This window comes from Microcoleus sp. N9_A1, from assembly GCF_036701795.1.
GTDB lineage: Bacteria > Cyanobacteriota > Cyanobacteriia > Cyanobacteriales > Microcoleaceae > Microcoleus.
In genome coordinates this window covers 57,672-115,342 of sequence record NZ_JAUBRI010000005.1, presented here as the reverse complement: position 1 = coordinate 115,342, position 57,671 = coordinate 57,672, and the positions used below count along the sequence as shown (strand labels likewise).

Genomic DNA, 57,671 nt, shown 5'->3' with positions numbered 1-57,671 from the left:
TCGTTACCTACGGAACCTGGGGAAAGAAGGTCGCCGAGTCTGGCTTTGTTTACTTTGCAGGATGAAGCTGCCCTCAAGCAAGTTATCGAAACTTTTGACTGGGTGATTGAGCAAATTAAAACCTTATAGTTACACTCAGAGATGATCGAAACGGAGGACACGGCAGTGCCGTTTCCCTACCGCCATTAATTGTAGGGAAACGGCATTGCCGTGTCCTGACTGTGGGTAATATTAATTCCGAGGCTACGGGATTTGATATGACGTACCCTACCCTATGTGCTGGGTAGTATGTATATGCCCGGTTCAGTGTCTGCCCCAGGAAGAATTTCACGGCTGCTTTTAACACCTTTACTTTCGCACAGATTTGCAAACGATTCTAAACCTTCTAATCTTGCTGAAAGTTCACTCAACCCATCCAAATATTCAGCTACAGCAATTTGGCGATGTGTCCATGTTTGATCAAATTTAGCAGAATTATAGGACATTTCAAACTCTACATCAACATAATTTTTTTTGCCTCGGATTTGGTCAGGAGATAAAGTGCGATCACTTGGTGATATTTCCGTAATTCGTTCTACTCGTTCTGAGGTAATATGGTTCTTAAACCGAGAATTAGTAAAGCGATAAGCAGTAGATAGATAAGGGTTTTCATCATTTATTAGTGCCTTACCCCATCTTTCGGCGACTTGTTTAAATTGGGGGATTTGTAACGCCAGTAATTCTTTAGCTTCTTGATGTTTCCCTATTTCTAAGAGAAGATTGGCTTCTGTTGCTATGGCTACAGCCCAACCTTGAATAGAAACATCAGCATTAAGCATAATTTCAGCATCTAATTCTGGGGTAGCTTGCATCGCTTGATTACTGAGAAATAATCCCACACTAGAAGCTGTTTTAATGGCAGATATCGGTGATTCATCAGGAAAACGAGAGCGAACGTCAAGTTCAGCTTTTAAAGCTGCAATTTCTTTAATTAGCATGGCTTGATGAAGATGGGAAATAGCTTTAGCAAGGCTTTTTTGCTTTTGGCGGCTGTCTTCTACCAATAAATACAGATATGCCAATTGTTCAGAGATAATATCTAAGCGATTATCAATCCGGTTAAAGCCTTCTTCCATTGACTGTTGAATGTGACCTAAAGTTTTTTGTACTTGGTGCAGTTTAGAGCCCATATAGGCAAAGCCAGCAATACTGATACCAAGGTTTAAAACACTTGCGCCGGCAGCAATTTGACTTAGCCCCATCACTGAGGATAAGGTTTTTTCAAAGCGGATTAATTTACTATCAATACCGATTAATTTATGATCAACACCTATTAATTTATGATAGGTAAGCCCATGACCAATAATATCAATTCCTCCCAAGATGGGGGAAAAGGGAACAGTCATCAGTTTGCTAGTCAGTCCGGGAGTTTCGGCTAAATGGCGGACAATTTGACCAGCCTTTACAGTTCCCGCAGCCCATCTAATAACGCTTCCATAGCGTTGCATGGAACCATCAAGTAAACCCTTGATAATTTCTGGATTTTTAACTAAAAGAGTGGCATCAATCAGCATTTTACTTTCTCCTGTTTAGCGATTATAAACTTCAAGGTTTTCGTAGGCTTCTATTTGCAATCTCTCAGAAAGTTTAACATCAACTTCTAAATCAGCTAATTTACGGAAAGCATCATATCTATCGAGTTGATTGACATTAGGCTTAAATCCACCGTCATCTTGGTGGAGTTTAATCTCAACCAAGTAAATGTTATATTCTGATTCTGCTCCTTTGGCGACTGAATACTCATTGATATCAGGTCTTTTCTGAGAAAGTTCAGTTTCAGATCCTAGCCATAAATATCTCGTAATTTGGTAAAGTTGTTCTCCCTCACTAACATCAATATGCTTTTTGTCTTTGAGCGATTTAAGAAAGTCTGCGTGCGAGGCAGAAACGACTAAAACTAAAATTGAAGATTCTTTAGCATTTTCCTGAACTAGAGGAGTTTCAACTGGCGTAGATTGATGATTCAAATATTCTCTAGAAGTTGGCTGTTGTGATTGTAGTTCTTCTTGTTTCTTGGGAAAAAGTGCTGCTCCTCCGAGTGTTGCTCCGAGTGTTGCTCCGAGTGTTGCTCCTACTGCTCCTCCTACTGCTCCTCCTACTGCTCCTCCTACTACTGCTCCTACTACTACTTTTGCGAAACTCTCCATATCCCTAGATTCCATTTTTCAACTCCTGAATTTCATTAGGTTTAAAACTTGCTTCACTGACGAAAAATCTCTTGTAACTTTTCACAATCTGCTGTTGCATGATCTTTTTTAACTTCAAACTCACGCCAAAACTGTTTTTCTTGCTCAAAATTGCCCTCAATAATACTTGATTGTTGCTGCAAAGCACGTTCAGCTAGATTGGTAATCTCATCAACGGATTCTTTAAAGATATCACTAACATAATCTAACCGTTGGAGAATCCACTCACGCAAAATATCCCACAAACTCCCTTTCCCTTCCTCAATTCCACTTGACCATTGTTTTGCCATTAAGCCTGGAGACGGAAGGAAAAGTTCGATGTATTCAACATCTTGGGTAATATCACGAGTTACTGCTTCTTGGTAAGTACGAGTTACAGGTCGTGTTTTTGTTCTCGTTTTTGTTGTTTTCAAGCAAGACCCTTCCTGATAAGATTCTTCATACTTCTCCTGTTCTGTTTTGGTGCGTGTTTCGTCTTCTGTTTTTTGTCCAACTACTTCGGTTTTTTTAGAACGGTTTTGCTTGATATTATTATCTGAAAACTCAAAAAATTTTTCTGGTAAAGTTGGCAAGTTTTGAGCTAACTTTTTGCGTAAATTACTGATGGCTGCTTTTTCAAGATTAAGCGAAGAAAAATTGCCCTCGGTCAGAAAAAGTTTTAGTTTCTTAACTTGTTCATCAACTAATGATTCTAAAGCTTGATCAAACTGTTTTGCTTTTAATTGTAGAACAAACTCTGCCCTTGCAGATAAAGCTTCTCTCATCGTGTGATATAGCAAGCGAACATAGCGTTCATCATGTTCAAGTTCTTTTTTCCCCTTATCATCATCAGCCAGTATACGCTTAAGTAAGTATTCTGACTCTGAAGAAAATTTAGTGAGTCTTCGACTAACATTATCATAGGCTTTAGAAATATCATCAGCTAATGGGGGGGATGTCACTTCTCCTAGTTTATCTCTGAGTTCAAAAGCTCCTTGATTATTTTTAAAAGCATCAAGAACAGGAACAATTAAAACTTTCATTAAATCTCCTTCTACTTCTCGAACAGCATCATAAATCTGCTGAAATCCCTTACGCCCTTTTTTTACAGCATCTTGTACAAGTTGATCATTAGTCGTAGGGTGGTTTTTCTTCAAATTTTCGATTAATTCCTTAATTTCTCCATTAAATTGTTCGCCGGTTGTTTTTATACTTATATGTAATTCTTGACGAATTTTAGCAATGTTATCTCTTTCTTTTTGAACTTGATCTTGATTGTAAATTTTTCTGGTTTGAATCAGAATTTTTAGAGATTCTGCTAAAGCATTATAATTGGCGAATACTTCCAACAATGCAGGAAGTATTACCAGTTCAGCAAATGATTCTTGAACCCGCATACGGAAACGATCCCAAAGTTCTCTACCTCCACTCCATTCTAAAGAATAGTGGAGAATTTGCCGCATGGTTTCATCATCAATAGCCTCATTGTCTTCTACCCGCTCATCAATATCGCCAAACCACTTCTTTAAATTGCGGTTCTCCTTAGTATTTAATCTAATAACTCCCGCACAGTCTTGAAACATAGCTTTAAGGAGTTTTAACCGTATCTCCTGACTCATCACTGACGGTTCGTTAAAAGCTCCTGAACCCCAAGCACACTGAGCATAATATAAAAGACGAGCATTAAAAGGCAGAACATCAGGAAGTTCTGGAAGCGATAAGACCTCTTTAATTTCTTCTCTTAACTTATCAATCCGCTCTGATAGGGGTAAATCATCGGTTCCTAGGTTATCGACCCGATTTAAGATAAAAATAATCGAATCTGTGCGACCTTGTAGATATCCGACAACTGTCTTTAATTCTTCCAATAGGCGTTTTCTGTGGTCATCATCTACCTGCATATAGTCTAAAGCCACTAAACTAAAAGCTTTATTAACTTGCTTTTGGATAGTTGCTAAGTTAGTCCGGTCTTGAACTGATTTCAATCCCGGTAAATCAATCAATTCAACTCCGATTCCGTTGGGTAAGCCCAGTAAAGAAGCATCACAAGCAGGTAAAAGAGGAACATGAGCGGTTATTTGTGGCGCAACATACTCACGCTTTTTCCGCGCCGCGTGATAGGAGTGCATCACGGTGCTAATTCGCTGGTATAAATCCTCATCGCTTAATCCCGTCCATTCACCAGCATCCCAAGCAGCATCTTCCGTTTCCGCAATCATTAATCTCGGTTCTTGAGAATGTTTGATGGTTAATACACCCCCACTCATTTCTCCAGCTTCAATCGGTGCGATTTTCCGACCAATCAGCGCGTTAACAATCGTTGACTTTCCAGAGGAAGTTGTGCCAAGAGTAGCAATCCGAAAACTAGGATTTTCTAGGCGTTGGACGGCTTCTTGATAAACAGTTAAAAAATCCTGTAGGCAAGATTGAATCCCCGAATCAGCAAAAACATCCGGGGAGGAGTTGACTAAGCTAGAGACTGAGTTGCCTAATTCTTGTAAAAGGTTGCGGGTGTTGTTTAACTTAGATTCAATTACGGGCATAGCAAAAATGCTTTCTTAATGATCTTTGTTAAGTATAACTAAGGAGACACAGCATCGCACCTCGTATATCCACGGATGTTTTAAACCTTGCCACAAAATAAAGAGTGACTCTTAAATCAACTTGTAGAGTGCCTCGGAGATTATTTCGATTTTAACAGGTTTATTCTGCTTCGCCGCACCCTACGCACTAAGCTGTCCCGCACCTTGCGTTGTATTTTTCGGGCGGGCGGGACACCCCACAATAATTTCATCAAACTTGACTGTACAATTTATATGCGCCTGAGCTTGTTAATCTCATTATTATGTTTAGGGGGTAATGGGTGTCACCCTCAACATAATAATGAGTTGATGCAGAGTGAGCGGCCGATCGCCAATTACCAATAACCCATGACTATTGATAGCGAATGTTTGCTTGTTTCAAGCGTCGCAATGCTTCTCCCAGTCGATCGCAATCTGCAATTAAACTAATTCTCACATAGCCTTCGCCGCCCGGCCCAAAAGCATTGCCAGGAGTCACCACAACACCAGTTTGCTGCAAAACATTCAGGGCAAAATCGGTAGAACTCATCCCCGGAGTGCAAGGAACCCAGAGATACATCGCCGCCAGAGGTTTAGGAATATTCCACCCCAATTCTGCTAATCCTTCAACCATAAAATCGCGGCGAGTGCGGTAGCGTTCCTGTACTTCGTGCAAGTAACTGTCGGGCAATTGCAGCGCTGTTTCTGCTGCTGTTTGCAAGGCGGAAAATATACCGTAATCTAGGTTAGTTTTTAAGGTTCGCAAACCTTGAATTATTTTGCTGTTTCCTACTACAAAACCGACTCGCCAGCCGGCCATATTGTAAGTTTTGGACATGGTGTGAAATTCAACACCGATTTCTTTACCGCCGGGAATTTCTAATAAACTGGTCGGTTGATAGCCGTCAAAGGCTAATTCCGCATAGCACAAATCGTGAACCAGCAAGATTTGATGTTTGTGCGCGAAAGCAACAATATCTTTATAAAATTCGCGGGGTGCTGTTGCTCCGGTCGGATTGCTGGGATAATTGAAATAGAGGATTTTGGCTTGTTCGGCTACGCTGTCGGGAATGTCGGCTAAGTCAATTACCCAGTCGTTTTCTGGCTTGAGGATAATGTTGTGAACTTTTGCACCGGCGATAATCGGGCCGCGAAATAATACGGGATAAGCGGGACTCGGTACTAATACTAAATCGCCGGGATTGATGTAGGCGATCGCAAAATGTGCTAAACCTTCTTTGGAACCCAACAAAGGCAATGCTTCGCTTTCTGGATCGAGTTCAACATTGTAGCGACGGCTGTACCATTTGGTAATTGTGCGACGGAAATTGGCAGTCCCTTCAAAGGGTGGATAGCCGTGATTTGCAGGATTTTGGATGGCTGCGACAGCGGCTTCTACTACTGGTTGAGGAGTGGCACCGTCGGGGTTTCCCATTCCTAAGTCTATTAAATCTAGTCCTTGTTCGCGGGCGCGGGCTTTGAGTTCGTCGAGACGGGCAAATACGTAGGGCGGTAGTGTTTGCAACCTGTCAGCAGGGCTAATCCAATCCAAAGTCATTTGTTTTTTGTCAGTTGTCAGTTTTCCTGGTTTGTAGTCAGGATTTCAGTCCTTTCTATCACAATACGGTTTAGTTAAGTTAACAATGTTTATTCCCCGAATATCTCCCTAAATCCCCCGGATAGTCGGGGGACTTTGAAAGCTTTCTTGTCGCCCCCTTAAGAAGGGGGGTTAGGGGAGATCGGACTTAACGGAACTGTATTGCTTTCCAGCACGGTTTTTTCAGGACTAAAGTCCTTACTACAAAAGGTTTTAATGCTTGATTTTCAATTCTCCCACAGGTGCGGTAGTAGAAACCATCGCCGCCATTAATTGTTCGGGTACGACTTTAAACGGCAGTCTGTGGATGTCAGAGTCGGGATTGCAGGCTATGTCGGCGGCCTGCTGCAATTGTGTGAGACTAACGTCTCCGAGTCCTAGATTGTCTAAAGTTTGGGGCAATCCAATCTCGGCGTAGAATTTTAGCAGTTGCTGTCTGGCGCTAGCGGCAAGTTGATTGTTTTGCAGCATTTCTTCTAGTCGCAGTTGTACTAAAATGCCGTAGGCGACTTTTTCGCCGTGCAATGTGCCGTGACTTGCTAATAGATGAGTTAGGCCGTTGTGGACGGCGTGGGCGGCGACGGTGCGACATTGGGCTCCGCCGATGCCGCCAATTACTCCTGCTAGCAACACGGCTGCGTCTGTGACTTCTTGCCAGGTTTCGCTACCGGGTTCTTTGAGGGCGGTGGCTGATTTTTGAAATAAAATATCTCGCAGGATTCTAGCTTGTTGGACGGCGGCAATGATCATTGTCTGTTCGGAGTGTCCGCTGCTGACTGATGCTTCGTACCATTTGGCGATCGCATCTCCAATTCCTGCTACTAATGTTCGTTCAGGTGCCGTTTGAATTAAGCTGTAATCGAGGATTAATAAGTCGGGACATCTGGCTAATGTGACATCGTATTGGAACGCGCCTTGTTCTGAATAAATGTTAGAAAGGGCTGTCCAAGCGGCACAGGTGGCTGCTGATGTGGGTATGGTGACGATCGGGATTTTGCACTGATAGGCGACGAGTTTGGCTGCGTCTAAGGCTTTGCCACCACCAACTCCGATGATGAAATCGGCTTCATGGCTGGCGGCTGCTGCGCGGAGGGTTTCGAGGCTGGTTTCGCTGCAATCGTTGCCGTATTGTGTTTCGGCGGATTGTAACTGCTGCTGTTCGAGGATTGGTTGCAGGTAGGGTTTGGCGGCGGCGAGGGAGTTGCTGCCGCCGACGATTAGCGGCCGCTTTCCGAAACGGGCGATCGCATCTCCGGCTTGGGCGATCGCCGATCGACCCCGCAATACACAGGCGGGAGCAATTGTCAAGGAATAAATTGCAGTTGGGGTGGCGGTTTTAGTGCTTTGGGTTTGAGTCATCGAACCACTGGATAAGTGACGAGAAGGTTGACGCTTTGCAGGATTGCTGGATTTTCTAGGATAACTCTAATCTATGCGGAAATGGTAAGTTTTATAAAGTTTTTATTAAGTATTGTTGGGCTGTTGGGGGATGGGCTGGGGGAGTTGGAGGGGAGTTGGGGAGTTGAGGGCGATCGAATTATCATTAAAATTGAGGCTTAACGTACAAATCCTAGACTTGTTTCACTGCTGCTGCATCTGGTTGAGAAATTTGCCCGATTTTCGCTAGCAACAAAAACTTTTCCAGACAATCTAATCTAGACAAACGTACTGTAGTCATCATAAAGTCCTTCGTCTTCGGGTGCGTAGCCTTTCAAAAAAGCGTCGTGGCTGCGAGTGTAACATTTCTCAATTAAATACTCCTCGCCATCGAGTACCGAAAACTCGGTTAATTCAGGATATGTCAAAAAATCTTCGGCTGTAGCAGGTATAAATGGTGCTAGTATTTTATGGCGTTCTGCTATTGGCAGGCTAGCAATTTGTCTAAGTGATAGCTTGAGAGTAGGTGCGGTTGTTGACGAACTGTTAGACTCAGAACTTTCGCTAGATAACTGCTTTTTCTGTTCCGCTTTTTGCACGAGGAATTGTGCAAAGTCGAGCACTTCTTGTTGTTTCTCCCTTGGCAACTGTCGCAGATTCTCTAACACTGCTTGCTCAAAATTAATTGTTTCTGACATTTCAATTACTTTCCCTAAGCGTTTATCGGTTGATTTATTACGAAGTCAAATTTTGTAGTTCCATATTTGCAAATCGCGCCATAATTTTCATCTTTCCCTGTTACTTCACCCATCACACCGCCAAATCTTGATACTCCCACCATTACTGCCACTAACCAGAGTGTTTCCATCCGGGCTAAAACTGACCGAATTAACCTTGTTTGAATGCCCTGTGAGAGTGCGATTTTCCTGTCCGGTTTTCAGATTCCAAAGCTTGATAGTATTGTCATTACTTCCACTTGCAATATTTTGTCCCTCCGGGCTGATGACAAGGGAAAAAACCCCGTGTGAATGCCCTGTTAGAGTGCAAATTTCCTGTGTGGTCTTCAGATTCCAAAGTCTGATAGTCTTGTCTCCGCTACCACTAGCAAGAATTTGTCCATCCGGGCTGAAGGCGACAGAATAAACTGACTCTGAATGCCCAGTAAAAGTGCAAATTTCCTGTCTGGTTTTCAGACTCCACAGTTTGATAGTTTTGTCCCAACTGCCACTAGCAATATTTTCTCCATCCGGGCTGATAGCGACAGACATAACCAGGTTTGAATGTCCAGTGAGAGTGCGGATTTCCTGTTTGGTTTTCAGATTCCACAGTCTGATAGTATGGTCACCACTGCCGCTAACAAGAGTTTCTCCGTCTGGACTAAAAGCAAGAGACCGAATTAAACCTGAGTGACCCTTGAGAGTGCTAATCTCTTGTCCAGTTTCCAGATTCCAGAGCTTAATTTGTTGGTCAGAACTTCCGCTAGCTAAAATTTTTCCATTAGGGCTAATGGCAACGCAATAAACCGCACCTGAATCCCCAGAAAAAGTACGAATCAGCTCTCCTGTATGGAGATTCCAAAGTTTGCTGCAATTTCCACTGCTGTTACTAGCAAAAGTCTTGCCATCTGGACTAATAATTACGCAATCAACAGATGACATAGCTACGCCATTAAGAGTTTTTACACATTTGAAGGAGTAAGCTTTTCTAAGGATTTTTTCTTCTATTTGTTGTTGGCGTTGAGCTTCGGCTTTGGCAGCTTCTTCTATTTGGTGTTGGCGTTGAGCTTCAGCTTTGGCAGCTTCTTGAGATTGACGTTCAGTCTCTACTTGCTCAATCAGCTTTTTCAACTCCTGTTCATACATTTCTCGCTGTCGCCGCTGAATATCCTGAAGAATATCAAAATAAGGTTTCACCCATTCTTCTGCCAAGCCCTCTTCAGCCAATTCATCCCTTAAATTAAACAACTGAGGTTCATAGCCAGGGTCAATATTGAGATAATACAAATCCGCTAAAAATCCCGCCAGCAATTTGTGAATCGCTACAATCAACTGCCGAATCATGCGGAGGGCTTTTTTCTCACTTACCCCAGATGCTAAAAGTGCATCTTTTGCCTCTTCCCAGTCAAAAACTTTGGTAGAAAACAGGGATACTTCCTGATTGTTGAGGAATCCCCAAAAGCCGACGCGAAAAGTTACGGCATAATCGCTGATATCGCTATATAAAATTGTAGTTGGAACCGGAGATAAAATTCGCTGCAAGCGTTCCACATCAATATCACCAATCGACTCATTGAAATAGTCGCTATAAAACTTAACTGGGCGTAAGACATCCTGTTGAGGATAATGCTGTCTGAGAAAATCTCCCACACTTCTCATCTCAATTGGCAAATCTTCACAGAAGGTTTCCGGGCATCGCTTGCTAATTTTTGGCGGTGACAGTAAGATTAAGAGGCGATGTTGCTGCTCAAGTAAAATCTGCTTAGTTTCCTCTCGATTTAACTTAGAAAACCAAGTATCTTTATCCCAAATTGTTTGAATTTCAGCCAGCTTGACCTGAATATCTTTTGCTTGCAATTCCCGCATCAAATCCCGCTGCAAGGCTGCCAGCTTCAGTCGATCTTGCTGTTCCTGTTCCTGCAACTCAAGGCGACGCGCCGTTTGTGCTACTTTCAGCTTTAACAATTCGTTATCTCTGGCATCTTTCGCTTTCGCGTATTCGATCATTTCCTGGGAATAACGCTGTTTTGCTTCCTCTATCTCAGTTGAATCGGAGAATATCTGATTGGGATCGGGAATTAGAAATTCAACCCACTGTTGAGATTTATTGCTGAGGGTTTCTCCTAGTTTGTGGCCGATATTTCTGGCAATGGGTGACAGCACTTCCAAGATTAAGGGAGCGATAGCGTCGATGATTGCGTTTGCGAACATAAATGTGGGTGAGGATGCGGTTATTAATAGTGTAGCAGGATGTTAGGAGGTATAATTCGGATAGCTGCCAGATATTCTGCACTTGTTGATTTTTAGATTTAATTTCATCATTGATAGTCCTGGACGCAGAAACCAGGTTTTTTACGGAAATAACGTTACATTTTTTACCGGCAGGTAAAACTCGATCGCTCGCCCGTTTCCCATATCCTAGAAAAACACAGGCACGGCCAAGGCTCAAATCAGCTCGGGCTCGATCGCCTTCTCTGTGCGATCGCGCAGGAAACCATCCCTAGTTTATGATGGTTGTAACAGAATTTGTGGGATTATGATTTCTGTGCAATTAGCCTTCTTGCCTTCATGCCAACGAATGATTCTGACCTACAAATCCAAGCACGAAGAATTCTAGACGCGCTTGCTTTCATTCCTTTTGAGCAATGTCAACCCTTGACCCGTGGGTTTGAGAGCATTCCTGCGCGTCCTGGCATTTATGCAATCAGGCACAGAACTGATGGATTGCTCTACATCGGTAAAACCAAGAGCTTACGAGGTCGCTTCAGTGGTGGGCACAAAGCTTTTTTGTGGGCATGGCTCGATAAATATAGCGATGAAGACATACGGATTGCAGTACAGACAATTTCTCACGCTTGAGAACCCTGCGTTACTATTGGAGCTAGAAGCCATCATTCTAAGAGCTGCTGAACCCCCTTACAACGTCCAAATTCCAACTGAGATGTAAAGCCATGCAAGCCAAACTTCAAGAGCAACTTTCCCTCGCTGATGCCGAAGTTATTTTAGGACGTTTTCCTGAGCGAATTCGTGCTGCCCTAATTGCTCGTGCTGCTGAAATTGAATACCCAATCGAAGCAGTCATTGAGATGGCGATCGCTAGTTTCCTTGACACAGAGGCATTAGGTTTTGCAGATTGCAAACCAGGACGCGGACAATAACAGCGTCAACTGGCGATCGCAAATACGCAGCCAATCGCTCCGATCGAGGGGCTTTACACTGTTTGATGCGTTCTTTGTCGATCGCGATTCTCAGGAAAAGAGCTAGTCACAATATGCTCTGCTTTGATACCAGTCTCAATCAGCGATCGGCTTAGCCCTTCCTCGAAGTTATCCTCTTCAATTACCACTTGACGATCGACATTCGCGAGCATGAAGCTGAAACAATGCTTCTAAATTATATCAAATCCGTTAGCCTCGGAATAGTAAATTAACAGTTGACAGTTGACAGTTAACAGTTAATATCATGTATGAGTGCAACCGGAATTGATATGATCTGTCAGTATTGTAACATTAAGCTATTCACCTCTAATTGCTGGAGTTCAATCTATGAGAAAGCCACAAACTGTTAAAGCTTTGGAAGACCTAGGACGGGTTAAACTCTCTAAGAGTTTTTTCATGCGTGAGTTTCTTTATTCAGAAATCTCTCAAATTGAAGGTATCCCTAACATTCCTAGCGATCCTAACTTGGCGATCGCAGCCGGAAAGAATTTGTGTGAGAGGGTGCTTGAACCAATTCAAGATGCGCTTGGTCGGATTAGTATCCGTTCAGCCTATCGTTCTTGTGCGGTGAACGCCAAAGGAGCAGAGAATAAAAATCAGTACAGTTGTGCCAGTAATGAGTACAACTATGCAGAACATATCTGGGATGTAAAAGATTCAGAGGGGTATATGGGAGCAACAGTATGTATTGTTGTTACATCATTCATCCCTTACTATGAACGCACTCAAGATTGGACAGCATTGGCATGGTGGATACATGACCACATTGATGCTTATGCAGGAATGACCTTTTTCCCAAAGTATGCAGCGTTCAACATTAGGTGGAGCGAGAAACCTAATGTTTCAAAAGTAATTGATAGCTACGTAGAAAACCCGCACACTGGTAAGAAGAGCGGGTATCTGACAAAGGAAGGGATGGATAATTTCTCAGGTTCGCACGAGCAGTTTTACCAAGAGTTTATCGATCGCTGACTAACCATCGCCTTGAACCTCAATAGTATAACTGTAGCCCTGTTCGGTGAGGAATAGTTGGCGGTGTCGCGCAAAATCCTCCTCGCAAGTTTGTAGCGATACTAATGTATAAAAATTCGCAGTATGTCCATCGGATTTTGGGCGGAGAATTCGTCCGAGGCGCTGCGCTTCTTCTTGGCGAGAACCATACTTTCCTGATACTTGAATCAACACATCGGCATCGGGTAAATCGACTGCAAAGTTGCCCACGCGAGATAAAATTAATCCGGGAATCTCTTTGTGACGGAATGCTTCGTAAAGCCGATCGCGCTCAACCTGTTTTGTCTTCCCCGTAATCAGCGGTAATTGGGTAACTAGGGCGATCGCATCCAACTGTTCTAGAAACTCACCAATAATTAAAATACGGTGCCCCGCCTCCTTTTGCAACAAACTTTGCACCACATCCAACTTACCCGGATTTTCCGCAGCAATCCGAAACTGGCTGCGGCGGGGCGCTAGGGCATATTCCATTTTTTCCGCCTCATTTTGAGCGACGCGGATTTCGGTACAATTGGCTGTAGCAATAAATCCCTGTCCTTCCAATTCCCGCCAAGGTACGTCATAGCGCTTGGGGCCAATTAGCGTGAAAACATCGCCTTCCTTCCCGTCTTCGCGAATCAATGTCGCCGTCAAACCTAACCTGCGTCGCGCTTGTAAGTCGGCAGTAATCCTAAATATCGGTGCAGGTAATAGATGAACTTCATCATAAATAATCAGTCCCCAGGATTGCGCGTTAAATAACTCGAAATGCGGGAATTCATCATCTTTAGTCGATCGATAACTGAGCATTTGGTAAGTCGAGAGAGTTACAGAAGCCGTTTTTTTGCTGTTGCTGCTGTACTCGGCGATCGCATCTTCAGTTAAACTCGTCTTGTCTAATATTTCCCTGCGCCACTGGTGCACCGAAGTCAAACTGCTGGTGAGAATCAATGTTTTTTGCTGCACCAAACTCATCGCAATCATCCCCACAATCGTCTTACCAGCGCCGCAGGGTAGGACGATCGTACCGCTGCCACCTCTAACCTCTCCGCTCTGATAGAATGCTTCTACTGCTTCTTTTTGATAGGCACGCAAATTAAAGGGTAAGTCGCTTCCTAAAGTGCGATCGCGCAATGCAATTGCTAACTCGGCACCTTCGACATATCCAGCTAAATCTTCCGCCGGATAACCCACTGCTAGCAAAGCTTGTTTGAGTACACCGCGATTTCCCGCATCGACTTGAAAGCAAAGATCCGAAATCCGCTTACCTAACAGCGGTTTTACGCGCTCGTCGCGCACTAGCAACTCCGTCAGCGGGCGATCGGCAATCCGCAGTTGTAAATCGGGATTTTCCGCATCAATCCTTTCAATTACCGTCAATCCGTAGCGTGTACCAAGCAGTTGGATTTCCTGCGCTACCGACTCAGGAATGTCATATTTGGCATACTTTCGCAAAGCTGCGATCATCAATTCCACTAACATTCCCGCCGCCCGCGCATTCCACACGCTTAAAGGCGTGATGCGATAGGTGTGGATGTGTTCGGGACTTTTGATTAATTCGGCAAAGGGTGCGATCGCTTCTCGTGCCTTTTGTGCTGTTGGGGCGTGAACTTCTAGTAAAATTGAGCGATCGCTTTGTACGATTAAAGCATTTTCAGCAACATAACTCATAATTGACAGTTGACAGTTGACAGTTGACAGTTGACAGTTGACAGTTGGCAGTTGACAGTTGGCAGTTGATAGTTGGCAGTTGATAGTTGATAGTTGGCAGTTGATAGTTGATAGTTGACAGTTGACAGTTGATAGTTGATGGAAGGAAGAGGGAAGAGGGAAGAAGGAAGAGAAATGTTTGGTTTATTTGCTCCAGTTTATGTGAAAGGTGCGTCGCGATCGAGATTGTCGATCTTTTTAGGGATTTATCGCCCGCGACGCACCCTACAAATACTTAACAAGGGGGGGACAAGATTATTCTCAAAGTCCCCCTTCTTAAGGGGGATTTAGGGGGATCTGGACTCAGCTATAAACAAAAGATACAAAGGTTTTCGGGCGATTGTTGACACTAATATAGCAGTTCTCAGAAAGATGAGGAGAGCCTCATGCCCTATGCCCTTCGCGTACCTCACCTTTTTGAGAAAGGCTATAATATCAGGTGTATTATTTATCACTCTGCGGCAAAACATAGCCCATTTGCCGCAGGGCGGTGCGAAATTTAGTTTCCTGGCCCAATGGAACGGCTAAAGTGCGATCGCCCGCCAACTGACAGAACTTTTTAGTACGGGAATCATTCGCAATCAGCAATGCTAAATGGGCGGTAGTACATTCGATCAACCTGACACTACCTATATCTTGCACGCTATTCGATCGCTCTGTAACATCCGTTAGAAATTGCTGCACAGTTTGCGGTAGCGGTTCAATACTTCTGGCGTCCAAAAACTCTGTAAACTCAGTTAATAGATATCCGTTTTCAATGGCTGCGAAGATTTTTGGGCGATCGAGTCGCCACACAACATCCGACACCTTTTTAGTATAGATATCCAGGACGATCGCATCAGATGTCTCGACACCATCTCCGGCTGCAATAATTTCTAGATTCGGCAATACCCTCAGCGTTTGACGAACCTCAATTACTGGCGGAGTATACTGATCCGTCAAGCCCAAACAATAAGCCCCCAAACTCGTCAATCGAAAATATACTAAGCCATCATAACGACTCAGGAATTCCAGATAGTCGGTTCCCCAAAGATAGTCATAATCACTTGGTATGAGGAACGGATCGACGTATGCAACATCAATTATTCCCAAAGTAGCAGCATACTCAAACAAAAAACAGCGCATATATCGTTCTTCCAGAATCGGCCAACTATGGCCATCCAATTCTGATAAGCTTCCATACCCAGCTTCACCAATATATAAACAGTAGGGTTCCTCCGTCACCTCAAATCTATGGCCCGTTGCGACTAGATATTTACTAAAATCATGAAACAAAATCCACTTACCCACAGGACATTCTGCGAGTACAGAGACGATCGCATCTCTGCGCCACGCCACATCCGTCATGCCATTTGCGCCCCTCCCAGTTTGTCCTTTGATCGCATCAATGCGGCGAAATTCATCAAAGATTTTTGTCTTTAACCAGCGCTTCCATGCTGTTTGTAAACCTTTGGCGGGTGATTCTTGTAAGGCTTTCAGTCCCGCTTTCGTCAAAACTAGCTTTTTGCCCGATCGTTCCGCGAACTTGCTCCCTTGCGCTATCATTATCCAAGCAAAGGGCTTGATGCTACCGAGTTCAGCGAATACTTCATCATCATAGTCGCTATCCTTCGCTAGGGTAATTTGACGCTGTTCCTCATTATAAAAATCACCGCCTTGCAATATAGAGGCGATCGCTTTTACACTTCCAGCACTAGGTAAAGCAGTTTTCTCGCTAACAGTAACTTTTCCCGACTGAATCAAACGCAAAACAGCCGCTAAATCCTTTGTAGCTGTCAACTGTGTTTCACAAGAAGTCAAGGGAATATCGTATTCTTCTATATCTTTTTCCCTTGTACTGTAGTTATATCTTTGGACGCTGAGTTTAACATGATTTTTTACTGTTTCACCACTATGATCCAAGGTCGCTTTTTTGGGCTTTGGCACAAATTTCAGCAATATTTCTTGTAGATCGTAAGGAATCTGGTTGCCATAAATAAACAAGCATAACAGTGATGGTTCTCTGTTAGTTCCATAGCGATCGATTGTTCCAAAATTTGCTGATTCTCCGTATTTCGCCCTAAATATGTCAGGAAAATAATAGCCGTCCTCTCCATGTATAACTTCAGCTACAGCCGCTTTTTGGAGGTCGTCTAATTTCGCCCACACTATCCGAAGGTGATCTCCCAGCAATTGCGATCTAATTCCATCAACAAGATCCGCTTTACGGGTTAATTTACGAGGATCGGGTAATAATGCTTTGAGCTTTTTTAAATCTTCAACAATTATTCCTTCGAGTGCCTGTTGGAGGCTGATAACGTTATCTATGCTTGGGTAACGCGACATAATGTTTGATAGTGCGCCCGCTTCAAAATTGTTTTGGCAACCCAAATATAACAATTTTACGGGATGCGGAACTTAAACTTTTGTTACAAAATCAAGAAATTTGGTTCAACAGTTACGGTACGATGAACCGGAACCGTACATAGGTTATTTGTTTTGATTTTTAAGCTCATATTTGCTACCCTAAAATTACCCGGTTCAATAGTCGTCCTCAAGTCCTTCATCAGTTGCTCGTATCTTTGCTTTTAATCGTTAGAGGTTGGCTGCTTTCTTCTGCCAAACAAACCCGACATACTTAAACCTGTCACCAGCAAGCCAAGCATTCCCAATCCATTTAAAATCGGGTAAATTGCTTGCAGGTTAAAAATTTCACCTGTATGAATTTTCAACAATAATCTCGATGAAATTCCTGTGCTAATCGGCCACTCCCGGCCCATCGTTGCTGCCATTCCAGTCAACACAGTGAGGGTAATTGGTAAAAAAACAATTATAGCTAGAATGCGATGGTACTTGCGAAATGCTTTTTTCATAACGGTTGAAAGTTGAGTGTTTCTCAATTTATATAATGAGTGAGCATAAATTGAGTGTTTGTTTCTGAGCAATTACGGCGAACGTCGCACTAGAAACAAACACTCAAATGGGAGCATCTCAGTTTTGCAAAAAGCTTTTTTTTATTATAGTGCGAGCTTAAGAACTCGCGTATTCTACTCGCGAGTTCTTAAGCTCGCACTATAAATGCAAAACTGAGATGATCCCCACTCAAATTAGCACTTAAATCTAGGGTTGAGGAATGCTAGCGATGGTCTTTTCTAGCGACTGCAATTGAGCCAGCACTAGGTCTTTGCTAGGCTGAGCTTTTTTGAGTTCGTCTGTTACTTTTTCTGTAGTTTCTTCAATGGCCTCGTAGTTTTTAGGTTCTTTAGCTTTGATGCCATCTTCGACTTTATCCCAGGAAGTTTCAAACTTGTCAAATTCGGTTTTGGCTTTGACGAAATCACCAGTCTCAACTGCTGCTTTGGTATTAGTAACTACACTCATTAACTCTGGATAGCTAGCAGGAGATACTGGTTTCTCAGATCCGCTGGTAGTAGTAGTAGTAGTAGTAGTAGCAGAGGGAACCGGTGAAGGTGCGGTTGGCGGAGTGGATGCTTGGTTGTCGCCGCAACCAGCCAAAGCTACAAGGGTGACGGCACTGAGGACAAGGATTGGATTGAAACGAGCCATGAAAACTCCTAAAAAATTAATACTACAATCTATTTTGCCATAAAACCAGCAGATACATCGCTAAAACGGCAATTTTTGCAATTAATCGCAGTTAGCAGCCAGCCCAAAAGGATCGTGCTGCTAGCGCTGTCATCTTCGAGAGGGCACGGGATTAACAGTTGACAGTTGACAGTTGACAGTTGACAGTTAATGAAGCCGAAAAAATTGCAGAGACAATTAAGCAGATTATCAAAATATTTAGCTGTTTGAAAGTTTTTGCTGGTTTGTTTATGAGTTTCACTCTTAGTCTGAAATGATTGACTGGTACGATTATAGCTAAGCATTCCTGTCTGCGTGCGATCGCCCTTTCTAATCAATTTTAGCTTTTTGTAAACTGCCCTTTCGCCCTCACCCTCGCCCCAGACTTGATTTGAGATTCGAGATTTGAGATTCAACCCTAGGATGTGGGATAATTTTGGGCGATCGCAATTTATGCTACTGTACAGTCGCCAGCGGGTGCGGTAAAGTAAAAACACCCAGAACACGCTGTTACAAAAAAATTGTACACTTCCTAATTATCACAAACCAAACGATATGACGCAACAGCCAGCCATTACCTACCGCACCGAAAGCGACTCAATGGGAGACAAACAAATCCCTTCTACCGTTTACTACGGCATTCAAACTCTGCGCGCCGTTGAAAATTTTCCAATTAGCGGTATCAAACCTTTATCAACTTACGTCGATGCTTGCGTTTTAATTAAAAAAGCTGCAGCGATAGTCAACGGTAAACTCGGCTGCATTCCTGAAGATATCAGCCAAGCACTGATCCAAGCTGCTGATGAAGTTTTAGCAGGAAATTTGCGCGATCAATTTGTAGTTGATGTTTACCAAGCAGGCGCGGGAACTTCTCACCACATGAACGTCAATGAAGTTCTTTCCAATCGCGCTTTGGAAATTATGGGCGATGAAAAAGGCAACTACAAGCGAGTCAGTCCCAACGATCATGTAAACTACGGTCAATCTACCAATGATGTGATTCCGACTGCGATTCGGATCGGCGGATTGTTGGCGTTAGAAAAGACTCTGTTTCCGGCTTTGTCGGATGCCGTAGTCGCCCTAGAAAACAAAGCAGAAGAATTCAAAAATATTGTTAAATCCGGCCGCACTCATATGCAAGATGCTGTGCCGGTTCGACTCGGCGACACCTTCGGCGCTTGGGCGCAAATTCTCAGAGAACATACCTTGAGAATTGACAGGGCATCCGATGATTTGACATCTCTGGGATTGGGGGGAAGTGCGGCAGGAACAGGCTTAAATACTCACCCTGAATACTCTCAAAAAGTTGCTGAAATTCTCTCAGAATTAATCGACCACCCCCTAAAACCAGCACCGCATTTAATGGCAGCGATGCAGAGTATGGCACCGTTTGTAAATGTCTCCGGTGCGCTGCGAAATCTCGCTCAGGATTGCGTTAAAATGTCCCATGACTTGCGTTTGATGGACTCGGGGCCGAAAACGGGTTTCAAGGAAATTCAACTGCCTCCGGTGCAACCTGGTTCGTCAATTATGCCGGGAAAATACAATCCTGTGATGGCAGAAATGACTTCGATGGTGTGTTTTCAAGTTATGGGTTACGATAGCGCGATCGCCCTGGCCGCCCAAGCAGGACAATTAGAATTGAACGTGATGATGCCCTTAATCGCCTACAATCTGATTCACAGCATCGAAATTTTGGGCAATACCATCAGCGCGCTGAGGACAAAATGCCTCGCCAAAATTGAAGCTAAGGGCGATCGGTGTCTCGCTTATGCTGAAGGTAGTCTCGCCCTCGTTACCGCCCTCAACACTCACATCGGCTATCTCAACGCCGCCGCCGTCGCCAAAGAATCCCTAGAAACGGGAAAATCTTTACGGCAAATTGTGCTAGAACAGGGTTTAATGAGTGCAGAAGACTTGGCAAAAGTTCTAGATTTAGAGAAAATGAGTGCGATGCCAGAAAATCGGGCGGTTTCAACCGCTTCTTTTCAAACAAAACCAGCCTCCGCAGGTTGAAGGTTGGGCGGTTAAAATTACATTATTTTCTTCAGTCCACGGAGGTGGACTTAGTTTGACAAGACGCGGTTTCAACCGCCGTCTTAATCTTTTCAACTCTAAAGTTTGGGAGCAAAATTTATGCGCGCAGGTTCCTTTGGTCAATTAACTCAAGATAAAGAGAACACAACTCAAGTGACATTTCATTATGTGGAAGGTCACACGGAAACCTTTACTATCCCGATGCCTGCACAAGAATTTCAAGAGGAAGTGCTGAATTTATTAAATCAACCTTGGTTGACTTTTCATTTAGTCGATCAAACAGTTTTTATCTGCACTGCCCGCTTGGTGAAAGTGGAAATTAAACCTGCTATCCCGGAACTTCAAGGCCAAGGAATTTTCTCGAATTCCATGCGAGTTAGTACGATGCAGCGGGCTGCTTCTGGCAGATTGCCGATGAATACATAATGGGGCATGGGGTATGGGGGATTGAATATGAGGATTAATCATTGGTAATTTGTTGTAATTACCAATTATCAATTACTAATGCCCCATCTCAAATAACAAATAACAAATAACCAATAACCAATAACCAATAACATCATGTCTTCTGTTAGTTTAATTAGGGCCGATTCATACGATCGCCAAATCCTGCAAACATCTGTAGAAAATTTGCTCGCACCCCTGGGCGGAATGTCGGCTTTTGTCAAATCGGGCGATCGGGTTCTTCTCAAACCCAATCTCCTCACCGGTTCTCGCCCTACCAAAGAATGTGTCACCCGCCCGGAATTGGTTTACTGTGTTGCTAAAATGGTCATTGAAGCGGGAGGAAAACCGTTTTTAGGCGACAGTCCGGCTTTTGGCAGCGCGATGGGTGTAGCTAAAGCCAACGGTTATTTGCCACTGTTAGAAGAACTGAATTTGCCAGTAGTTGAGTTTCAAGGAAAACGCTACGAAACAGTCAGCGAAGATTTCAATCATCTCCGAATTTGCAAAGAAGCAATGGAAGCAGATGTCGTGATTAACTTGCCCAAACTCAAATCTCACGTTCAATTAACCGTGACAATGGGCGTAAAAAACTTGTTCGGCTGCGTACCGGGGAAAATGAAGGCTTGGTGGCATATGGAAGCCGGCAAAGATAGCGCCAGATTCGGTCAAATGCTGGTAGAAACGGCCCGAACAATTAACCCAAATCTGACGATTTTAGACGGTATAATCGGTCACGAAGGTAACGGGCCCAGCGGCGGCGAACCAAAATTTTTAGGGATTTTGGGCGCGTCGAGTGATGTGTTTGCGCTGGACAGAACTTTAGTGGAAATCATTAATGTCGATCCGGCGCTGGTTCCGACTGTAGCTGCGGCGATGAGATTGGGACTTTGCTCGAATTTAGAGGATCTCGATTTTCCGCTGTCGCACCCGGAAACTCTCAAGGTTTTGGATTGGAAGTTGCCAGAAAGCATGATGCCGATCGACTTTGGTATGCCTCGGGTGATTAAGTCAGCCTTTAAGCACCTTTATATCCGGTTTATTAAAGAAAAGTTCAGCATCAAGGCTTCGCATTAGCGAAGAGAGAAGGGGTAAAATTTCTTTTTTATTCCTTCTGCTTCGCCTTGAATCGTAAAGAAATATTATGTTACAACATATTTATTTATGTAAACTTTTAATAAATCTGTTGTAATTCTATGGTTTCAGTAGGTAGGCAGGATTAAACCGCATAATGTAACACTATGTAAACAAGTTTAAGTCAGCCAGTAGAGATCATTTGGAGACTTTGCCCTCGTTTAGATAGAGGCGTTTTTTCGAGCCGATTTACTTAAAGCATTTGTTTCCCCGTATTCGCAACTCGCGCTCATGCTTGCTAGCTAGAAGCAGTTAGAGGTTTTCACTTAAGTATAAACACTTATAACAGCCCTTGTTTTAACCAAATTTACCCTAAAATTGCGTTTTTCTTTATAATTGACCGCTCAATTATAAAGATTCAGTAAATCTCGTAAAAGGCTATTGACACTTGTACGTAGATCGCAGATGATTGCGACATATCAAACAGACATCACCTTAAATAATACACGTCTAATCCAGTTGCTGGATCCATCTTAAGTATTAGATATCTCCGAAACAGAGTCTGAAATGCTTCTCGTATCAGGCGGCGAAATTTAAATTCCGTAGATGTCTGTTATATAGATCGATCAACAGCCCTTGCCAAGTACAGCAAAGATTCACTACCGCATCAGTAAAAGCTTAAAACCAGGAAGTACCTAACCATGCTTACTAACCACAATCTGACCATCGTACAGCCACTCAAAGCTAAGATTTTGCCAAACGGTGAAGTTTTACTCACCCGTAAGTTGATTGAAGCAGTTGGTGAGTTAGCCCAGTATTGGTTGGGTTCCATTACGGTGATGATGGAAGAAACCCAAGAAGACAACGACCAGATAGATTCAAAAATATTCAAACTTGATCAATTGCCATTCAAACTGGAAATAATTTCTTTTGACCAAATCACCCCAGCTTTACTACATCAGCATCAGAGTTCACTGGTATTGGCAGCCCCGGAATACAGACAGAACCATATCAGTAAAGTGTGTAAAATAGCGGGAGTACCGTGTATTTACGTTTCCGAATACAGTCTCAAAACTCGCAAACAGATAGTGAATGTGAGTACGAGAAATCCCTTGATCCGCTTGCGGAGAATAATCTGGACTTACAGTCAGGAATATAAGCAGCGCAAGGCGATCGCAATGGCAGAGGGATTGCAGTGCAACGGCACCCCTACATACCAAGAATACAAGCATCTCAATCCCAACCCACAGTTGTTCCTGGACACGCGGATTAAAGAGGATATGTTAGCAACAGAAGCTGACATTGAACGGCGCACTGAAAACCGCTCTCAAGATATGCCTCTCCGGCTAGTATTCTCCGGTCGCTTAATTAAGATGAAAGGGGCCGATCATTTACTTGAGGTCGCTAAAGAACTCAAACAACTGAAGGTGAAATTTGAAATGTTCATCAGTGGTATTGGTGACTTAGAAGAGATGATGCACCAGCAAATAGCTGCCAATCAACTTAATGATTGTGTGAAAATGCTCGGAGTGCCTGACTTTAAAACAGATTTTTTCCCCTTTGTTAAGAACAATATTGATTTGTTTGTTTGCTGTCACCGGCAGGGCGATCCTTCTTGTACTTACATAGAAACTATGGCTGCTGGCGTGCCGATCGTAGGGTATGCTAACGAAGCCTTCCAGGGAATTGCAGAAATGTCTGAGACAGGATGGGTGGTGCCAATGAATCAGCCTAAACAGATGGCGAAAAAAATTGCAGAACTCAGCCACAAACGGGAAGAAATTAAATCGATGTCGTTCAAGTCGCTGAAGTTTGCTCAACAGCACACATTTGAGAAGACTTTTCAAGCTCGCGTAAAACATATGCAGGCTATTGCCTACTCAACGCGGTCTAATCCAGTCACCGAAAGTCAAGTATGTGATGCTCCAGATATGGTTTTGGCGTACAGTCAACTGCCTTAAGAATCCTTCTGCCTATGATTGAGACAGGTTTCATTAAGGTAGCCACGGAAATCGGAGGTCTTGTAAAGGCAATGGTTGAAGTGATCGATCGCCATTAGATTTAGATGTTTTTTTCAAACTTAATAGCATCAAACTCGACTGGGCGATCGCACTTCTTCCATAGGTTCTCAAGCCTCATTTAACGGGTTAAATTTTCTGGGCAACTAGCAGCTCCCACAGCAACTCTAAACCATTGAGCGACCAACTCATTTTCCTTTCCACCGGAACAGGCAAAACTAACAGGGGTTTTAGTTTAAATCTTGTTAAATCAACTGCTTCATTATTTAGCTATATGCACAAAAGCTTTTATTAGTATCATAGCCTAGAGACCTACCCTATTGATAACTTAATTTATACTTGAATTATTGCTGAATTATTGACAATAGAAAAACTTACTCACAGCCAGCTAGTGGAAGGTGTAATTTTTCATAAAAACTGATAGAGCAATACTTCGGACAGTTTTTTAACGGCCCTGTAAGCCGATCGCGAGAAAGCCCTGCCATTTTTAATGCATTTTAGGAAACTTAGCGCGCTTACTTAAACCTTGAAATAATAGTCCACCATATAGCCCGTCTGGGTTTCGGAGACTAGATTAGATATAAAACTGTCCGAAGTATTAATAGAGTAAGTTAAATGCGTTAGCTTAAATTGGATGTTACCTGAAAACCACGCCTTAGCAATTGTATTCCCAAAATTTCATAAGTTTTAGGCATTCATCTGCTGTGTTTAGTATCCCGCAATTATCACTGACACATAATGTCCCGGATTGATCTAACATGAGTGGTTATTAGTACGTCCAGTACCTAAGTAATGAAAACTAAAATGCAGCAAAGTCAACAGTGCTTAAGCCCTACCGTCGCCTGTCCGATATCGGGACAGAGTATGAAACCGTGGCTATTAATACCCGGTGATTGGCGCAGACCTCGAAACCAAGAGTCATTTCAATTGTACTGGTGCGAAAAGTCACAACTTGGATGCATTCATCCTCTACCCGAACTCAACCAAATCGCCAGCTTCTACGACATTGATGAGTATTATACTCACCATATAGACTTTACAGGCTTCGTATCTGCCTCTTCTATTTCCTTCTTCGATAAATTGCGTACCCATCTAGCTTGGCGTTTCGATCGCGGAGTAGATGTCACAAGTAAATGGTGGAAGCAACAGTTCGGGACTGCTTCCTCCTCGATCTTAGAAATTGGTTGCGCCAACGGACACCTGCTGCAAGAACTGCAAGCTGATGGTCACAAAGTCTGGGGCGTAGAACCCGATCAACAAGCTTTGGTTTTGGCACAGCAGCGAGGTCTTAATGTATTTGATGGTACTGCTGAATCTTTGCCTCCGGAAGTCAAGTCTAGACAGTACGACATAATTGTGATGAACCACGTACTAGAACATACCAGAGATCCTTTACTTGCACTCCGCAATGCCATGCAGTTGCTCGTGGATGGCGGCAAATTGGTGATGGAAGTACCAAATAACTCTTGTATTGGGCTGAAGTCATCAGGGATTTCATGGATGCATCTAGATGTACCAAGGCATTTGTATTTTTTCACACCACAGAGCTTTCGCGCTATCTGTGAAAAAGTAGGATTTGAGATAGTTTCTACCCAGTTTAATGGCTACTATCGCCAATTTGAGAACAGTTGGATTAATGATGAAATAAAAATTTTCAGTGTGTTCGATTCAATGGCATCTCATCAGATAGTAAAGCCCAAAGAAAACAGTAAAGTCCAAGCTTGGAAGCTACTGCTAAAAACAATTTTGGCTGCTGATGAAAACAAGTACGATTCGATCCGGATTGTGGCACAAAAGCCATAGCCAGATCGAGGGAAGGGCAATAAACTTTTGGTTTGATTATCAAGTTTGGTTACACACTCACCATACTTTTGCGATTCCCTGCGATGATCGCCGATGCCAGGAGTATAGTCAAACCAAATGCGACTATTGACCCAGCAATCCACCTGACTCGATCGAGACTGACGCACAAACTTTGTATTTAAGGTGTGCAGTCCGCAGCTTACCACAGAGATAATGTAAAAATTGTTTTCTGGCGTAATATCGTTTCCGGCGGCATCGGAATAATATATTTCGATCATGTCAGTGGGAGCTTAAGATCTCGCGATTTGGGTAGCGAGATCTTAAGCTCCCACTATAATGCGGATGCCACCGGATTTGATATAAATTTTCTTGAATATGCGATCGTAGTTGTACCTCAAAACGATTAATTACGATGTGTTTGCTTTTTTACTTTTTACTTGTGAGCACCCATAATTCACCAGAAACTTTTAAATTTCAACCATATAATACTTCTTCTACAGGCGGCGTGGCGTCTGTGGGGTCGAAGTGTTTAATTTTCAAAGCTTGTAGCAAAAACAGCCAGATATAAAGCGGATTCAAAAAAACATACCGCTGCCAAAGGCGCCGAGGTTCCTTAATCATCCGAAACAGCCATTCCAAACCTATTTTAGATAAAAAGTCAGGAGCTTTAGCCAAATTACCCGCATGAAAATCGTAAGCAGCACCTACAGCAATCAACGGCATTGATAAGTCGTCCCGGTATTCGTAAGCCCAGACTTCTTGCCGGGGACACCCCAAACCGACAAAAGTAATTGCTGCACCGCTGTTGCGAATTTGCTGTGCAATTTCTTGTTTCTCTTGGGGCGAAACTTGCCTAAATTTAGAAGGCTGAGTTCCAGCAATAATTAACTTGGGAAAACGCTGGCAGAGATTGCGAGATAAAGCTTCCAGTACACAAGCTTGAGAGCCGTACAAATAGATAGGTAATCCTTCTTCTGCAGCACGTTCGCAGATTTGTAACATCGCATTCGGCCCGCAAACTCGATCGGGCAATTCCGTATGGTATAGCCAATTTAAAGCCCACCTGACCGGCTGTCCGTCTGGCAATACTAAGTCAATGTGATTAATCCGATAACGATGAGTGCTGTCGAGAACCCCAGTCATTACCCCGTGAACCGCTAGGGCAGAAACTGACATTGGTTTTCCGGCGCTGGCTGCCGCAATAATTTTGCTAACAGCCGCTTCATAATTAACGGCATTTACTAATATGCCCAGTACATTCTTTTTCCCTTTATCAATCATGGAGCACCTCTTTAAGTCAACGCTCGCAGTTACACTCATAAATCTCCCCTAAGATTTGTTTAACGTTGCATTCTTCAATCGTTTACCGAAATTCCAAGCACATTCTTTTTGCCCCGCTCAATCATTGGAATCCTCTTTCAGCCAACGCTCGCGGTTACATTCATAAATCTCCTGTAAGATTTGTTTAACGTCATATTTCATTTTCCAGTTGGGATAGTGACTGGAAAATTTTGAATTGTCGCTAATCCACCAAATGTGATCGCCAATGCGATTCCCTTCAGCATAAGTCCAATTAAACTTGCGTTCCGCAATTGCCTCGCACATCTGGATAGCTTCTAACATCGAACAATTGCTGTACCGGCCTCCTCCTGTATTATAAACTTGGGCACTTCTGGGAGCTTTATAAAATTCATAAAATGCCGAAATTAAATCCGCGCTGTGAATGTTATCGCGAACTTGCTTGCCTTTGTAGCCAAACACAGTGTAAGGAGTTCCCGTGACAGCACACTTCATCAAGTAGGCGAGGAAGCCGTGCAATTGAGCGCCAGAGTGATTTGGTCCCGTCAAACAGCCGCCACGAAAACAAGCGGTGTTCATATCAAAATATCGACCGTATTCTTGAACTAAAATGTCAGCAGCTACCTTAGAAGCACCAAACAAACTGTGCAGGCACTGATCGATCGACATATCCTCCCGAATGCCGCTTTCATAAGTGTGACCTGGTTCAATTTCCCACCTGTGTTCTAATTCAACTAAAGGCAATTTGTTGGGTGTATCGCCGTATACTTTATTTGTAGAAGTGAAAATGAAAACCGCTTTAGGACAGTATAAGCGAGTTACTTCTAGAAGATTGAGAGTGCCGTTGGCATTGACTGTAAAGTCTATTTTCGGAGCACGGGAAGCCCAATCATGGCTGGGCTGGGCTGCTGTGTGAATTACTAATTCGATCGACTCGCCGTACCGCTGAAAGATATTGGTAATCGCTTCATAGTCGCGAATGTCCACATCTAAGTGATAATACTTGGTACCCAAGGACTTTTCGAGCAGTTGGCGGTTCCAGTTTGTAGAACCATCAGCGCCAAAAAAGAATTGGCGCATATTATTGTCGATGCCAACTATATCTAAGCCTTGTTTGGCAAAGAACTGACACGCCTCAGAGCCAATTAAACCCGCCGAGCCAGTAATGATTGCAACGCCCACGTTTCACCGCCTGAAAAAATATAGTTTTCTTTGTTTTGCCCGATCGAACCAATCAGAAGTTATTCTGATTTTCCGTCGAATACATCTTCGCACAATTGAGCAAAGAATAGACCTTTAACATCCCAATCATAGATTTCCCTGACGCGCGTTTGACCCGATCGACCCAAGCGCGATCGCAATTCACGATCTTGGGCTAAACACACTATAGCTTCTGCTAGACCTTGAACAGTGCAATCGGGGTCAGTAGCAGCCACTTTAATCCCCGTTTGATCAGTCACTTGAGTAGCCGGCCCCCCCAAATCCAAACAAATCGTCGGACGGCCAACGCCCATCATTTCCGTGCACACAAAACCGCCAGAGTCATGCAAACTCGGATGGAGGAGAACGTGAGACTCCCCCATTTTAGAAAGAGTTTCAGTGCGAGATAAAGTTCCCCAAAACAATACTTTATTTGCCAGTCCCAATTCTGTGGCCAAAGCTTCCAAACGCTGCCTTTCCGGGCCGTCTCCGACAATCCAGTATTCCGATTGTTCCAGCTTCGCCTCCGCAAATGCACGGAGTCCTAAGTGCACCCCTTTCCAGTGTAAGAGACGACCAACACTGATGAATCTAATTGGTTGATCCGGCGGGGTAGGAAATTTCTCTAATTCTTGAATTTCCTGCTGCGATAAACCGACTTGTGAAAAAATCTTCACATTTTTTGCTTTGAGAAATCGCAGTCTGGCTGCGGTTTCTTCCGTAGTCGCCAGTGCCACGGCACTGCGGCGCGCCGTCAGACCCACAAACGGATCGCGTTCTCCTACGCTTTGAGCCAATGCCCGCAGCGTTTCGTAAATTTTGCCCCGGCGGCTAAAATCTTGCCAAAAAGCCTTTGGTGCTGCTTCTGCACCCCCCACAGGCCCCCAAATAAAAGGATGTGGCAACAGCGCTAGGAAACTTGGAGACCAATGTTTGACATAAGTTACGTGATGTACTATGTCAAAACCAATTTCGCGATCGAGCTTCCGAGCGATAAAATAAGCCCAGATTTGCCACAGATAGTAGTGAAGTTGCAGCAATCCTTGTTTCCCCTTCCAATCTTCGCTCCACCCAAACGGATCGAAATAAACAAAGTGCAGATTGGGCATCGGATTGCGTTCTAGTTCTGCTTCAATGTACGATCGACAAAACGTGCGAGTAAATACCCAACTTTCGTGATGTTTAGCAGATTGGATAACAGTATTCCATCCTACTCCCTCTTCGGAGCCGAGATTCGGTTCGCAAGCAAACGCAGATAATAAAACTTTCATGGCTAAGTGGTAATTGCTAATTGGTAATTACTAATTTTTCCCTCTTTCCTCTTCCATCCCTCCTTTAAATAATTTACACTCATCCCTTGCCGAACTTGCTTCACCTATTCTCCATCAAAAAAGATGTAACTTCGACATAAGCTTTAGCTGCTGTTTCCGGAGTTTTTTGAGAAATTATCTGTCGTGAACGCTCTCCCATCGACTCAATTAAATCAGGATGATCTATAAAAATTTGCATCTTCCCCGCTAACTCTTGAGCACTGCTAGGGTCGAAAATATAACCGTTCTCGCCTGACCTAATTAACTCACAGGAAGCAGCACCATTTGAACACAATACTGGTTTTCCCAACACCATCGCTTCGGGTACAACCATACCCCAGACATCCTCAAAAGTAGGAAACACAAAAATATCAGCTTGCTGAAAATAAGCACCTAAATTTCCATATTCCACCCATCCCGCCCACGTTACTTGCTCTTCAAAATCGCACTCTTTAATAAATGCTTCCAGTTCTTCCCGCTGATCTCCCTTGCCAATAATCAACAGCGAATAATCAATATAACCTTGATTTTTAAGAATAGCGCAAGCTTCTAAAAGCGTTTTAATTCCCTTTCTCGCCGTGATGCGCCCTACATACAGAAAAATCGGGCGTTTCAACTGCAAGTTGGGCCGCTGAGTTTGATCCAATCGTTTCAGCAAAGCTCCCGCATCAGGTACGAGATAGGTTCGGATAAAAATTTTATCCTCCGGTACGTTTAGAACTTCCATCAGATATTTTTTACCCGCATTGCTATTGGCAACAAAAGCATCGGCAAACCGCACAAGGATGCGGCGAACAAATGTCCTAAAACTCGAATCTCGAAAGTCTGTATTTGGGGAACTGCCATCGTAAATAATGGCAATTTTCCACCTCAGTAGCGGTTTTAAAAACGCAACAATTACAGTCCACAAAGAGAAAGCTTGGGGAAACACCACATGAGGTCTAAATTTTAGCAAATAGCCGATAATACTAGGCGATACTACAATGAATCCGCGATCGTATCCTGTTTCTATCTTTTCCGTCTCCACAAATTTAGTCTCCCCTACCAACTGAATTGCCGATGCTCCCGGCAGCGTAGGATCGAACCCAGACCAAACACGACCAGTATAAAATACAGTATTCTTAAAAATTTTTGTAAATTCCCTCAAAACAGGCTGCCAGTAAGCTCCCAGTTCCACTTCCGGGACAAGCCAAGCAATGCGGAGTTCATTTCTATCAACCATCCTCTTCACCTTGAGTTTTGTTTTTAGTCAATCCCAGTTTACTCAACACTGAAAGCCAAACTAACCTGCGATAAGGTAGCATCCAATAAATTGGCCACAACCAGCCACCATGCCGCTGAGTAAATACTTTCCACTCTTGAGCCGGTTGCAGGGTAGTATCTTTGAAGGATAAACCTTTCGGTTTGCTCATTTTATCCAATCCTTCACTTAAATTATCAGCAGCCGTTTTGGTCACCTGGGGGTTGAGAGAACAAGTGCCTAAATAGCCAGGAGCAATCCAAACTGTACATCCTTTCTGTCTGGCTCGTAAACCATAATCCCAATCACCAATATAATGGACAAAAGCCGGATCGAGGTTGCCGACCCTTTGCACAACACTGCGAGGAATTAATACGCAGTTGCCGTGCATAGTATCGCATCTCTGAGGCTCTTTTGTTGGTTCTAGGACACCATATCGGAAGGGGTGCAAAGGGTTATTTCGCACCACACCGCCGTATGTTGTTTGACCAGTTTCTGGATCGCAGGTTGAACCGCCAACGATTGCTTTTGTTTCTCCTGTTTCTGATAAATTGTGACTTGTTTGTAGCAAGACACTTACTGTTTCTGGATAAATAATAGTGTCATCATTTAACCATAGGTAGTAGTCGGGATCGTCTTTCATTGCTTCGCTAAAAGCGCGACGCATTCCCCCGTTCCAAAATAGGTTCCCATCGCCAGAAAAAATCTTGACTTGAGGATAGGTTTGACGGAGTGCATCGCTGGTACCGTCGGTGCTGGCATCATCGACTATATAGGCAGAAATATCTACTTTGGCTGGAAGTGCCTGGTTAAAAAGTGCCTCTAAGCAAGCTAATGTTTTTTGTTGGCGGTTGAAGCAAGTTAAAAGGGTGGCGATCTTAGTACGGTTCATTATTCCCAATTTTGCTGCTTTTAACGATAGGTAAGGCTAAAAGTAACAGTGTTTTATTTTACCACTCGCTCGGCGGTTGCAACCGTCGCTACAAAAATGAAATTAGGGCTTACGCAGTCGCTACAGCCCTTTCACAAGGAGGCTTTAAGAGTTCCCCACTTGGGCAACGGGGTCGGGGTATCAAGGTTTGAGAGTTTAAGAGTGTCAGTCCTAGAAGTCGGTCTGGGTAAACTCTTGCTGTATTATAGTTGACCCGCGAACTTTTTGGTGATAAATTGGAATTTAGAACTTACAGCGTATTCCAGGTTGATGAAGTGTAGGGACACGGCAATGCCTTGTCCCTACGGGGATAGAAGGATAGGCGGGGTACTTCATAAACGTGGAATCTGCTGTAAGTTAACAGGCCAAGCCTGCAAGGTTCCTAGCACATTCATAACATTGATGAATTCTACTAAGCAAAAATATTTATAATAGTTGGAGTGGAACAGTTTAAATGCCACATTATCATACAAAAACTCCCATTGTTTTTGTGGTTTTCAATCGAGTGGATACTACTGAAAAAGTCTTCGAGGCGATTCGACAAGTTAAACCCCCTAAGCTGTTAGTAATTGCTGACGGCCCTCGTGCCCACAAACCTGGGGAAGCTGAAAAGTGCGCCGCTGTACGTGCAATTATCGATCGGGTCGATTGGGACTGTGAGGTTCTGAAAAATTATTCAGAGATTAATTTAGGTTGCAGGGATCGCATTTCTAGCGGTTTCGACTGGGTATTTAATACCGTAGAGGAAGCAATTATTCTCGAAGATGACTGTTTGCCCGACCCAACATTCTTCCCTTTTTGTGAGCAGTTATTAGAGCATTATCGAGATGACAAACGGATTATGTCAATCGCTGGGGTAAATTTACAATTTGGGAGAAAAAGAACAGAAGACAGTTACTATTTTTCGCGTTTTAGTAACTGTTGGGGATGGGCGACTTGGCGCAGATCATGGCAATACTATGATGTTGACATGAAGTTATGGCCTCAACTTCGGGAAGCAGGTTTTCTCGAAAATTTATTAGCTAATCCTGAATCTGTAAAAGTTTGGGATAGCGCTTTTCAAGTTTCCTATGATGGAACTGTCAACAATTGGTTTTTTAGATGGCTTTTTACTTGTTGGGTTCAAAATGGACTTGCTATTATTCCAGAAAAAAATTTAATTTCTAATATGGGGTTTGGCAGTCAAGCCACTCATACTTCAGGAGAAGATAGTATATACAGTAATATGCCAACGGAAGCAATGGCCTTCCCTTTAAGACATCCAAACCAGGCGATCCGAAATTTTGTAGCCGATCAATTCACTCAAGATACATTTTATGATTATCATCCCCCATTAATCCGGCGCATTAAGAAAAAATTAAATAAGTTATGTGGGAACACAATATTTAACCTTCACTAAGTAATTAGTAACCATGTCTAACCTCTCAACATTTCTCAGTTCTATACTCAAAAATCCAATCACTGAATATCTGCGATTTTTAGTCAATTGGTGGAAAAACAAGTTTAAATATAATAATTTTTATCAAGACTATATGGCTTTGGTTACAAATTCAACTATCAGTCACAATGTTAGTGTGTCTAGTCGTGTAGCCATAGAAGGTTCTGTCATTGGTTCTTACACTTATGTGCGCGATAATACGCGAATTTTCAATGGTGTTGTCGGCAATTTTTGTTCGATAGGGCCAAACTGCATCCTTCGCTTAGGCTTACATCCTGTGGGAAATTTTGTTTCAAGCCATCCGATATTTTATTCGCCAAAGAGGCTAGTAGGGACAACTTTTGTAGACCAAAAATATTTTGAGGAAGAGGAAAAAACTGTCCATATCGGCAATGATGTTTGGATTGGCTCAAATGTTATTGTTGTAGATGGTGTAACAATTGGTGATGGAGCCATTATCGCAGCCGGAGCCGTTATCACAAAAGATGTGCCACCTTATGCTATATATGGAGGAATTCCGGCGAAACTTATTCGCTATAGGTTTGATGAACAAAAGATTGATTTTCTCCTGAAGTTTAAGTGGTGGGACAAGGATGAAAAATGGTTGAGAAAAAATGTCAAAGATTTTCACAACATTGACAACTTTATCCATATTTATAACACGGAAAATAGTTGAATGATCGCGGGTTCGGTAGTATGTCTAATTAGCCCGAGGTTATATAACATCAGCAGTCATCTGGGATTTAAACTTAGACCACTTCATAACCATCACAGCCGCTATGAATGCCAGCGTATCATTGCTAGTCTGATACGGCAAAAATCTATAGCGAAAAGTAGCCATTCTAGGGTCGCGTTCTTGGTATAAAATATCTTGGGCAAAGTTCCCCCAGCGCTCATCTATCAAATCAATTGTCATACCAGCATGAGCAGAAGGTAGCAGCATATTGGAGCCGTGAAGACCAATTATTAAGCGGCTCTCTGAATAAAGGTGGCAAATCTCCTTTTCAATTTTTTCATTAAAACTATCCACCCTGTAATCTTCAATCCATTCTGGGAACTTAGTTTTTGTACCCAGACCAGCCACTGCAAATTTTGCTTCTGGTACTTGCAACTTGATCTTCTCAAATAACTGCTGAATTTTTAAATTTTGCAATGGCAGTGACATTGCTCGTCGATCTATTTTTCTAACCACTCGGAACAGCACACGGTTCACTAATAAACGATCTTCGCGCCAAATAAAAGTAATTTTTATTTCTTTGTTCTCAAAGTTATGTGTGGGTACTCTAGTAAACCGCGTGATGTCGAACTGACTGGGATGAGAATGAGCTTCACTGACATAAATTTCATCAAATCGTTTAGTTTCTTCTGCAACAAACTCGGCGAAACTGGGATAGTAATTCTGACCATTTTTTAAAGAAATAGGTACTGTCCAGATTTCTGCAACTTCATCCGGAACCATCCACCTTAAGAACTTAGGAACTATCACCACTAATCCACACTCAGGATTGCCCTCTAAGTGCCTTTGTGCATTTAGCAACTTTCGTCTCGGTAGCGCTCCAGCAATTCCTCAGCGAAACGGAAAAATGTAGGATCAGGCAGACAGTCATCCTCAATAATAATGGCCTCTTCAACCGTATCAAACACCCAATCTAGCCCGCTAGAAACGCGATCGCGACAGCCCAAATTAGTGTCTGCATAATTCCTAAAAATTTCGCATTCCCAATCCACCTGGTCAATAATAGCACGAGCAGCAGCGCATTGCAGATCCTCTCCAGGTCTATCTGGCCGGGATCCATCAGCAACTACTAACAATTTAGGAGGCTTGACTTTCCGAATTTCTGCGAATACTCTCTGAGTTTCTTCAGGACGTTTGAAAATAATAAAAGCTACAGCAGTGTTTAATGATATTTCTGACATTTACATACTCTACTTTTTTGATCGTTGTATGCCAGCCTCGCCTCGTACAATAACACTTTTAAGTATTTAATGTACTTCCTGCAATCCTACTTCTCTAAAAAGATTATTTTAATAATAGTCTTCAAATCGACTTAGGAATGATAACACAGATTAAATATACAATATTTTTGTTGCTTTTTGTGAATTTTCTCAAACTTATAGCAACTCGCGGTTCCTGAGCGTAGTCGAAGGGCAGGGCACCGCTCCGCTCAGGATAAACTCAATCGAAGGGCCTTCTTCCTTAAACATCTGCTATAGCAATCCTAAATGATTCTACTCGTTACCAGGATCTTCCTGGTAACGCAGGTCCGGAGGAAGAGCCTCGATTTTCTCCGGCGAGGCAGAGCAAGAGTGACATTGATTAAGAGGCGAAACGCCTGGAAGTTATTGAAACTGATTTAGGATTGCTATATATCCATCAATTTTGTTTATTTCGTAGATAAAAATTGACGTATTTCTTTGATAATACCGATCATAAAAATAGCTTTCGTTTGCATCCAAAACATCTTTCTAGTTTCCGGATAAAATGCGTGAGCTACATAAGAAGCCGCCATTTGTGCAATCAGAGTGGCAATACCTGCTCCCAAACCACCATAACGGGGAATTAAAATCAAGTTCAAAATAATATTAACCACCGCACCCACAGCGGTTGTAGCGGCCGAAAGATTCAACAGCCCTTCCGTGATTAGCCATGTACTTCTGGCGCTTCCCACACAAACAAACAGCCCAGCCCAAATCAGGACTGCTAAAGAGGGAGCAGCACCAAGATAGTTTTTTCCATACAGAATATTCACTATCGGCTCCGCAAACAGCGTCACAGGAATTGCCACTGCATATGATATGACAGCCATTAAATATAAGAGTTTTTGCAGGCGGTCATTATAAACAGTTTCACCAATGTCTTTAGCTTTAACAATCGATGGAAAAACAGAGCCGACTATAGCCAGAGGCACAAAATACCATAGTCCAGAAACTTTGACTGCTGCTGCATACAGTCCTAATTCTTCAGCGCTACTAAGCTGTTTCATCATGATCTGATCGATCTGCATATAAATGAAGATCATAAATTCCGACAAAATCAGCGGCCAGCTTTGCTGGAGCATTTCTACCGCCAGCTTCCCGCTGAATCGCCACCTTAGTATTTGATTCCCATTCACTTGATAAACAATCACCAATCCCAAAGCCCTCAAAGCAGACTCCGTAGCCATCATCCAGGAAAATGCGATCAGTGAAGCTCGGAGATTAATGAGTATAATTTTCACTATGCTCATAATTAAATAAGCGGAATTTGCAGACATAACAGTATATTTTGATTGCACTTGCGACTGAAACCAGAAATCGATGGTTTCAAAAGGCTGAAACAGGCTGACGAATGCTGCTATCCCTACCAACAATTGAGTATAGGGTTCCGTAGGATTCAACAGAATCACTGTTCCTACCGTTAAAAATAAAGCTATCAAGCTACCGATATTTTTTAAGACAAAAACTGTACCGAGAATTTCTTCCTTATTAGACGAATCTCTAGATAGGTCGCGAATCGCGATCGACTTCAACCCAAAGCTAGCAACCGGAGCAAATAGTCCCGCTGTCGCCATCGCATAGTTGAGCAAGCCAAATCTCTCTGGTTGTAGGTAACGAGCGACCCAAAGCCCTACTAGCAGACCCACACCTAGCTGCAAGATCTTGTCAGCAAACAGCCAAGTTGTGTTGATAATCACCTTACGCAGTCCTGGGCTGAGTCTATCGATAAATGCAAAGAGCTTGTCTAATATCATAAATTTTCGATTCGTTACACAGCAGGTGATTTTTTGAAATAGCTCTCTTTCAGTTCAACTCTTTTCTGAAACGTCTAGGCTAAGGCGGACTGACATGACAATGTACCAAAACCAAATGCTGGTTGACCCAAAAAGACCTGTTTCCGTCAGGTTTGTCATTAGTGTATAGGTCAAGATGAAAAGAGGCAAGCCAGCTTCGGGCAGTCGTGCGCGGTTTAAATACACCACTCCCTTCACAATATTGTTTAAAAATGACAACACAAATAATATCAATCCCCCCCAACCTAAATCGCAGGCTAAGTCTAAAAAGCCATTGTGAGAATGGGGCGGGACAAATTGGCTTTTAACTATGATAATACTGTGAGCAGGATTTTCCAAACCGCGCCAAGATTGCCAAAAACCAGCAACTCCATACCCCTGAAGAGGACGCTCATTGATTTTTGCTACTATTTGCGGCCAGAATTCCGTTCGCCCCGTCAACGTCATATCTTTTTTGAGGCCATCGACAACGATTGACTCCAGATTATCAATCACCACAATTCCCAGAGAAATACTGATAATTAGGAAAAGTATGACTGAAACGACCGCCCACTGTACCGGCAATTTTTTGATGACGCTGAGATAAAACCAAAGACCTAATAAAATAATAACCAAGATTCGACTTGCCCCACTACATCCTTTTTGGACTGCCAAGGAAGCCAATAAACCGAACACGATCGCCAAACGGCGATTTTTCGGGGAGTAAAAGGCAAACACAAACCACAAAATTGATGTTTGAGCCATGAAAAATGAAAACTGGTTCTTATGGCTTAATATTCCATTCCAACACCCAGCCCCATCCGCATTAGTTTTGACCAAACTCCACAACAGGACGCATAAGTTAACCGTCCGCCACCAAGGATATAGCTCTTGCCAACTATATTGTTTTCCTATGTATATAGCGATAACTGTTGTTTCTAAAATCACTAAACCATATTTCAAGCTAACATCAGTAGTCTCTGACCATAACGCCGAAAACGATATCATTAACAAAAGCAGCGCTAAACACGGATCGCTACTCATAGTCGTCAATAACGCTTTCAAATAATCTTTTAGTGTAGAACGTAGACGAGGAGATAATATGAACAGGAAAGCACCATAAATTACGAGCTGTCCGATAACAGTGGGTGCAGTTGTCTCACGGCCTGCCATCACAGCCGGATGCAACTTGGAAAAAGGCATCACTACCGCACCACTAGCTCCTGAGATAGCAAACAGAAATATGCCAGCAAAAAAATTTTCTACCTTGATTCCGAATTTTTGATCCCTGGCTACTGCTTGATACATCAACATCAGTACAATAACTGCGATCGCCACAAGAATTAGCAAAAATAAAGGCTCGCGGAGAATTTCTTTCATTTCTAGTCCAACCTTAAATATTTCTCTTGATTTGGCTGTTTCTTCACATTATCAGGACTCTTCGTGACTGAGATTGTGATTGATCGAGGCGACTAGCTGACACAGAATTTTTCTCTTCAAACGTTTCTCAATATTAGACATCTCCAAAAAAACAATTTTTGAACAGGCAGGATGCCTGATCCACAATCATTATGCAAGATGTCTATTGTCAGAGCTATCAAGCCGGCGACTTAAGTATTTTCTCTTCTGACGAATACTCTTTGCCTTTTGCCTTCTACTTAGAACCGATAGTTTGGCAGTTTTTTACTAACTAGGTTACGCTAAAGTAACTAATCAAATTACATTGTATATTGTGAACGCAAGTTTGCCTAGACAAATAATCCCCATACTGACTGGTCTGAGCCTGTTAGCTATAAATGATGTAGCTTGCCCACACCCGACAATCGCCCAACAGCCAACTTTACGGAATGGTGCGATCGCTCCTGTGAGAGTCAGATCCTCCAACGCAAGCGGTACTTACACTCTAGGAGGCGGAGACAACATCCGCGTCGATATTTTCGACTTGCCCCAATTTAGTGGCAGCTACCAGATTCCGGCGGGTGGGGTGATCCAGTTACCTCTAATTGGCAGTATCTCGATCCAAGGACTGACTCTGGAACAAGCAAGTACGGCTATTTCCCAAGCCTATAGACAGATTCTCAAACGCCCCCAGGTTACAGTTAGTCTGCAAGCAACACGGCCTCTTAACGTCTGGATTTCAGGAGAAGTTAACCGCCCAGGCTCTTATACCATTGCCCTCAACTCAGGAGCAGGTAATGTCCCTTCCGTACAGTTTCCCACTTTAGTGCAAGCTTTAGAAAAAGCTCAGGGCGTGACCCAAATCGCTGACGTTCGGCGGGTAGAGCTGCGCCGACGAGCGGGCGGAGTGGGTCAAATCCAAATCACAACCTTCGATCTGTGGGAATACTTACAGACAGGCAATGTGCCTGTGGATATTACTTTGCGAGATGGAGATACCATTTTCGTACCCACTGCGACCGCAGTGAATCTAGCAGAAGCCCGCCAAATTGCTGTTTCTACCTTTTCCTCCCCCGCCAATCAAGCTCGCACAGTAGCAGTGGTAGGAGAAGTAGTCCGACCGGGGCGGTATGTCGTAGTCGGAGGAGATACCGCCCCGAACCAAGGCGTTCAAGGACTGCCAACAGTGACGCGGGCGATTCAGCTAGCTGGAGGTCTCAAGCCTCAAGCTGACATTCGCCAAGTTCTAGTACGCCGCCCCACCAGTGCTGGCGCTGAACAAATCTTTACCGTCAACCTCTGGCAACTTTTGGAAAGCGGTGATGTCAATCAAGATACGATTGTGCAAGACGGAGATTCCATCGTTATTCTGACTGCGACGGAAATCAATCCGGCAGAAATATCTCAAATCGCCGACGCTAGCTTTTCTCCGGCTAGGATTCAAGTGAATGTGGTGGGAGAAATAGTCAGGCCAGGAGTGGTGGAGGTGGCAAGCAACACCACCCTGAACCAAGCGTTGATGGCGGCTGGAGGATTCAATACCAGTAGAGCTAAAAAGACTTCGGTGGAACTCATCCGCCTCAATTTTGACGGCACTGTTTCTCGGCGGATGGTAGAAATTGATTTTGCTCAAGGAATCAATGAGCTGACCAACCCCGTTGTCCGCAGTAAAGATATCATTGTAGTCAGGCGCTCTACTACAGCCGGAGTAATAGACACCGTTAACCTGCTTTTAAGTCCCGCTGCTGCCGTTCTGGCATTACCCAGCACTGGCAATGCGATCCTATCATTCCTGAATAACTTGGGACTTATCAGATTGCCTAGATAAAAATTGTTAGTGATGGTGGATTAACAGTAGGAGTAAGCAAAAATATGAGTACAGAATATAATTTCCAGTCAACAGCCTCGAAGCGCAATGGAGTTCAGCCTCAAGCAGCGCATGGTATCTCTCTAAGGAATTCTGAAACTAGCGATGAGCAACAGCCTTTGGATTTGGGCTGGCTGTTTGCCGTAGTGCAAAGAAGAATGGGGATTATGGTGGCGATCGCACTTTTGCTGGGCGGATTTTCTGGGTCGCTGGTACTGTGGAAAACGAAGCAAATTGACAGGTTCTATCAAGGTGGGTTCCAGGTTTTAGTAGAGCCAATCACGGCTGAAGGTCGATTGTCTCAATTATTGATTCAGTCTCAGAGTGCTAATTTTAGTGCTGATGAAGTTAACAAAGTCGGTTCCTCTGTCGAAGACAGCAGTATGGTAGATTATCCGACTCTGTTGCGAGTTCTCAAGAGCCCGAAACTTTTGATGCCACTATTAGAGAAAGTGCAAGCTAATTATGGAGATATTACTTATAAGCAAATCAATAATCAGTTAAAAATTAGCCGCATTACCTATGCCAAAGATGGAAAAGAAGCTGGCACAAAAATTATAGAGTTCACTTACCAGGATAAAGACCCGGCTAAAATTAAGTCTGTTTTAGGTACTGTTTCCAAATACTATCTAGAGTACAGCCGCCAAGAGCGCCTGAAGCAGACGACAAGGGGTATGGCGTACATTGACAGCCAGCTCCCAGCGCTGCGGATGCGAGTAGATAAGCTCCAGCGGCAATTGCAATTGCTACGGCAGCAAGCTAATCTGAGCTTGCCAGATCAAAGCAGTAAAAGCTTTACCGATCAAGCGAGCGGTATTAGCTCTCAGCAAATTTCTCTGGAAGCGCAGCTTGCTGAAACGAGGAAGTTGTACAAAAATCTTAAGGAACAGCTAAGTCAAGGAAATACAGCCGGAGTAGTGGCGATCAATCCGAAAATGTATGAAACATTAATAGGTCAGCTCCAGACGATAGAAACTCAACTGGCAGTTAGTTCTACCCAATATCGTGAAGATAGTCCGCCGATGCAGTCTTTGCGAGAAAAACAGAAAAATATGCGTCGCTTGTTGGAGAAAGAGGCGGAATCGACGATCAAGACTGTGGCAGGCCAAATCCAGCAGCTAGAAGCTCGGCAGCAGAGTCTGACGACAAGTGAAAATAATCTGAATAAAACCATCAGAGACTTGCCTTCAGTTTTGCGACAGTATGGGGATTTAGAGCGAGAGTTAGGGGTGGCGACAGAGAGCCTGAGGGTGTTTTTATCTAAACGAGAAACGCTGAAGCTAGGTGTGGGGCAGCAGGACACGCCGTGGACGCTCATCAATGAGCCATCGATCATGACGAATGAAGAGGGCAGTCCTTTATCGGTGACTGCTACAAATAAGACGAAAAATTTGGCGATCGCATTAGTGTTGAGTCTCCTGTTTGGTGTGGCAGTAGGTTTTCTTGTAGAGGTTCTCAACAGGGTTTTCCACACGCCGGAAGAGGTGAAGTGGGGAACTAAACTACCTATCTTAGGTGTGGTACCCCGATCGCCAAAACTCAAAAGAATCACCAAAAAATCGAATCATCGTATACCAGCGGTGGAGAATTTTGCCGATGATCCGGCAAAGAGTCGGCAGTTACAGGCGGGGCGCAACAAGTTTCGCACTGATTTAGATTATTATTTTCTAGAATCATTTGGCTCTCTTTATACGAATCTCCGGTTGCTAAGTCCAGGGATATCGATGCGATCGTTGGTGATTACTTCAGCGGTAAAAGGCGATGGCAAGTCTACCATTGCTTTTCACCTGGCGAAGACGGCGGCGAGTGTTGGTTTGCGAGTGTTGGTGGTAGATGCAGATTTGCGGTTGCCTCAACTTCACCTGTTGTTAGGCTTACCAAACGTGCGCGGACTCACGGATGTGATCGCCACAGACCTCAGCCTCAACGACGCGATTCAAAAATCGCCAGAAGAAAACAACCTGTTCGTGCTGACTGCTGGGCATAATCTCCATGACCCGATTAAACTGTTGTCATCCAAAAAAATGCTTTATCTCATGGAGCAATTTCAAACCTTTTTCGACTTAGTAATTTATGACACTCCACCGCTGGTGGGGCTGGCGGATGCACATATCCTGGCTGCTCAGACTGATGGCACATTGTTGGTGGTGAAGATTGATCGCACCGACCGCTCTCTGGTCACTCAAGCATTAGAAGGACTAAAAATTTCCGGTGCTTCTGTCTTAGGAACTGTTGTGAATGGGATTAAAGGCTCTAGACAAGCCTCGTCGCCTCGACCAATGGGTTTTGATACTGTCTACAACAATCAACTCCCGGTTTTGGGTAGTAAAACACCAGATACTCGTATCTGAGCTTGACCAAGAGGTCTACCGAAAGGTTGACCACCAACGATGCAGGGCTGTTTCATTTTCTGTGGATGGGGAGATGGGGAGATGGGGAGATAGGGAGATGGGGGCAACCACGGGAGATTGCCTCTACAATAGAATCAAACAGCTCTGTCCCTGCCCTTGGTTGAGGTATCCTGCTAGCAGGGAAAAGGATACGGACAAAATCAGACTTTGAGGCAAAAATGCTATTCTTGAGATAACAGTGATAAACTAGCAAACAGAGCTAGCTCTGTCAACCGAGATTTCTCGGTAATTTTAATAAAAAGTAAGATAGTCAACAAAAGTGGGTAAGTTATATTTAACCAAGGGTGTCAACAGTTGGCGTGATACTTAGTTCGGTCTAAGTTTTGCTGATAATCGGGTCAAATCTGTGTAGACAGCTACAGGAAAAAAAGTTAAAATTTTCACAAAAACGGTAATATATATAGCGGTACATTACCAGAAGTTCGTAAAAGTTTCAATGCAGAAACTAGGTGGAAATATGTTTGTTACCCAGGTCTAAATACACGCTAGTTTGAAAGCACAATTCCCGCAGGCCGTATTGAATGGTCGCGGCAGTCAAAACTGCCCTGGTCGTGGCTCGCGCGGGCTACGTCGAACCTCCCCTCTCAGGTCTAAAGACTCTGAGTTTCCCACTTACCCAGTATTTTTATGAGTGTATCTTTATGAGTACAGTTATGGTTGTTGATGATAGCGTAACTCTGCGGGAGATGATCGCCGACTTGCTCAAAGGTAGAGGACTCAACGTCACAGTAGCGAGTGATGGCGTAGAAGCTCTAGAGCAAATCAAGGCTAACCGCCCAGATTTAGTCGTTCTGGATATCGTGATGCCCCGGATGAACGGCTACGAAGTCTGTCGCAGGCTCAAAAGCGACCCTAAAACCCAAAATTTGCCGGTGGTAATGTGTTCGAGCAAAAGCGAAGAGTTCGATCGCTATTGGGGAATGAAACAAGGAGCCGACGCTTACATCGCCAAGCCATTTCACCCACAGGAATTGGTCGGCACTATTAAGCAATTGCTGCGAGGTTGAGGTTGAGGAATAGGGACAGGAAAAAAATTGTCTTGAGCGCTGATTATTTCTGATCCCGCAGCCTCTCTAAACTACTCGATTGACAATAGTCCAAACATCCCCGTCCGATCGCACGTAGGGAACAGAAATACTCTTAAAACCAGTAATAAAAGGCTTGTAATAAACCTGCCAGTAGCTGGGACTAATTTGGTCGGCGATGGCTTTGAGTCCCTTCACTTCCGCCGCCAGTTCCGCCGCCAGTTCGTTAATCCGTTCCGCGTGTCCGTGAGCTAGTAATCTGCCTTCTTCAACTTGCCGCTCCATCGGAGTGATTCTTTGCAACTTTACCGATTGCTGCTGTTTCTGACTCAGTTGAGCAGACAGAGCCGCAATCGCATCATCTATACCCTTGACTTCGGCTGACACTTGTGCTGTTTCCCTCGCGTGACGCCGATAAGCATCGGCGATCGCTTGGGGCGAATCCCCGGCTGGGACAGCATCGGCAATACTAAGCTGCTGGCGTTCCAGGCGCAATTGCTCAATTTGAGAGTAAATTGCCTCTATATCTGTCTGAAGTTTGTCCACCTAATTATTACCGCGTGGTTGTTGGATATTTTAGCATATTAACACAAACCAATCACCTAATCGGCATAGAAATTGCATATTTTAGGCGGGCTAGAAGCAAAGCCCCACAAGCAGAATTTGAAGAGTTTGAAAAATCCAAATTTTTATATTTTTCAGTTGAGCGATTTCCGTCGATATCCAGTCGGGTTAAGCAGCTCGTGTCCGGTAAAATCAGCATTATAGATTGGTAGTGAAGAAGGCAAGTACGACCGAGTTTTACGAGAATTAAAGTCGTCACGACAAGCACAATTCCCAATTCCAATTAACCACTTTTCAATTACCAATTCCCAATTATTAATAGAATTTTTTAAGTTGTTAGCGCTTGCTGTCTCAACTTGACTATAGCAATCCTAAATGATTTTCTGTAGGGACACGGCTTGGCCTTAGTCCCTACAGATGGATTTTGGGTAAATCACATTTATGTTCGCGGTAAGGATAATGATTTAGGATTGCTATATAGTCTCTACCAAGACATCGGGTTGCACAGGTTTAGACAGATGCCGATCGAAACCCGCAGAAAAAGCACGATCGCGGTCTTCATCCCTAGCATAACCCGTCAGGGCGATCGCCCAAAATTTCCCTGTCTGAGTGTTCAAATAACGCAGCCTTCGTAGCAGCGAATATCCATCTTCCTCCGGCATTCCGATATCGCTGACCAAAACATCCGGCCCAAACTGCGAAGCCACCTCAAACGCCTCAGCAGCAGACGATGCAGCCCTAACATTGGCCCCGGAATCTGCCAAGACAAACCTCATAAATTCCCGCGAATCAACCTCGTTATCAACCAGCAAAACCTTAACTCCCAGTAAATTACCAGCGCCCGCCAAAACCGGCGAGGAAGCGCCCGCGATCGAATTTACCTGCATCGAAGGGAGGCGGAAAGTAAGTTCCCGCAAAACTGCCTTTTTCCAACCCCAATAACAGTTCGTGTCCCTCGGATCAAACGACCTTGCCATTTAATAAATTCCAGGTAGTGCTTTTATGTAGGGCTTGCTGAAAAAGTCAGAAAACAGCATTTAGAAAGATGAGTGAATTTGCGATTACCTTGAAAAGATAGATTTTGCTTATTTTTTTTGATAAAATATAATTTTTACTAATTGTTAAAGGCAGAAAACCTGAAAAAAGGTTTTTGTTGTGAAATAGACCTAAAAAAAGCCAAAAATCCTGCCGCAGCAGGGCATAAAGATTCATCACCATAAAAGTTATGGCGATGCTTGTTTCAGAAGTCTTAGAAAGTTTAGCCATGACTCTAGCAAGGCTAAATCTTCTTTTACCTTCTCCAATTTTTCACTCAATCAAGTTACGAATTCTTTCGTCAGACTTAGCTTGCTTCTTGTTCTTTGACTTGCTGATATTTTTAGGGGGTCTTCCTAGAGGAACGCCACTCATTCTAATCCCTTTTTCTTTGCACCCAGCTCGATTTGACTGCGTTCGATATATGCGATCTACCTGAATTGATTCTGGATAGAATCCTGTGAATCGTTTAAATTCTTCTACTTGTGTTTTTAAGTCTAAAGATTCGTTGAAATCATCCCAAATAATTCGGTCTAAAAACACGTACCCGTTACGACAACTCGCTGACAGTTTTGCCCCAAATTCAACGGATTTCCCGGCTTTTCCTCTGACGATGGGGCGGATATGTAGTTGTGTTAAGCTTACTATTCTATCCTGAATACTCTGTTCTTTCTTTTCATACATCGATAACTGTTGACGGTATACTTCTGTGACTACTAGCAGCATTTTATAATCAGATTTACTCAGCAACTGTAGCTTACTCATTTCATCGATATGAGCCAAATTTATTTTGATATATTGGAGTTATTTTTTAATTCCTTTTCTTCGTAGTTTTCGTGATGGTTTCCGATTTTTAGCCACTGTTAGGTATTCTTTTCTGGCTGTGTTTCGATAGGTGATTGGTTTTTTTACGGGTGACTGACTTTGAGTGTGTAGAGCGTCTATGATTTTTTCGGTATGTTTATGCAGCTTGATTTAATAGTCCTAAGTCGCTTGGATACTTAATGTCTGCTGGGGCACAAGTTGCATCTAATATTAATTTTCCTTGATTTTTGGGTTCACTTATTTATGATGACTTTTTTTTGACTTCCTCTCCTGGCAATTCGGTCTGCTCTTTAACCATTTTTTCGTTAATTTTATTGACTAGATTCACACCTATTCTTTGTCGAAAATGAACGAACATTGATGAATCAAATGCTGAAGCATCGCTATAGGTAGTCATACCTATAAAGTATTGTAGGTATGGGTTTTCTCTTATTTGTTCTACTGTTTCGGAGTCACTTGTTCCTAACCTTTCTTGAATTATTAATGCCCCTAATGCTATCCTAAATGACGCAGGCGAGAGCTCCAGTAGAGACTGTAAAATTTTGAGCATATTCCGCTTCAAATTCTGACCAGGGAATTATTTTTGCCATTATTACCCAACGATTATCCTCTGACAATTTCCCCTCGAAGGGGAGGTCAAAGTTGGATGGTGGGTTTGGGGTTGGGTAAACTTTTCGGTACATTACAAAAGTGATGCCGATGCTCGGCTTTTGACTAATTTGAGCTGCGAATCTTACACACGCTCAGCGCCGTCAGGAGCCAAAGTCTTTTGATGTAAGGGTTTGAGGCTTATTCAGCAAGCCCTATTTAGAGCTACCCTAACTTTCGATATCCACCCATGTGTCAGCACCACAAATCACCGCACAAATTGACATGGTGACAATATCAATTAATTGATGGCGTCTCGTCCGCTCAATTCTGGGATCTTCTAAGTCGGCAAAATGGTCGGCAATGGTGATTTTAGGCTTGAGTTTCATACAGGGTAAACTCTAATTATTTTTTTTTAGGTACTCAATAATTATTCTTCAATATACCATAAGCTGTTAACATTAAATTTAGATGCGTTCGCCCTGGGTGAATAAGCTGTTGCGGCATTTAAATTGTATGTCAAAAAACAATTAAACTTTTGTGGGGTGGCCGTCCCGCCCGCCTCGAATATGCAATTTAAATGCGCGACAGCTTAGTATCAGAAATCAGAAATGCGAGCGATCTGGTAATTGGGGAGAATTAATGGTTTGAAATTAGTTTAACATCGGAATTATATCTTTTTGCGAGCGAGGGTCTCGGTCGCACTCGCAAAGAGACACTCGCCCTGCACTGATGAAAATCATGATTCCGAGTGCAGTGGCGAAACAATATAATTACACAACAGCCGCTTTCATCGCGAAAATGCGATCGATCGCATCTTCAACAACCTTATCAGGCGTAGAAGCACCCGAAGTCACGCCGACTACAATTTTACCATCCGGTAACCAACCTTCAGTTACCACCAAATCTGCCCCCAAAGGCTTGTGTTCGATGCGATTTCCCGGTAAAATGCGCTCCGCACAATCAATGTGATAAGAAGGAAGAGTTTTGTCGATCGCAATTTCCTGCAAATGCGTAGTATTAGAAGAATTAAAACCCCCAATCACGAGCATCAAATCCAACTTTTCCTCAACCAAACTCAACATAGCATCTTGGCGTTCCTGAGTCGCATCGCAGATAGTATTAAAACTGAGAAAATGTTCGTTCAACTTCTCGGTTCCGAACTTCCGCATCATCGTTTTTTCAAACAACTTGCCAATCTTCTCAGTCTCAGTTTTGAGCATAGTAGTTTGGTTAGCAATCCCTACACTTTCTAAATCCACATCGGGGTCAAAACCAGCATAATAAGCCTTGCTAAATTTAGCAAGAAACTCATCGCGGTCGCCCCCGTGCAAGATATAATTGCTGACATATTCAGCCTCCTGCAAATTCAGCACTATCAAATACTTATCAGCAAAAGAACTCGTAGCAACAGTTTCCTCATGCTTGTACTGACCGTGAATAATCGAAGTGTAATCCCTCTTTTTGTGCTTCTCAACAGTATTCCAAACCTTAGAAACCCAAGGACAAGTAGTATCAACAATCTTACAGCCCTTATCATTAAGCAACTGCATTTCTTGGACGCTCGCCCCAAAAGCGGGTAAAATTACTACATCCCCGCTATCGACAACCGAAAAATCTTTCAGTCCCTTTTCAACAGAAATAAAACCAACTTCCATATCGCGCAAATGCTGATTTACAGAGGGATTATGAATAATCTCATTAGTAATCCAAATTCGTTCTGACGGGAAATGCTGGCGAGTCTCGTAAGCAATAGCTACAGCGCGTTCCACCCCCCAGCAAAAGCCAAAAGCCTCAGCCAGCCGGATCGTAACTGCGCCGCGTTCCAGTCTGTAATTATTGTCGCGAATTTGCTGGATCAGACTGCTTTGATAAGCTGTCTGCATCACCCCAGCTACCTCAGCTTCGTGTCCGAAACCCTTGCGGTGGTAGTTTTCAGACTGTTGGAGCGATCGTTTAAAAGCTTTAGTATCCATGCGGTATCGAGTTGAAATCTAGGTTAATTACCTTTGATTTTAGAATGCCTGGGGTGCGATCGCGATTATTGGCTCAGTAGCGAAGAGGGGATATGCTATTTATACGATCGACACAGGTCGAGGAAAGAAAGAATGAACCGCGAAGACGCCTTCGCGATTCGTTAAAAAAAAACTTAAAAAAAGCCCAGAGACCCAGATAGCTGAGTCTGTGCACGATCGAACTCCCACAGAAAATCAGCTTCAAATCTTCTTAGGCGCAAAAGGAGAACTCGATTCAAACGAACTGAAACCGCCGGCAAAATCCTCACCGTAAGCTTCTTCCCCGTGCAGGTCAATATCCAAACCTTTGTCTTCAGCAGATGACGGCACTCGCAGTTCCATAAACTGTTCCAAAATTTTCAGGATCACAAAAGTGCCGACAGCCGCAAACACGTAAGTAGCTAGAACGCCTACAAACTGGGTCACGATTAGCCCCGGATTCCCGGCAAATAGCCCGTCATTTCCGGCAGCGTTAACCGCTTTAGTCGCAAATAAGCCAGTCAGAATAGCGCCTACAGTTCCGCCGACGCCGTGAATCGGGAAGGTGTCCAAAGAGTCGTCAAATCCCAGCTTAGCCCGCCAACTAACGGCAAAGAAGCAGCAAACCGAAGTGATCGATCCGATCAAAAGCGCCCCCACTGGAAGCACAAATCCAGCCGCAGGTGTGATGCCCACCAATCCCGCTAGGAAACCGCTAGCAATTCCGACTGCTGTCGGTTTGCCTCTAAGCACCCATTCGACAATTGTCCAAGTTAAACCGCCGGCTGCTGTAGAAACCATTGTGGTGACAAAAGCCACTGTTGCTAAAGAACCAGATCCGAAAGCGCTACCACCGGTGAAGCCAAACCAGCCGAACCACAGCAGCCCAATTCCCAACAAGACGTAGGGTACGTTGTGGGGGGTGTGGGGTTTCTTCAAGTGGTCTTTGCGGGGCCCGATTACCCAAGCTGCGACAACCGCAGAAACACCGCAACTGATGTGCACGACTGTGCCGCCGGCAAAGTCTAAAACTCCGATCGCCCCCAGCCAGCCTCTACCCCAAACCCAGTGGGCTAAAGGAGAGTAGATGAAGGTAGACCACAGCAGCACGAACCAGAAATAGGTTTTAAATGTTACCCGTTCGACGATCGCCCCGGAAATCAAGGCTGGAGTGATGATGGCGAACATCATCTGGTACACCATGAAGACTTGGTGAGGTATTGTCGGTGCGTAGCCGATCGGATCTGGTGTGTCCGCCGTCACCTTGTTCAAGAACATCCAGTCGAAGCCGCCGATGAAGCTTTCGATCCCTTGGCCAAACCCTTGAGGATTTAGGTTGCTGGCGGTGACATCAAAGGCCAAACTGTAGCCCCACAGCGTCCAGGTGACGCCGATCAGTCCCATCATGACGAAGCTCATCATCATGGTGTTGAGGACGTTGCGCGATCGCACCAATCCCCCGTAGAAAAAGGCCAGTCCCGGTGTCATCAGCAATACCAGTGCTGAGGACACCAACATCCACGCCGTATCGCCGCTGTCGATCGGATTCGGCACCACTGCAGCAGCAGTACCAGCAGCATCTTGAGCTAAGGCATTGTCCGTTAGCGGTACGCTTAACAGCCACAGCGCCATGATGCCGATCATTAAACTTTTTTTGATCACGTTAGTTGTACCTTCTCATACTCAGCAATTTTCCGGGAAGACCCAGCCGATTTTAGATGCGAGGATTTTAGATGCAATAGTTATTTGGTTTTAAGTCCGTGTTTTAGCGGAACAAATCTTCAATAGATAATTCCCCAATCCTCAACCTCCCGACTTCGTATAGCCGGACTCATCTAAATTCGTCAACTATCAATCCAATGGTCTATGCCTTTTGGATTCCACCATTTGTACAAACAGTTATTCTGTATCACCTTATACTAAATAGCTAACTATCATATTTCTTAATGTATCAGTCGCTACTTGACATAGCCAGTGACAACAGAGTAATCGGAGAGGGGAGTCGAGGAGAGGGCGGGAGTTTTGAATTGGGGAGAGTGGGAGGAGGAGAGGGGGAGAGTTGGGGAGAATGTTACTTCATCCTTGATCTTTCTAACTAATGAGTCATGACTCATGACTCATGACTCATTTTTCAACTGCATCTGATCGAATAGTTGCAGGGCCGATCGCCAAACCAGATAACCTTGATCGTTAAGGTGCAAGCCATCTGTGCTGAGTTCGGTTGGTAAATTGCCGTCAGCATCCGCAAACAGCGGGTACAAATCCAGATACAAAACATTTTCAGAACTAGCAATTTCTTTCAGCCGTCGATTTATTGCCCTAATCCGACTGTTAGGGATTGCCAACAGGCGATCGCGATTTTCCCAAGTAGCTTGTTCCCCGCTGTGGGGCAAAATCGACTGCACAACCACTTGTGCTTTGGGGTGAGCCCACCGCAAATCGCGAATAATCTGCCGCTGGTTGTCCAAAATCCCTTCGTCGCTGATCCCCCGCAACAAATCGTTAATCCCAATCATCACAAACACCGTATCCGGCGCAGTTCGATCGAACAACTGCAACCGCTTCAGCAAACCCACGGAAGTCTCTCCCGAAATGCCTTGATTCAGCCAAATTCGATCGACTGGTAACAGCTTGGTCGGAAACCACATACTGAGAGAATCCCCAGCCAAAACACTCAGTCTTGAGGGTCGATTCGCCGCCGCCGCCTCAGCTTCGCGACCCAACTGCGTCACCCACTGCTGGTAAGTCCATTTATGTCGCGGTCCGGCAACAGGCACGTCTAGCACTGCGTTTGCAGAGGTAGCCAGTTGGTCAATTTGTTCCTGGGCGCCTTCTGCCGTCACCGCATCATTCGCCTGGAAGCTTTCTGTCAAGTTGTGTCCCTGCAGCAGTAGTTGAGCGACTGTAACTATCAGTACCCCGTTCGTCACCAAAGATAGCAAAGCCCAAACCGGAACACTTTTCGATCGGCTAACTTCCATCCCTAAGAGGGATTTATGAGTTCTACTTCTGCTACCTCCTCCAAACTTCTCCATAAACTCAAGCTATTTGCAGGCCTCACACCGAATAATTTGCACTGAATTGCTGCATCAAATTTTACCGCTCAATTAAAGCCTCAATTCTTGTAAGAATCAAGCACTGTGCTGTGTTGGGCAAGGGCGGCGATGCAGAACTTTGCTTTTTCGCACTACTTTACCACAAAAAATCTGCCTACCAAACTTTCTTGCACCGCAATCGGATTTGTCAAAGCTGCAGCCCTGCACAAAAATATATCTAAAAGTGATCGAACTTACTCAGTTCTGATGCTAAAATCCAAAAATGAAAAAATTAACTATAACTGAAGCAGCCAAAATTAAAGGTGTGAGCGCTTCCACCTTACGCAGGTGGGAAGCCGAAGGCAAGCTAATACCGGAACGCACGGCTAACGGTCACAGACGGTATGACCTAGCTCATCTTCTCGGCTTAAAACCCAACGGCGCTTTAACCATAGCTTACGCTCGGGTTAGCAGCCACGACCAAAAAGATGATTTAGACAGACAAAAACAAGTTTTGGAATTGTTTTGTGCATCTCACGGCTGGCAATTCCAAATCATTGATGATGTGGGTTCTGGGGTTAATTACAGTAAGGGGGGTTTACAACATCTAATTCGGGCGATCGCAGACAATCAAGTAGAAAGGTTGGTATTAACTCACAAAGACAGACTGCTGAGATTTGGTTCGGAACTAATTTTTAATTTGTGCGAACACTTTGGGACAGAGGTAGTGATTATAAATCAAACCGAAAATACTAGCTGTGACGAGGATTTAGCTAAAGATATACGAGAAATAATCACTGTTGTCTCCGCCCGCCTTGATGGCAGCAGGAATCCCAAAAACAAGCGCGTCCTTGAAGAACTTAAAGCAATTGCCGATCAACTCTAATCAATACACCAGCTTGCCAAGTTCGTTAGTTACAGATTCTCAATTACCAATTACCAATTATCGGCGCACATCTCATGCAATCGAAAACTAAAAATAAAATTATGCCCGCGTTCGCATCGAAGATTGAAACGCGAGCACAACGATAGACAGCCATAAGTTAGTGGCTATTTCAGAGTGTGGTTTCTCTGAATAAAGGCGTGAATTAGCTGATAAATAGCTAATCTAGGACAGGAAAGCTGAATTGGTCGATCAAGCGCACGCTCTACAGTTTGGTACTCTTGCCTCCAGAACCCCCACCATAACCGCCGTAGCTGGTCTCACTTCTGTTGTCCAAGCTCGTTTCCTTCACAAACCCCGTGTAAGCTTCCATCCCATGTTCGCCGATATCCAAACCTTCAGCCTCCTCTAAAGCAGAAACGCGGATACCCAGCAAAGCTTTGAGTGCCAGCCAAAAAATCGTACTCAGCAGCACGGTCATCCCGCCTACAGAAATAATGCCGACCAACTGCGCCCAGAGTTGACCGAAACCTCCGCCCACAAGCAATCCGGCTGCGGGGCCTGCGGTATAAAGTCCAGTTGTAGGCCCGTCAGCAAACAAGCCCACTGCCAGAGTTCCCCAGATGCCACAGACTAAGTGAACTGAAGTTGCGCCTACAGGGTCATCAATTTTCAAGTTGTCGAAGAAAGTTACGGCGAAAACTACCAGGATACCGGCGATCGTGCCGATAATGGCAGAGTTGGGTATGTTGATCCAAGCACAGCTAGCTGTTACCCCGACTAAGCCTGCGAGGATGCCGTTGATAATCATCGAAAGGTCGGGTTTGCCAAGGTAGAGCCAAGCTGTAATCGTTGCAGCAACTCCCCCGAAGGCACCGGCAGTGTTGGTGGTGATGGCAATGTGGGCGATCGCATTTGGATCGACTGCCATTGTCGAACCGGGATTGAACCCGAACCAACCCAACCACAAAATCAAACAGCCCAGGGTAGCAATGCTCATGTTGTGTCCCGGCATCGCCACAGTATCGCCGTCGCGGTACTTACCAAGCCGCGGCCCCAAAAATGCCGCTCCCATCAAAGCAGCCCAACCGCCTACCGAGTGAACCACTGTCGAACCGGCAAAATCCCAGAATCCGGCTGTTGCCAGCCAGCCGCCGCCCCAAATCCAGTGTCCGGTAATCGGGTAAGCAATGCCTACTAACAGCAAGCAGAAAATTAAGAATTCAAGGAATTTAATACGCTCTGCAACGGCCCCAGAAACGATTGTGGCAGCAGTTCCGGCAAAAACTAATTGGAAAAAGAATTTAGCGTTGAGGGGTATTCCCGTCCAGTTTAATGCGTTGAAGATGCCTTGATAAGCATCTCCTGTGGCGGGGCTGTTGTCAGCTACATTCCACAGAAAAAATCCGCCGCTGCTGCCGATAAAACCGTTGCCGTTGCTGAACATTAACGCAAAACCGATCGCCCAAAATGCGATCGTAGAAAGCGCAAAAACAATCAAGTTTTTGGACAACACGTTGACTGCATTTTTTTGGCGGCAAAACCCGGTTTCCAACATACCAAAACCGGCGTTCATAAAGAACACTAGCATCCCCGCCACCATGACCCACATCGTATCCAGCCCCACCTTAAGGCTGGCTAATTGTTCCTCGGTGGTTGGCGCGGGAGCTGTTTGGGCTACCGCCGCATATCCCCACACCAAGAAGATGATTGCAGCTAAAGGTATGCAGGCTTGCCAACTTGGAGTGAGGCGGGCGATCGCCCGTGGTAACTTCTTCAACCTGTTGACTTTCGTAAAAAATTTAGCTGCTGGCAAATTTAAAGCCTCCCGCCTGACTTGTTTCGACTTTTTCTTTCCGACAGTCATTTTAATCACTTTTACCCTCTTTACGGCTAGTAAGCTCAGCAATATTCGGAAAACTTTCCAATCTTACTACAAAAGTTTATGGATTATTTGTTGAGATTGAGATAGTTATGATAGCCTAGCTCTTCTAGTTGATTTTGTTTTTTCAGTACAGATTCGGACAAAGTTTTGCGGTAATGCAAAACTCGCTCTAGCAATTCTGGCTGATGAGCTGCCAGTATCTGAACTGCAAGCAAGCCAGCATTCTTAGCGTTGCCGATCCCCACTGTTGCTACGGGTATCCCGGCTGGCATTTGGACGATCGAGTACAGGGAATCTACCCCTTGCAGGTGGCGGCTCGGTACGGGCACGCCAATCACTGGCAAGGGGGTTAAAGATGCTACCATACCTGGGAGGTGCGCCGCTCCCCCGGCACCTGCGATAATCACTTTCAAGCCTCGTTGGTGCGCGGTTTGGGCGTATTCCACCATGCGATCAGGCGTGCGGTGCGCCGAGACGATCGCCACGGAGCAAGCAACACTGAATTCTTCGCAAACTGCGATCGCATCTTTCATGGTTGGCAAGTCCGAATCGCTACCCATAATAATTCCAACTGTCGCTTGATTCATACAATTTTCAGATTTCAGATTTCAGATAAATGCTAATTTTAAATGATTGCGTTAACTCAAATTTAGATATTTTGTACCAAAACTGACCCTTAAAAGCAATTTTGCCACCAGCCCCCGTCTGAGCAGCCCTGCAGCCAGCAAAAAGCTCCCCCTCCTCACCAGCCACCGGATTTATCCCTAGCGAATATTAAATCTAAAATCTAAAATCTAAAATCTAAAATCGGATGACTGAAGCCACAACCCCAACTGCCACCCCCACAGATATTCTCAATGCTCGCCTCCCCGGTTGCAAGGATTTGCAGATGCTTGCTGTTGACGAAACGGGAATCATTCAAGAAGTTTTGCCGATGGACGCCGTATTTAAACGGATTTGTCCTCCCCATTTGCACGTGGTTGATGTAGCAGGCGATTGGCTTTCTCTGGGCGGTGTTGACTTGCAGATTAACGGCGCCCTCGGTTTTGCTTTTCCCGATTTAGAAAGCAAGCACATTGAAATTTTGCCGAAAATTTGTCAATTTTTGTGGAATCAGGGAGTCGATGCTTTTTTGCCGACTTTGGTGACAACTTCGGTGGATAAGTTTAGGCGATCGCTCTCGACTATAGCTGATTATATCCGCACTGTACAAACCGCTGCTCCCGGAACAATTAAACCCAAAACAGCGGAAATTCTCGGCGTTCACCTCGAAGGCCCTTTTCTCAACCCCCAGAAGCGAGGAGCTCACCCAGTTGAGTTTTTGTTACCGCTAACTATAGAAAATGTCAAGCAAGTTTTAGGAGATTGTGCCGATATTGTCAAAATAATTACTTTAGCGCCGGAGTTAGACAGCACAGGCGAAGTCATTTCCTATTTGCAAAGTTTGGGAATTTCCGTCAGTCTTGGACACTCCCAAGCGACGGCAGAGCAAGCTCAACAAGCATTTGAGCGGGGAGCTTCAATGGTAACTCACGCTTTTAATGCGATGCCGAGTTTGCACCACAGAGAACCGGGTTTGTTGGGAGCGGCGATTGTTTATCCGGGCGTAAAATGCGGTTTAATTGCTGACGGGAAGCACGTTTCTCCGACAATGATTGATTTTTTGCTACGCGCTGGTAGGTATCAAAAAGGCGTTTTTTTAGTGAGCGATGCTTTGGCTCCTTTGGGTTTGCCTGACGGTGTTTATCCTTGGGATTCCCGACAAATTGAAGTCAGAAAAGGTACAGCTTGGGTAAGATTAGATTACCACTCGGCCCTGGAATCTGCTACTTTGGCGGGTACAACTCTGCCGCTGTTGGCGGGAGTGCAGAATTTGGTGAAGTGGGGGATCTGCGACGCCGATAGTGCGATCGCCCTGGCAACTGAATCTCCGAGAAGGGCGATCGGAATTTCGGGAATTATTGGCAAATCGGCCACTCAATTGTTGCGCTGGAATTCAAATGCGGCGACAAAGGAATTGACTTGGCATCGACTCTTTTAGCCTGTTATACCATTTTAGATTAAAGAATTGAAAAAGTGGGTATCGGCGAACTGGTATTACCCGATTGATTTGAGATTTTAGATGTGCCCTTTTTATCGAAAATCTCAAATCGCCAATCTAAAATCTGTTGTTGCAAGTTGCACATTTTCCGAACCGGATTGCTATATAATATCTAACCGTTGGCAATAACTCAGCAGCAGGCAGATCGATGAATTTGGTAGACGACAAGACTATAGTTAGACAGTATTTTAACTCGACGGGATTCGATCGCTGGCAGCGAATTTACGGCGACGGCCAAGTCAATAAAGTTCAGCTAGACATCCGCACCGGCCACCAGAAAACGGTGGATACAGTCCTCGAATGGCTGCAAGCTGACGGCAATTTGCCCGGGCTTTGTGTCTGCGATGCCGGTTGCGGTGTGGGATCTCTGAGCATTCCTCTGGCTGACGCTGGGGCAATTGTTTGCGCTAGCGATATCTCTGAAAAGATGGTAGCAGAAGCTTACGATCGATCGACAGCAGTTCCCGGCAAGCTCTACAACATCTCCTTCGCAGCCCAAGATTTGGAAGCTTTAACCGGCAAATTCCACACAGTGATTTGTTTGGACGTGCTAATCCACTATCCTCAAAATAAGGCTGCAGAAATGATCGCTCACCTAAGTTCGATCGCCGAATCGCGACTAATTCTTAGTTTTGCCCCCAAAACCTTAGCACTTACCGCCCTCAAAAAATTTGGTGAGCTTTTCCCAGGGCCCAGCAAAACTACCCGGGCTTACCAGCACCGCGAAGCTGATATTATCAAAATCCTAGAAACCAACGGCTTTGTTATTAACAGAACAGCCATGAATAGCACTAGCTTTTACTATTCTAGGTTGCTGGAAGCAGTTCGCAAATAGGGTAAAAATATCCGTTAAAAAGCGACTTTCTTATAAACGTAGGGTGCGCGCCACGCACCTTTCCTTCGCCGATTTAAAGTAATAGACTTGCATTGCATTTCGCAGCTTTCATCAGAATGAAATTATCTGCGTGTATCTGCGTTGCATCTGCCTTATATCTGCGGTTGACCGGCTCGCATCAAATTACCAATTAAACAAATATGTCAACGCTAATCCTAACGCGCATTTTCATAGCAACAGCAGCCGTATTCGGAGGTTTATCCGTTGCAGGCGGTGCTTTCGCCTCCCACGCTTTGAAAAATCAATTGAGCGATCGAGCTTTAACCATTTTTGAGACCGGCGCCCGATATCAAATGTACCATGCCCTGGCTTTATTACTCGTCGCTTTACTCTTGAACCGCGCCCAAGAGTCTCAAACCTTTTTTGCAGTGGCTGGATGGGCTTTTATTGCCGGCACAATCATCTTTTCAGGCAGTTTGTACGCCCTGAGTTTGAGCGACATCAAATGGCTGGGTGCAATTACGCCACTGGGGGGAGTTGCTTTTATTGTTGGTTGGGGATGTTTGGCAGTCGCAGCTTTTAGTTTTAAATAGGCAAATGGTCAATTTTGAAGCAATTACCAATTAGCCATTACCTAATTATCAAACACATCCCTGGAAAACATCTCTGTCAAAGTACGCAAGTAAGGTACAAATACCGTTAAATCTTCAGCAGGAAGCCACTCACATATTTCCCAAAATAAAAT

At 44.1% G+C, this 57,671-nt stretch carries 48 protein-coding genes and 2 pseudogenes (2 of these 50 cut by a window edge); 18 read left to right on the top strand and 32 right to left on the bottom strand.

The genetic code is table 11. The features are described 5' to 3' along the window. Window positions 1-129 carry the final stretch of a hypothetical protein gene (locus QUA58_RS03785; protein ID WP_333393088.1) on the top strand. It extends 1,017 nt beyond the left edge of the window, so the window shows 129 of its 1,146 coding nt (coding positions 1,018-1,146); its start codon lies beyond the left edge, outside the window; its stop codon occupies window positions 127-129. Between the two features lie 143 nt (window positions 130-272). Here the strand turns inward: QUA58_RS03785 and QUA58_RS03780 are convergent, their stop codons facing one another. The 7 genes from QUA58_RS03780 to QUA58_RS03750 all read right to left on the bottom strand — a co-directional run bounded on the left by QUA58_RS03780 (window position 273) and on the right by QUA58_RS03750 (window position 10,666). Continuing rightward, window positions 273-1,553 (bottom strand): hypothetical protein, encoded by a 1,281-nt coding sequence (locus tag QUA58_RS03780; RefSeq protein ID WP_333393087.1) that lies wholly within the window; start codon window positions 1,551-1,553, stop codon window positions 273-275. Between the two features lie 15 nt (window positions 1,554-1,568). Next, the gene (locus QUA58_RS03775) at window positions 1,569-2,201 is read right to left on the bottom strand and encodes a hypothetical protein (RefSeq protein ID WP_333393086.1); all 633 of its coding nucleotides are present in this window, start codon (window positions 2,199-2,201) and stop codon (window positions 1,569-1,571) included. A gap of 38 nt (window positions 2,202-2,239) precedes the next feature. Next, window positions 2,240-4,747, bottom strand: a complete 2,508-nt coding sequence (locus tag QUA58_RS03770; RefSeq protein ID WP_333393085.1) for a dynamin family protein — start codon at window positions 4,745-4,747, stop codon at window positions 2,240-2,242. Between the two features lie 391 nt (window positions 4,748-5,138). Continuing rightward, the gene (locus QUA58_RS03765; protein WP_333393084.1) at window positions 5,139-6,323 is read right to left on the bottom strand and encodes an aspartate aminotransferase; all 1,185 of its coding nucleotides are present in this window, start codon (window positions 6,321-6,323) and stop codon (window positions 5,139-5,141) included. A gap of 252 nt (window positions 6,324-6,575) precedes the next feature. Continuing rightward, window positions 6,576-7,721, bottom strand: coding sequence for an iron-containing alcohol dehydrogenase family protein (locus tag QUA58_RS03760; RefSeq protein WP_333393083.1), 1,146 nt, complete (start codon window positions 7,719-7,721; stop codon window positions 6,576-6,578). Window positions 7,722-8,017: 296 nt separating this feature from the next. Continuing rightward, on the bottom strand, window positions 8,018-8,437 hold the full coding sequence (locus QUA58_RS03755) for a DUF2281 domain-containing protein (RefSeq protein WP_333393082.1): 420 nt from the start codon (window positions 8,435-8,437) through the stop codon (window positions 8,018-8,020). A 105-nt stretch (window positions 8,438-8,542) separates the two neighbouring features. Next, a complete protein-coding gene (locus QUA58_RS03750; RefSeq protein WP_333393081.1) occupies window positions 8,543-10,666 on the bottom strand; it encodes a serine/threonine protein kinase in 2,124 nt (707 codons plus the stop codon). A gap of 357 nt (window positions 10,667-11,023) precedes the next feature. On the opposite strand from QUA58_RS03750, the gene QUA58_RS03745 reads away from it, so the two are divergent. Together QUA58_RS03745 and QUA58_RS03740 are read left to right on the top strand one after the other, a co-directional pair. Beyond that, the gene (locus tag QUA58_RS03745) at window positions 11,024-11,314 is read left to right on the top strand and encodes a GIY-YIG nuclease family protein (protein ID WP_333393120.1); all 291 of its coding nucleotides are present in this window, start codon (window positions 11,024-11,026) and stop codon (window positions 11,312-11,314) included. 92 nt (window positions 11,315-11,406) lie between these two features. Continuing rightward, window positions 11,407-11,613 (top strand): hypothetical protein, encoded by a 207-nt coding sequence (locus QUA58_RS03740; protein ID WP_006631417.1) that lies wholly within the window; start codon window positions 11,407-11,409, stop codon window positions 11,611-11,613. 53 nt (window positions 11,614-11,666) lie between these two features. On the opposite strand, the gene QUA58_RS03735 is transcribed toward QUA58_RS03740, so the two are convergent. After that, the gene (locus QUA58_RS03735) at window positions 11,667-11,825 is read right to left on the bottom strand and encodes a hypothetical protein (RefSeq protein ID WP_333393079.1); all 159 of its coding nucleotides are present in this window, start codon (window positions 11,823-11,825) and stop codon (window positions 11,667-11,669) included. A 175-nt stretch (window positions 11,826-12,000) separates the two neighbouring features. On the opposite strand from QUA58_RS03735, the gene QUA58_RS03730 reads away from it, so the two are divergent. Beyond that, the gene (locus QUA58_RS03730) at window positions 12,001-12,645 is read left to right on the top strand and encodes a peptidase M15 (RefSeq protein ID WP_333393078.1); all 645 of its coding nucleotides are present in this window, start codon (window positions 12,001-12,003) and stop codon (window positions 12,643-12,645) included. Here QUA58_RS03730 and QUA58_RS03725 read toward each other — a convergent pair whose 3' ends face one another. The 5 genes from QUA58_RS03725 to QUA58_RS03705 form a co-directional block, all read right to left on the bottom strand. Continuing rightward, entirely contained in the window at window positions 12,646-14,334 is a 1,689-nt protein-coding gene (locus QUA58_RS03725; protein ID WP_333248502.1) for a DNA repair helicase XPB, read from the bottom strand. It abuts the gene before it with no gap. A 483-nt stretch (window positions 14,335-14,817) separates the two neighbouring features. Then, window positions 14,818-16,698 (bottom strand): hypothetical protein, encoded by a 1,881-nt coding sequence (locus tag QUA58_RS03720; protein WP_333393077.1) that lies wholly within the window; start codon window positions 16,696-16,698, stop codon window positions 14,818-14,820. Window positions 16,699-16,940: 242 nt separating this feature from the next. Beyond that, window positions 16,941-17,225 carry a peptidase gene (locus QUA58_RS03715; protein ID WP_333393076.1) on the bottom strand — a complete coding sequence of 95 codons (285 nt, stop codon included), beginning with the start codon at window positions 17,223-17,225 and terminating at the stop codon, window positions 16,941-16,943. Window positions 17,226-17,472: 247 nt separating this feature from the next. Then, the gene (locus QUA58_RS03710) at window positions 17,473-17,919 is read right to left on the bottom strand and encodes a hypothetical protein (protein WP_333393075.1); all 447 of its coding nucleotides are present in this window, start codon (window positions 17,917-17,919) and stop codon (window positions 17,473-17,475) included. A gap of 29 nt (window positions 17,920-17,948) precedes the next feature. Beyond that, window positions 17,949-18,434, bottom strand: coding sequence for a hypothetical protein (locus QUA58_RS03705; protein WP_333393074.1), 486 nt, complete (start codon window positions 18,432-18,434; stop codon window positions 17,949-17,951). Window positions 18,435-18,492: 58 nt separating this feature from the next. Here QUA58_RS03705 and QUA58_RS03700 point away from each other — a divergent pair, with 58 nt between their 5' ends. From QUA58_RS03700 to QUA58_RS03680, 5 genes are all read left to right on the top strand, one after another. Beyond that, window positions 18,493-19,953: an aspartate ammonia-lyase gene (locus QUA58_RS03700; protein ID WP_333393072.1), complete on the top strand. Its 1,461-nt coding sequence runs from the start codon at window positions 18,493-18,495 to the stop codon at window positions 19,951-19,953. A 120-nt stretch (window positions 19,954-20,073) separates the two neighbouring features. Next, complete coding sequence (locus QUA58_RS03695; RefSeq protein WP_333248512.1) at window positions 20,074-20,400, top strand: hypothetical protein; 327 nt, start codon at window positions 20,074-20,076, stop codon at window positions 20,398-20,400. A 135-nt stretch (window positions 20,401-20,535) separates the two neighbouring features. Then, window positions 20,536-21,495, top strand: coding sequence for a DUF362 domain-containing protein (locus QUA58_RS03690; RefSeq protein ID WP_333393071.1), 960 nt, complete (start codon window positions 20,536-20,538; stop codon window positions 21,493-21,495). Between the two features lie 698 nt (window positions 21,496-22,193). After that, a complete protein-coding gene (locus QUA58_RS03685; RefSeq protein WP_333248515.1) occupies window positions 22,194-23,453 on the top strand; it encodes a glycosyltransferase in 1,260 nt (419 codons plus the stop codon). A gap of 849 nt (window positions 23,454-24,302) precedes the next feature. Beyond that, window positions 24,303-25,313 carry a class I SAM-dependent methyltransferase gene (locus tag QUA58_RS03680; protein ID WP_333248517.1) on the top strand — a complete coding sequence of 337 codons (1,011 nt, stop codon included), beginning with the start codon at window positions 24,303-24,305 and terminating at the stop codon, window positions 25,311-25,313. Between the two features lie 474 nt (window positions 25,314-25,787). Here QUA58_RS03680 and QUA58_RS03675 read toward each other — a convergent pair whose 3' ends face one another. The 5 genes from QUA58_RS03675 to QUA58_RS03655 all read right to left on the bottom strand — a co-directional run bounded on the left by QUA58_RS03675 (window position 25,788) and on the right by QUA58_RS03655 (window position 31,254). Next, window positions 25,788-26,633 (bottom strand): WecB/TagA/CpsF family glycosyltransferase, encoded by an 846-nt coding sequence (locus QUA58_RS03675; protein WP_333393070.1) that lies wholly within the window; start codon window positions 26,631-26,633, stop codon window positions 25,788-25,790. A 78-nt stretch (window positions 26,634-26,711) separates the two neighbouring features. Continuing rightward, entirely contained in the window at window positions 26,712-27,794 is a 1,083-nt protein-coding gene (locus QUA58_RS03670) for an NAD-dependent epimerase/dehydratase family protein (protein ID WP_333248521.1), read from the bottom strand. Window positions 27,795-27,853: 59 nt separating this feature from the next. After that, window positions 27,854-29,083, bottom strand: a complete 1,230-nt coding sequence (locus QUA58_RS03665; protein WP_333248523.1) for a glycosyltransferase — start codon at window positions 29,081-29,083, stop codon at window positions 27,854-27,856. Window positions 29,084-29,183: 100 nt separating this feature from the next. Next, window positions 29,184-30,344 (bottom strand): glycosyltransferase family 4 protein, encoded by a 1,161-nt coding sequence (locus tag QUA58_RS03660; RefSeq protein ID WP_333393069.1) that lies wholly within the window; start codon window positions 30,342-30,344, stop codon window positions 29,184-29,186. Further along, complete coding sequence (locus tag QUA58_RS03655) at window positions 30,337-31,254, bottom strand: glycosyltransferase family 2 protein (RefSeq protein ID WP_333393068.1); 918 nt, start codon at window positions 31,252-31,254, stop codon at window positions 30,337-30,339. The genes QUA58_RS03660 and QUA58_RS03655 overlap by 8 nt, the downstream gene beginning before the upstream one ends. Before the next feature lie 493 nt (window positions 31,255-31,747). Here QUA58_RS03655 and QUA58_RS03650 point away from each other — a divergent pair, with 493 nt between their 5' ends. Both QUA58_RS03650 and QUA58_RS03645 read left to right on the top strand, forming a co-directional pair. Further along, a complete protein-coding gene (locus QUA58_RS03650) occupies window positions 31,748-32,692 on the top strand; it encodes a glycosyltransferase family 2 protein (RefSeq protein WP_333393066.1) in 945 nt (314 codons plus the stop codon). Window positions 32,693-32,705: 13 nt separating this feature from the next. Continuing rightward, window positions 32,706-33,407, top strand: coding sequence for a CatB-related O-acetyltransferase (locus QUA58_RS03645; RefSeq protein WP_333393065.1), 702 nt, complete (start codon window positions 32,706-32,708; stop codon window positions 33,405-33,407). A gap of 39 nt (window positions 33,408-33,446) precedes the next feature. Here the strand turns inward: QUA58_RS03645 and QUA58_RS03640 are convergent, their stop codons facing one another. From QUA58_RS03640 to QUA58_RS03625, 4 genes are all read right to left on the bottom strand, one after another. Further along, on the bottom strand, window positions 33,447-34,268 hold the full coding sequence (locus tag QUA58_RS03640) for a hypothetical protein (protein ID WP_333393064.1): 822 nt from the start codon (window positions 34,266-34,268) through the stop codon (window positions 33,447-33,449). Next, window positions 34,262-34,648, bottom strand: coding sequence for a hypothetical protein (locus QUA58_RS03635; protein WP_333248534.1), 387 nt, complete (start codon window positions 34,646-34,648; stop codon window positions 34,262-34,264). The genes QUA58_RS03640 and QUA58_RS03635 overlap by 7 nt, the downstream gene beginning before the upstream one ends. A 467-nt stretch (window positions 34,649-35,115) precedes the next feature. Beyond that, on the bottom strand, window positions 35,116-36,462 hold the full coding sequence (locus tag QUA58_RS03630) for a flippase (RefSeq protein ID WP_333393063.1): 1,347 nt from the start codon (window positions 36,460-36,462) through the stop codon (window positions 35,116-35,118). A gap of 54 nt (window positions 36,463-36,516) precedes the next feature. Then, a complete protein-coding gene (locus QUA58_RS03625; protein ID WP_333393062.1) occupies window positions 36,517-37,860 on the bottom strand; it encodes an O-antigen ligase family protein in 1,344 nt (447 codons plus the stop codon). Window positions 37,861-38,224: 364 nt separating this feature from the next. Here QUA58_RS03625 and QUA58_RS03620 point away from each other — a divergent pair, with 364 nt between their 5' ends. From QUA58_RS03620 to QUA58_RS03610, 3 genes are all read left to right on the top strand, one after another. Beyond that, window positions 38,225-39,706 (top strand): polysaccharide biosynthesis/export family protein, encoded by a 1,482-nt coding sequence (locus QUA58_RS03620; RefSeq protein ID WP_333310020.1) that lies wholly within the window; start codon window positions 38,225-38,227, stop codon window positions 39,704-39,706. A gap of 44 nt (window positions 39,707-39,750) precedes the next feature. Continuing rightward, a complete protein-coding gene (locus QUA58_RS03615) occupies window positions 39,751-42,096 on the top strand; it encodes a polysaccharide biosynthesis tyrosine autokinase (protein ID WP_333255994.1) in 2,346 nt (781 codons plus the stop codon). A 701-nt stretch (window positions 42,097-42,797) separates the two neighbouring features. Further along, window positions 42,798-43,163, top strand: coding sequence for a response regulator transcription factor (locus QUA58_RS03610; protein WP_039886668.1), 366 nt, complete (start codon window positions 42,798-42,800; stop codon window positions 43,161-43,163). A gap of 66 nt (window positions 43,164-43,229) precedes the next feature. Here QUA58_RS03610 and QUA58_RS03605 read toward each other — a convergent pair whose 3' ends face one another. The 7 genes and pseudogenes from QUA58_RS03605 to QUA58_RS03575 all read right to left on the bottom strand — a co-directional run bounded on the left by QUA58_RS03605 (window position 43,230) and on the right by QUA58_RS03575 (window position 51,222). Continuing rightward, window positions 43,230-43,727 carry a hypothetical protein gene (locus tag QUA58_RS03605; RefSeq protein WP_333255992.1) on the bottom strand — a complete coding sequence of 166 codons (498 nt, stop codon included), beginning with the start codon at window positions 43,725-43,727 and terminating at the stop codon, window positions 43,230-43,232. A gap of 491 nt (window positions 43,728-44,218) precedes the next feature. Then, window positions 44,219-44,722, bottom strand: a complete 504-nt coding sequence (locus QUA58_RS03600; protein ID WP_333393061.1) for a response regulator — start codon at window positions 44,720-44,722, stop codon at window positions 44,219-44,221. A 46-nt stretch (window positions 44,723-44,768) separates the two neighbouring features. Further along, window positions 44,769-46,288, bottom strand: a pseudogene (locus QUA58_RS03595) (IS5 family transposase). A gap of 138 nt (window positions 46,289-46,426) precedes the next feature. Next, window positions 46,427-46,582 (bottom strand): annotated as a pseudogene (locus tag QUA58_RS03590) (transposase family protein); the annotation flags it as partial. Between the two features lie 384 nt (window positions 46,583-46,966). Beyond that, on the bottom strand, window positions 46,967-48,169 hold the full coding sequence (locus QUA58_RS03585; protein WP_333255989.1) for a 4-hydroxy-3-methylbut-2-enyl diphosphate reductase: 1,203 nt from the start codon (window positions 48,167-48,169) through the stop codon (window positions 46,967-46,969). A 240-nt stretch (window positions 48,170-48,409) separates the two neighbouring features. Beyond that, window positions 48,410-49,849: an ammonium transporter gene (locus QUA58_RS03580; RefSeq protein WP_333393060.1), complete on the bottom strand. Its 1,440-nt coding sequence runs from the start codon at window positions 49,847-49,849 to the stop codon at window positions 48,410-48,412. A gap of 455 nt (window positions 49,850-50,304) precedes the next feature. Continuing rightward, entirely contained in the window at window positions 50,305-51,222 is a 918-nt protein-coding gene (locus tag QUA58_RS03575; RefSeq protein ID WP_333255986.1) for an SGNH/GDSL hydrolase family protein, read from the bottom strand. Window positions 51,223-51,505: 283 nt separating this feature from the next. On the opposite strand from QUA58_RS03575, the gene QUA58_RS03570 reads away from it, so the two are divergent. Next, the gene (locus QUA58_RS03570; protein ID WP_333255984.1) at window positions 51,506-52,108 is read left to right on the top strand and encodes an IS607 family transposase; all 603 of its coding nucleotides are present in this window, start codon (window positions 51,506-51,508) and stop codon (window positions 52,106-52,108) included. A 262-nt stretch (window positions 52,109-52,370) separates the two neighbouring features. Here the strand turns inward: QUA58_RS03570 and QUA58_RS03565 are convergent, their stop codons facing one another. Both QUA58_RS03565 and purE read right to left on the bottom strand, forming a co-directional pair. Next, window positions 52,371-53,972: an ammonium transporter gene (locus QUA58_RS03565; RefSeq protein WP_333393059.1), complete on the bottom strand. Its 1,602-nt coding sequence runs from the start codon at window positions 53,970-53,972 to the stop codon at window positions 52,371-52,373. An 83-nt stretch (window positions 53,973-54,055) separates the two neighbouring features. Continuing rightward, window positions 54,056-54,577 carry a 5-(carboxyamino)imidazole ribonucleotide mutase gene (gene purE / locus QUA58_RS03560; RefSeq protein WP_333255982.1) on the bottom strand — a complete coding sequence of 174 codons (522 nt, stop codon included), beginning with the start codon at window positions 54,575-54,577 and terminating at the stop codon, window positions 54,056-54,058. A gap of 224 nt (window positions 54,578-54,801) precedes the next feature. On the opposite strand from purE, the gene nagA reads away from it, so the two are divergent. The 3 genes from nagA to QUA58_RS03545 all read left to right on the top strand — a co-directional run bounded on the left by nagA (window position 54,802) and on the right by QUA58_RS03545 (window position 57,519). Next, on the top strand, window positions 54,802-56,031 hold the full coding sequence (gene nagA / locus QUA58_RS03555; RefSeq protein WP_333393057.1) for an N-acetylglucosamine-6-phosphate deacetylase: 1,230 nt from the start codon (window positions 54,802-54,804) through the stop codon (window positions 56,029-56,031). 208 nt (window positions 56,032-56,239) lie between these two features. Next, window positions 56,240-56,926, top strand: a complete 687-nt coding sequence (bchM, locus tag QUA58_RS03550) for a magnesium protoporphyrin IX methyltransferase (RefSeq protein ID WP_333255979.1) — start codon at window positions 56,240-56,242, stop codon at window positions 56,924-56,926. A gap of 200 nt (window positions 56,927-57,126) precedes the next feature. Continuing rightward, the gene (locus QUA58_RS03545) at window positions 57,127-57,519 is read left to right on the top strand and encodes a DUF423 domain-containing protein (RefSeq protein ID WP_333393056.1); all 393 of its coding nucleotides are present in this window, start codon (window positions 57,127-57,129) and stop codon (window positions 57,517-57,519) included. Between the two features lie 41 nt (window positions 57,520-57,560). Here QUA58_RS03545 and QUA58_RS03540 read toward each other — a convergent pair whose 3' ends face one another. Then, on the bottom strand, window positions 57,561-57,671 hold the 3' end of the coding sequence (locus QUA58_RS03540; RefSeq protein WP_333393055.1) for a hypothetical protein. The gene runs 984 nt beyond the window's last position; 111 of the gene's 1,095 nt are visible here — the last part of the coding sequence; its start codon lies beyond the right edge, outside the window; it ends in the stop codon at window positions 57,561-57,563.

Bases quoted from the DNA above. Each gene is read 5' to 3' on its own strand.
- QUA58_RS03630 (WP_333393063.1), bottom strand. From the start codon at position 36,462: ATGATATTAGACAAGCTCTTTGCATTTATCGATAGACTCAGCCCAGGA.
- QUA58_RS03770 (WP_333393085.1), bottom strand. From the start codon at position 4,747: ATGCCCGTAATTGAATCTAAGTTAAACAACACCCGCAACCTTTTACAA.
- bchM (WP_333255979.1), top strand. From the start codon at position 56,240: ATGAATTTGGTAGACGACAAGACTATAGTTAGACAGTATTTTAACTCG.
- QUA58_RS03660 (WP_333393069.1), bottom strand. From the start codon at position 30,344: ATGGTTGATAGAAATGAACTCCGCATTGCTTGGCTTGTCCCGGAAGTG.
- QUA58_RS03725 (WP_333248502.1), bottom strand. From the start codon at position 14,334: ATGAGTTATGTTGCTGAAAATGCTTTAATCGTACAAAGCGATCGCTCA.
- QUA58_RS03745 (WP_333393120.1), top strand. From the start codon at position 11,024: ATGCCAACGAATGATTCTGACCTACAAATCCAAGCACGAAGAATTCTA.
- QUA58_RS03650 (WP_333393066.1), top strand. From the start codon at position 31,748: ATGCCACATTATCATACAAAAACTCCCATTGTTTTTGTGGTTTTCAAT.
- QUA58_RS03625 (WP_333393062.1), bottom strand. From the start codon at position 37,860: ATGAAAGAAATTCTCCGCGAGCCTTTATTTTTGCTAATTCTTGTGGCG.
- QUA58_RS03565 (WP_333393059.1), bottom strand. From the start codon at position 53,972: ATGACTGTCGGAAAGAAAAAGTCGAAACAAGTCAGGCGGGAGGCTTTA.
- QUA58_RS03755 (WP_333393082.1), bottom strand. From the start codon at position 8,437: ATGTCAGAAACAATTAATTTTGAGCAAGCAGTGTTAGAGAATCTGCGA.
- QUA58_RS03585 (WP_333255989.1), bottom strand. From the start codon at position 48,169: ATGGATACTAAAGCTTTTAAACGATCGCTCCAACAGTCTGAAAACTAC.
- QUA58_RS03615 (WP_333255994.1), top strand. From the start codon at position 39,751: ATGAGTACAGAATATAATTTCCAGTCAACAGCCTCGAAGCGCAATGGA.
- QUA58_RS03780 (WP_333393087.1), bottom strand. From the start codon at position 1,553: ATGCTGATTGATGCCACTCTTTTAGTTAAAAATCCAGAAATTATCAAG.
- QUA58_RS03675 (WP_333393070.1), bottom strand. From the start codon at position 26,633: ATGAGTGTAACTGCGAGCGTTGACTTAAAGAGGTGCTCCATGATTGAT.
- QUA58_RS03610 (WP_039886668.1), top strand. From the start codon at position 42,798: ATGAGTACAGTTATGGTTGTTGATGATAGCGTAACTCTGCGGGAGATG.
- QUA58_RS03545 (WP_333393056.1), top strand. From the start codon at position 57,127: ATGTCAACGCTAATCCTAACGCGCATTTTCATAGCAACAGCAGCCGTA.
- QUA58_RS03710 (WP_333393075.1), bottom strand. From the start codon at position 17,919: ATGGCTCGTTTCAATCCAATCCTTGTCCTCAGTGCCGTCACCCTTGTA.
- QUA58_RS03730 (WP_333393078.1), top strand. From the start codon at position 12,001: ATGAGAAAGCCACAAACTGTTAAAGCTTTGGAAGACCTAGGACGGGTT.
- purE (WP_333255982.1), bottom strand. From the start codon at position 54,577: ATGAATCAAGCGACAGTTGGAATTATTATGGGTAGCGATTCGGACTTG.
- nagA (WP_333393057.1), top strand. From the start codon at position 54,802: ATGACTGAAGCCACAACCCCAACTGCCACCCCCACAGATATTCTCAAT.
- QUA58_RS03645 (WP_333393065.1), top strand. From the start codon at position 32,706: ATGTCTAACCTCTCAACATTTCTCAGTTCTATACTCAAAAATCCAATC.
- QUA58_RS03715 (WP_333393076.1), bottom strand. From the start codon at position 17,225: ATGAAAAAAGCATTTCGCAAGTACCATCGCATTCTAGCTATAATTGTT.
- QUA58_RS03570 (WP_333255984.1), top strand. From the start codon at position 51,506: ATGAAAAAATTAACTATAACTGAAGCAGCCAAAATTAAAGGTGTGAGC.
- QUA58_RS03760 (WP_333393083.1), bottom strand. From the start codon at position 7,721: ATGACTCAAACCCAAAGCACTAAAACCGCCACCCCAACTGCAATTTAT.
- QUA58_RS03600 (WP_333393061.1), bottom strand. From the start codon at position 44,722: ATGGCAAGGTCGTTTGATCCGAGGGACACGAACTGTTATTGGGGTTGG.
- QUA58_RS03665 (WP_333248523.1), bottom strand. From the start codon at position 29,083: ATGAAAGTTTTATTATCTGCGTTTGCTTGCGAACCGAATCTCGGCTCC.
- QUA58_RS03575 (WP_333255986.1), bottom strand. From the start codon at position 51,222: ATGGAGAAGTTTGGAGGAGGTAGCAGAAGTAGAACTCATAAATCCCTC.
- QUA58_RS03635 (WP_333248534.1), bottom strand. From the start codon at position 34,648: ATGTCAGAAATATCATTAAACACTGCTGTAGCTTTTATTATTTTCAAA.
- QUA58_RS03680 (WP_333248517.1), top strand. From the start codon at position 24,303: ATGAAAACTAAAATGCAGCAAAGTCAACAGTGCTTAAGCCCTACCGTC.
- QUA58_RS03720 (WP_333393077.1), bottom strand. From the start codon at position 16,698: ATGTCGCGTTACCCAAGCATAGATAACGTTATCAGCCTCCAACAGGCA.
- QUA58_RS03765 (WP_333393084.1), bottom strand. From the start codon at position 6,323: ATGACTTTGGATTGGATTAGCCCTGCTGACAGGTTGCAAACACTACCG.
- QUA58_RS03775 (WP_333393086.1), bottom strand. From the start codon at position 2,201: ATGGAATCTAGGGATATGGAGAGTTTCGCAAAAGTAGTAGTAGGAGCA.
- QUA58_RS03735 (WP_333393079.1), bottom strand. From the start codon at position 11,825: ATGCTCGCGAATGTCGATCGTCAAGTGGTAATTGAAGAGGATAACTTC.
- QUA58_RS03750 (WP_333393081.1), bottom strand. From the start codon at position 10,666: ATGTTCGCAAACGCAATCATCGACGCTATCGCTCCCTTAATCTTGGAA.
- QUA58_RS03655 (WP_333393068.1), bottom strand. From the start codon at position 31,254: ATGAACCGTACTAAGATCGCCACCCTTTTAACTTGCTTCAACCGCCAA.
- QUA58_RS03690 (WP_333393071.1), top strand. From the start codon at position 20,536: ATGTCTTCTGTTAGTTTAATTAGGGCCGATTCATACGATCGCCAAATC.
- QUA58_RS03695 (WP_333248512.1), top strand. From the start codon at position 20,074: ATGCGCGCAGGTTCCTTTGGTCAATTAACTCAAGATAAAGAGAACACA.
- QUA58_RS03685 (WP_333248515.1), top strand. From the start codon at position 22,194: ATGCTTACTAACCACAATCTGACCATCGTACAGCCACTCAAAGCTAAG.
- QUA58_RS03700 (WP_333393072.1), top strand. From the start codon at position 18,493: ATGACGCAACAGCCAGCCATTACCTACCGCACCGAAAGCGACTCAATG.
- QUA58_RS03740 (WP_006631417.1), top strand. From the start codon at position 11,407: ATGCAAGCCAAACTTCAAGAGCAACTTTCCCTCGCTGATGCCGAAGTT.